Source organism: Puniceibacterium confluentis, from assembly GCF_007923445.1.
GTDB classification, from domain to species: domain Bacteria; phylum Pseudomonadota; class Alphaproteobacteria; order Rhodobacterales; family Rhodobacteraceae; genus Puniceibacterium; species Puniceibacterium confluentis.
Window position 1 is genome coordinate 55,799 of the sequence record NZ_VOJI01000009.1, and the last position, 56,419, is coordinate 112,217.

The window sequence follows — 56,419 nt, forward strand, 5'->3', positions numbered from 1 at the left end:
TCGCGCCCTTCGAGCGCCGAGGGGATCGCGCCGGCCTGAATGGGGGTCGGCGTTTCGTAGCCGGCTTCCTCGACGGCTTTCAAAACCTTGGGGTTCAGGTTCAGATCAGAGAATTTTGTCATATGTATCCGGTGTTTACGGACACTTATGGCCCGTACATCTGGTGCGTGTGTCAGGCCCGTATGGCCTTGTGGTTATCCACATCAATGACCCACGCGCGGCTTGTACCGAAAAGACGGCCCGTGGTCAACGTGGGCCGCGTTTGCCCGGGGTAAAGCACCGGTTTGTTGCCTATATTGTCACAAAGCCGTGATCACGAGGGTATTCTCTCAGTGTTTCCACACGGACCATGCATTTCAACATCCGGGAAAATGCCTGGTGCGGTGTGTCGGCAGGTCGAGATCATGGCGTCGCAAAAGCCCGTGTGCCTCGAGCCGGTCACACAGCTCCGGTGTTGCTGTGCCGACCTCGCGGTAAAAGGCGCGCAACCCGGCCTCTCCCTGTTCCGTTTCTATGGTGGTGAACAACTCGTGCAGGTTCGGCACCTCGGCCCCGGTCCGCACCTGCGCCTTCAGTTCGGAACGGTAAGAGCCCTGTGCAAGCCGGAACCGGTAGTCGGCCAGAAACTGATCCCAGTTGCGGGCGTGCAGATGACCCAGTTCGATGCCGGGCAGGGAGGCCTGACCGGGGTTGGTCTCGTCACCGAGGATGACGTTGTGGATCTTGATCTGAAGCCCCTTGAGACCGGCCCGAAAGAACAATTTACCCGCCACGTGGCTGAGAAAGCCGCCGGAGAGATAGCCGCCCCAGGTCGGGAAACATGCCTCGGAAGCGGCCTGCCGCGCCGCCTGATCCTGGTGACAGGCCTTGAACGCTATGCCTTTTGTGTTGTCCGTCGGTGCCAGAGCTTCGATCGGGCGCACACGGGCGCACAGCGCGCTGTCGGGCAGGGCTTCCAGCTGCGTGTCGATCGGCATCCGTGAAATAAGGAATTCGTCCACGTCGATATGGACGAGCCAGTCGACCTCGGCGCTGGAGCGGCCGACCTGGCGGTTGTTGGCGTGGCGCGCGTTCAGCGATTGTCGCACCTGGTGGCGGTCGGGGCGGCCGTTGCGCTTTGCCCACCAGGCGGCGTCGGTGTGTGTGGCCCTGATCGCAGGGTGCCGGTTGAGCACGGCCAGCGTTTCGGGAACGTCGTCATCCAGATAGAGATAGAGCTTTGCCGCCCCCTGATCGAGATGCCAGGCGGCGAAATCCAGAATCTCGGGCAGGGGGGCCCGGATTGTCGACACGACGCCCCAGCGAATCACGGAAGCGCTCCGAAAACACGGAGGACGGCGGCGTCCGGATCCAGGGGGTGGGTCAGCAACATGCCCCGGGCGGTCAGCCGCGCCCGCAGGTCAGGTGTGTCCAGTGCGACCTCGTCAAAGAGCGTGCGCAGACCTGCCTCACCCTCGGTGTCGGCGAGAAAGGCAAGGATGTCCGACAGGTCCAGCCGACCGCTTTCCGTCCGCGGCCGGTAGGACCCCCGGGTGCGGCGAAATTCGAAATGGTCGCGGAAATGGCCCCAGCTGGGGGCGTGCAGATGCCCCAGAAAGACCTGGGAAAGCGGGGCCCGATTGGTGGCGTCGGCGCCTTTGTACTTGAGCGTGTGGATGCCCAGACGCGTGTCGGGGATGCCGGTGCGGGCAAAGACCTTGCCGGTGGTGTGGCTGAGAAAGCCGCCGTACAGATGCAGACCGAAGGTCGGATAGACATCCTGAAGGCTGGCCTTGGGAACGCCGGCCGCCTTGTGGGTCAGTTTGAAATGTTCCGGCCGGTCGGCCGCCGCGTCCGAGGCCAGCAGTTCCGCCGGGGTCAGCCGTGCGACGGCCACCGCCGGGGGGATGCGCGCCAGGGCCGAGGTGATTGCGGTTTCCGCCAGCAGCAGTTCATCAACATCGATATGGCCGATCCAGTCCAGGTCGGCGGTCACCGCCCGCAGGGTTCGGGTGGCATTGAATGCCTGACGCAGTTGATGCGACTCCATCCGGGCGCGCCCCGCGCTCTGCCAGTAAGCCGTGTCGCATTGAGTGACCTGGATGCGCGGATGCCGTTTCAGATAGGCCGCCACCTCGGGATCAGGTTCATCCAGAAAAATGTGCAGCGCCTGTGCCCCCAACTCAAGGTGATGGGCGGCGAAACGGGCAATCTGGCGCGGCGGCGCCTTGATCGTGCTCACCAGCCCCCAGCGCAGGTCACCCGCCGCAAGCCGCAGACGGCCGGCCGGAACCGGCGCGATGTTGGACTTCTTCGCCGCCTTGACCGGCTCGGACGCGTCGCGCCGGGTCTTGCGCTGGCGCATCGTCATCAGGCGACGGAACAACGTGCGGTCATCGTGGATCAACAGGTCCAGCAGGTGCTGGGCGAGCGGCGCAATCACCGGATCGGCTTCGGATTCCTGCCACAGCCGGCCCAGCATGTTGACGTCAAGGCCCCCGGCAGTGATCGAATAGGCATCCATGTCCGCAGGCAGTTTCGCCCTGACCTTGTTGTCCAGGGTAAAGGCCCGGTCGGGGGTGAGCCCGGAATACAGCCGCTCGGTCTCGTACAGTTTCATCGTCCCGAACAGCACTGTCAGGGCAAGCCCGACACTGCGCTGCACCGGACCCTGTCCGTGATCGCCAAAGGTGGTCACAGACGAGACGAGCCAGCGGGCGTTCAGAGTGTTGCAGAGAAATTCGCCGTGCTCGGCCCAGAGGCGTTGAAACAGCGCCGGTGCCTGTTCCGGGAAGTCGCGTTTGCGCAGATGCGCGATCAGCAGCCCGTTCAGGAAACAGATCTCGGGCGCGCCGGTGAACTCCTGCCGCAGGGCGAACCTCTTGCGGTGGTAAGTCGACCGGATCTTGCTGTTTTCCCCGGGATCCCGGTCCGGATCGGTGACAATCCGGGTCAGCAGCGGTGCAAGATCGACATCGGGCGCGGGCAGGGATTCACCGGGCGCGTAGGAAAAACCGTCGCGCCGCCCCTCCATCTGGGCAAGCACGGCCTTGATGCCGCCGGGATAGGTGGGCGTCTTGCCGCCGTTTTTGCTGCTCATTGGCGCAGAGTGCCGCGAGTTGTCGCCCGGCGCAATCGTGACATGCCACGTGCGTTAGTCCTCAGGCGCGCACGTGCTGTGCGCGCACCACCTGCCGACTTTGCCGCGACTCCGACCGGCGGGAGGTCCGGTCCGGGGGAGATCCGGAATGCGCCCCGTGCGGGCGCGCACCCGCGGACTTCAGCCAAGGCGCAACGTCACCCGGGTGCGGTGCCGCTGGCCGTCATTTCAGATATTTCATCGGGTCGACGGAATCAAAACCGTTGCGCACTTCGAAATGCATCCGGGGCGGATCGCCGGCGCGCACCTTGCCGATGGTCTGACCACGGCTGACGGCATCACCTTTTTGCACCGAGAGTCCGTCGATATGCGTGTAGACGGTCAGCAGGTTGTTCGGGTGCTTGATCACCACGATCGGAATGTTTTCGGTGTTGGTGGTGATGGCCGCAACCGTGCCGCTGGCGGCGGCTTTGACCGCCGTGCCTGCCGGAGCGCCGATGTCGATGCCATCGTTCCGGCCCTTGGAATATTCGCGGATGATGCTGCCCTGCACCGGATACCCCATCGCGGCTGAACTGCTGGCGGCCGGGGCGCTGGGTTGGCCGATGTCGGGTTTCGGCACCGCCGGGGCGGGGGCGGCGGCAACGGCAGGCGTGGCATCCGGCAGCGGTTTCGAGGCGCTGGGGGGCACTGGTGTGGTGCTGCCGATTCCGGGCGCGGCAATGGTCTCTGCCACCACGGGGGCGGCGGCGGTGCGCTGGGTGTCGGACAGGGCGGTCGGGATCAACAGGTATTGACCGTCGCGCAGCGCATAGTCGCTGCCCAGACCGTTCCAGTCGGCCAGCGCGCGCGGCGTGACGTTGTAGAGCCGGGCGATGGTAAAGGCGGTTTCGCCACGCTGAACCTGATGCCGGACCGGCTCGACGCCGCCCGGGCTGATGCCGGCGTGTTGCGCGACCGGCGCCGGGCCGACCGAAGCCTGGGGCGCAGGTGCACGGTCGATGGCTGCCCCGGCAAGGGTGGTGATGTCGATGGCCCCAGCCGGGGTGATCGCGCCGACCGGCGCGGCGGCCGGTGCCACCGGCGCCGTGCCTGCGATGGTGGCGGTGGCGACTCGGCGGGGCAGCGCCACCACTTCGCCGGTGCGCAGCGGATCGCCGGGCTGAATGCCGTTGTAGATCGCCAGTTCCTGCGGTGACAGGCCGATGCGGTTCGCGAGGCTGGCCAATGTATCGCCGCGCCGCGCAACCGCGACCTGGTAATTGGGATAGCTGAGCACGCCGCGGGAATCCGGGCTGGGCGGCGGTGCCGTGGCCGCCACCGCGGCCTGTGACGTGTCCAGCGAGCCGCCCATTCGGCCCCGCATGTCCAGATCAAAGGGGCCCGAACAGGCGGTGAGGGCCAGCAAAGCAATTCCGGCGCCGCCGAGGCGCAGTGTGGCAGACGGGCGGAGCGGTCGGCGCGTGCGGAGGGGGACTGTCACTGTCATCTCGATATCCTCGGGTGCGCCCCTTGTTGGCCAGGACGTCTTGGTACACAAAATTGCGGTCTCAGCTGTCCTTGCCCAGACCTTCGACCAGCGGCACAAAGCGCACGGGGCGCAGTTCGTCATACTCGTAGCCGGTTTCGAGCCGTGTGACCCGGATCAGGCTTTGCACCGTATCGGACTGCCCGACAGGCACCACCATGATACCGCCAATCTTGAGCTGGGCCAAGAGCGGGCCTGGCGGATCCTCGGCTGCGGCAGTGACCAGAATGCGGTCAAATGGCGCCTGATCAGGCAGACCGAAGGAGCCGTCGGCGGTAAAGGCCGTGATATTGGTCAACCCGAGCTGGTCAAACACCGCGCGCGCCTCGCGCACAAGGCGCATGTGGCGATCAACGGTATAGACCCGGCGCGCCAGGCAGGACAGGATCGCAGCCTGGTAGCCCGAGCCGGTGCCAACCTCGAGCACCTTGTCGCGGGAACTGACGTCAAGCGCCTGGGTCATCAGCCCGACCACCGATGGCTGCGAAATCGTCTGACCGCAGGAGATCGGCAACGGCATGTCGTCATAGGCGCGGTCGGTGAAATAACCGCGGATGAACGGGCCGCGGTCGATCTTTTCCATCGCGCTCAATACCGCGTGATCGGTCACGCCCTTCGAGCGCAGGGCATAAAGGAACTGCATCTTGCGTTCCGCGTCATCACTCATGCCAGGGCGTCTTTCAATGGCCCAAGCTGGTCATGGGCGGTGAGGTCGGCGCGCATCGGGGTGACGCTGATATACCCGGCGAGGTTCACGTCGGCATCGGCACCGGGCTGGGACGGAGCGCTCTGATCGCCGCCCCTGATCCACAGGAACCGCCGACCCGAAGGGGACAGGTGCGGTTCGACTTCGAACCGCGTGTTCTGGCGGAAACCCTGCGGCGCGACGCGGATGCCCAGCACGTCGTCCGCCGCAACCGGCGGAAAGTTCACGTTGTAAAACAGCCGGTAGCCGCTGTGTTCCGTCGGGTTGGCCATCAGAATGCGGCGCACGGTGTCGGCGCCATGCCGGGCCGCAGCCTCGAAGGGATCGTCGAGTTCGGCATTGCCGGGACCATAATATTGCGACAGCGCAATGGCGGGCACACCCTGGAGCGCCGCTTCCATCGCGCCACCAATGGTGCCGGAATACAGCACGTTCTCAGCCGAATTGTTGCCTCTGTTCACGCCCGAAAGCACCAGATCGGGGGGCGTCTCCTTCATCACGTCGTGCAAGCCGGCCAGCACGCAGTCCGCCGGGCTGCCTTCGGCCGCAAAGGTGCGCGCGCCGAGTTTGGCGATCATGGTGGGATGGGTGTAGCTGATGCAGTGACCGACGCCGGATTGCTCGAAGGCGGGAGCGACAGTCCAGACATCCGCAGGGTCCTGGACAAGCGCCAGCGCAATCTGGTGCAGGATCTTCAGCCCCGGCGCGTTGATACCGTCGTCATTTGTAATGAGAATGCGCATGAAACCGCCCGTCCTGTCTTTTTCTCTGCATATGCGAGCAGGGCGCGGGGGGCAAGCGGCGGGGACTGTCCCGCGTCACCTCGGGGCGGTTGCCGCCACGCGCTGATGGATCATCGGGCCATTGGCAAAACACGCGGGACGGGGCACTCGGGACGGGGGAGGCAACCCCTGTTTCCCCGGGGTTGCAGCATCCCGGCGGCTCAGGGGCGTCGGCCCCGCGATCCAGCCGGTCTTATGCACGATTGGCTTAAGCGCTCAGCGCCAGCGCCGCAAGAAGCCGCGCCGCCTCGTCCCGGGGATGGGCCAGGGCGTCACGGTCCTCGCCGGGGAAGAACCGGGCGCGGGTGGCGGTGGCCATCGGCCTGGGCGTCATTATCTGAACCTGCGGGCCGGTGCTGCGGGTCTCGGCCTGCCAGCTGCGGGCCAGAGCGATCTGCGCGGCCTTGGTGGTGCCGTAGTGGCCAAAGAACTTTTCACCACCGCGGCCATCCTCGAAAAACAGCGCCGTGCCGGTGGTGCCCAGAAGCGGCGCGATGTACGGGATCAGGTGTCCCATGGCCGTCAGGTTGATATTGACCGATTTGGCCCAGTCCCGTGCATCGATATGATTGGCCGGGGTCAGCGGAGCCGCGTGCACGGCACAATGGGCCCAGAGAGCCACGCCGCCCCAACGGTCATAGACCGAGCGGCACAACTGCGCCATGGCGTCAGCATTGGTGATGTCCATCGGCGCAAGCGTGGCTTGTCCACCCTTTGCCTGGATCCGGTCGTCAAGGTCTTCGAGCCCACCAACGGTGCGGGCGACAGCGACGATGTGATGGGTGTCGGCAAGCGCCTCGGCCAGGGCAAAGCCAAGACCGCGCGAGGCACCGGTGATGAGAGCGATAGGGTGTGTCATGGCGCGCTGCATGGGCCAGCCGCAGGCTGCGGTCAAGAGGGCTCGCTTGCGGCACGCCGTTTTGGCGCCGGTCACCGGATGTCAGCTGCCGGGAATTTCGACCCAGACAGAGCGGCCGTTCTGGCCCAGCGCGATGCGGGTTGCATCAATGGCATAGACCGTGTCGTGCCCGACCTGATCTCCGGGTGACACCCGGGTGACGCGCCCGTCCGGCAACCGGACCAGGGCCTGCGGGGCCTGTTCCGAGCCGAAGGTGCCGAGTAGAACAAGTCGGGAAAGATTGCTGTCGGTGCGGCGTGTCGCACTTTGGGCAACTGCGGGCGGCGTTGGGGTGGTATCGGTCTGGGCCATGTCTCTGCGGTCTGTGGTTTCCTGAAGACCGCGATCTAGGGTGTAGCGTCGCCGGGCGAAACCCCGGCCATGGCGCGGACCGTCCGGTTGGCAGAGAACTGCTTCCCGGACGGCAAGTGTTGGCCTACGACCCGGTGAGGTGCGGCCGAATGTCCTGACCGGCAGCGGCATAGATGTCGAGCAGGTCATCGAACGAGATGCCCTCGGCAGACGCCACCGCCAGCGGGCCGGTCGCAAACTCAAGGCGCGGCCGTACCAGACCGGAACCGGGTTGCAGTGTGCCGGGGCCGGGATCACCAAGTCCGGGCAACGCATTTGCAACCGTTGCCGTCAGCGCCGTGACGGGCGCTCCGTCCTGGGTGGAGCCGTCGAGATAAGCATAGAAATCAGATTGCGACACTTCGGCCCAGGGCGCCAGGAACAGCGATTCGCCGTCGCTGCCACGAATTGGCAGGGCGATGACGCAGCGCAGGAAACGCCGCTCCCCCAGACGACAGAGCTCGGACGACAGCTTGTCCTCTCCGACGCGGAGCAGATCGTCGCTGCGCGGACCATGCAACCAGGCGTCCGGTTCCTCGAACCCGATGTCGAAAACCCCCGAAAACCGACGGCCGCAGCAAGGGCAGGCATAGTCCGGGTCATTCAGACGCCGCCAGCGGGCATCGAGGTTCAGCAGGCTCATTCCGCAGCGGTCTTGAGCTTGAAGCCTTTCTGGATCTGATCCGCAGGCTCGACCGGGTATTCACCCGAGAAACAGGCATCGCAATACTGTGGCTGACGGGGGTTGCGCCCTTCGGCCTCGCCCACCGCACGATACAGGCCGTCCAGCGAGATGAAGCGCAGCGAATCGACTTGCAGATGGTCGCGCATCTCGTCCTCGGACATGGTCGCGGCCAGAAGCTTTTCACGTTGCGGCGTGTCGACGCCATAAAAGCAGGGCCAGGCCGTGGGCGGGCTTGCGATGCGGAAATGCACCTCGGCAGCGCCGGCATCCAGGATCATTTCCTTGATCTTGCGGCTGGTGGTGCCGCGCACAACCGAATCGTCGACCAGGATCACCCGTTTGCCCCGGATCAGTGCGCGGTTGACGTTCAGTTTCAGGCGCACACCCATGTTGCGGATCTGCTCTGTGGGCTCGATGAAGGTGCGGCCCATGTACTGGTTGCGCACGATGCCCATGCCATATGGAATGCCGGATTCATGTGCAAAACCGATCGCCGCCGGAGTGCCGGAATCGGGGACCGGACAGACGAGATCCGCCTCGACCGGTGCCTCGCGGGCCAGTTCAACGCCGATCTGGCGACGGGTTTCGTAAACCGAGCGGTTGCCGATGATCGAATCCGGGCGCGAGAAATAGACATGTTCGAAGATACAGAAACGGGATTTCTGCGGGCGGAACGGCCGCAGGCTTTCGACACCCTTTTCGGCAGTGATCACCACCATTTCGCCCGGCTCGATCTCGCGGACATATTCCGCGCCGATGATGTCCAGGCCGCAGGTTTCGGAGCTGAGCGCCCAGCCGTCGGCGACCTTGCCCAGCACCAGTGGGCGCACGCCCAGCGGATCGCGCACGCCGATCAGCTTGGTCCGGGTCATGGCGACGACGCTGAACGCGCCTTCGACCCGGCGCAGGGCGTCTTCCATCCGCTCGGGGATGTTGCGCTGCAGTGAGCGGGCCATCAGGTGGATGATGCATTCGCTGTCCGACGAGGACTGAAAGATCGAGCCGCGCTCGATCAACTCGCGGCGCAGGGCGTCGGCATTGGTGATGTTGCCGTTGTGGGCAATCGCCGCCCCGCCCATGGAAAACTCGCCAAAGAACGGCTGCACGTCGCGGATCTGGGTCGGTCCCTTGGATCCGGCGGTGGAATAGCGCACATGGCCGATGGCGATCGGCCCGGGCAGCGTCTGCATCAGCGATTGTGAGGTGAAGTTGTCACGCACATAGCCAAAGCGACGGGCGGAATTGAAGCCCTGGTCCGAATCATGGCTGACGATTCCGCCGGCCTCCTGTCCCCGATGCTGCAGCGCGTGCAGACCTAGGGCGACGAAGTTCGCGGCATCAGTGACGCCGACAACGCCGAATATTCCGCATTCCTCTTTGAGTTTGTCGTCATCGAAGGGATGGGCGGGTGGCATCTGCAGATCCAAGGGGCGGCTCCGAATCCGTTGCGAGAAGTGTTGGGGCACTCATAGGCGCTTGTTGGCTATGTGTCACGAAAGGATCACACTACAAGTGCTGCAGTGCAACAATTCGTTGCCCACCGCATCGGGCCAAAGGCGCCGACGCGGGTTGTCCGGGCGTCAGCGGATGCCCGGGCAGGGGTCAGGCGTCGTTTGCGCCCGGTGCGTCGCAGACACCGACAAGCTGTTCGTACTGGGTGGTGATCCAGCCCAGAGCCTGCTCCGGGTTCTGCTCTTCGATCTTGGAGGTGAACCGGGTGAAGACCGCGGCCGATCGGCTGTCGTCGATCATCGGCACATCCTGGGCGGTCAGCACGGTGCTGTAGACAAAGAAGGCGATCGCCACCAGCAGCACGCCCCGCGCCACGCCGAACAGGAATCCAAGCCCCTGATCAACGCCCCCCAGCGCCGAGCGCTGGACCAGTGAGGAAAACAGCGGCGTGAAGAACGACACAACCACAAGCGCGAGGGCAAAGACCGACGCAAAGGCGGCGATGATGCTGAGTTCGCAGCTGTCGGACAGGAACTCGCCGATCACCGGCAGTTCCTTGACCAGCGGCTGGACCTGTGGTGCGAAGAGAAACGCAAGGAAGGCCGCCGCGACCCAGCCGGCGATGGCCATGACCTCGCGCACGATGCCGCGCGAATAGGCCAGCAGCGCTGACAGCACGATCACAACGGCGACAACGCCATCCACGACTGTAAATCCATCCATCGGCTTCTTGCCTCTTTCCTTTTGGCGGCGCTTATCCCGCGCCGAACAGATCGCCCACAAAGGCAGTCAGATCGCCCATCTGCTGGAGCGTCATACCCGAACTCGCCCCGGCTTTGCCACCGGAGGGCGCGATTGCGGAGGTGAAACCAAGTTTCTGCGCCTCTTTCAACCTGTTTTCGGTCTGCGACACCGGACGCAGGGCGCCAGACAGGCTGATTTCCCCGAAAACGACCGTTTCCGGGGGCAATGAAACATCTTCCCGGGCGGAAAGCAGCGCGGCGGCGACGGCCAGATCGGCTGCGGGTTCGCTGATCTTCATCCCGCCGGCCACATTCAGGTATACATCAAGCCCGGCAAACGGGATGCCGCAGCGTGCCTCGAGCACGGCGAGAATCATTGCCAGCCGTCCGCCGTCCCATCCGACCACAGTGCGGCGCGGCTGGGAATGCGGACTGGGAGCGACCAGCGCCTGCAATTCGCACAGCACCGGGCGGGTGCCCTCGATGCCGGCAAAAACCACCGATCCGGGGCTGGGCTGGCCGCGCTCGGACAGGAACAGCGCCGAGGGGTTGGTGACTTCGGCCAGACCGGCGCCGGTCATCTCGAACACGCCGATCTCGTCCGCCGGGCCAAACCGGTTCTTGACCGCGCGCAGGATGCGAAACTGATGGCCGCGTTCACCTTCGAAATAGAGCACGGTATCGACCATGTGTTCGACCACACGCGGCCCGGCAATCTGGCCATCCTTGGTGACATGACCCACCAGAATCACGGACATGCCGCTGCGTTTGGCAAAACTGGTCAGTTCGTGCGCCGCAGCGCGGACCTGGCTGACCGAACCGGGGGCAGAGTCGACATTGTCCGCCCACATCGTCTGAATCGAATCGATGATCGCAAGGTCCGGGCGTTCCTGTTCCAGCGTGGTCAGGATGTCGCGCAGGTTGGTTTCGGCGGCCAGTTTCACCGGCGCATCCGCCAGTCCCAGGCGCTGTGCCCGCATCCGCACCTGGGCGCTGGCCTCTTCGCCGCTGGCATAGATCACCTTGAGCCCGGCACGCGCAAACATCGCCGCCCCCTGCAGCAACAGGGTGGACTTGCCGATGCCGGGGTCGCCCCCCACAAGGATCGCCGAGGATGGCACCAGTCCGCCGCCCAGCACCCGATCAAGCTCGGACAGACCCGAGGCGACACGGGGCGGCGGTGGTTCGGTGCTGGAAAGATCGGTGAGCGGTACGGCGCGTCCGCGGCTGTTGCCAAGGGTCTTCTTCGCCGGGCCGGACTGCGACAGCGGCACCTCTTCGGAGATGGTATTCCATGCTCCACAGGCCTCGCAACGCCCGGCCCATTTGGTGGTGGCGTTGCCGCAGGCGGCGCAGACAAAATTTGCAGAGGTTTTGGCCATGACGATCTTGTGGCTGAAGGCGAAGCCCATCGCAAGGGCTTGTGGATGGCGCGGTGTCGGGTCACCGCGCGGTTGCCGGTTCTCGGGAAGGAGCCGTAGCTGCAATTCGATTGGACAGGTGGGCGAGGTGGGCGCGGTTTCGGGCACACCGCAGGGCGCTGCCCGAAACCGGAGCGGTTACTCGGCGGCGCGCCGTGCCAGCAGGGCGACAATCCGGTCGTCGGGGGGCGCCACCTCTTCTTCGGCGTCCGCAACAATGACCGGGCGACGGATTTCGGTCTCTTCTGCCGCCGGTGCCGTTGCGCCGAGTTCCGGCAGGATTTCCGCCAGTTCGTCACACAGCCGCGTCAGCTGGGATTCGGCGACCGCTTCGTCCATTTCGACCCGGGTCAGCCATTGCCGCATTTCGGTGGCCACACCCTTGGCGTGGTTCAGGCGGATATTGAAATCCTCGATTTCCTGCTGGCGCTGAACAAGGAAATCACGCGCCCGGGCGACGTTGCGGTCCGAATAGACCTGCGCCAGTTCGCGGCTGAGATGGCTCATCTGCGAAGCGACCTCGAGCACCGAGGGTTCAAGCTCTGACAGGTCCGGGTGTTCGCGCAGAAAGGCGATGCGTTCGCGGATCGAGTCAAACTCCGACGACAGCTGGAACAGCCCCTCGCGGTCGGCGTGGTGGGCCACCTGGTAGGCGCGCGCCACGTCCTTCATGCCGATGTGAAACCGGCGGTGCGAGGTTTCCAGCGCCATGACCCGCGCATTGGTTGGCAAAAAGAAGCACAGGGACAGCGCCAGAGCGGTGAGCGCCAGCTGGACAGCGGTGCCCGCGTTCGGCAGTACCAGATCGCCGAACTGCAAGCTGAGCGACAGCCAGGGCGTCAGACCCAGTGCACAGGATATCGTGTACCCGATGAGCAAGAGCGTGGCGGAGCCAATGGCCAGCATTGCCAGCCACTGCATGAGATATTGCACAACCGCAAAGGCGGATCTCAGCGATTGAAGCATAAACGTTCTCCCTAGAACCATCGGCTAAAATTTGCCGACTGCGGACAAAACTACGCATCTACCGAACTTGTTCCACAAAATCGAACAGAGCACATTTATGCCACAGTTTAACGAATCGGCTATCAAAAATTGAAGAATATTTCGGTATTGCAGTGCTTTGTGGTCAATCGTGATCCGGCGGCATCACTGTTGCCGATTCGGATCCCGTGTCAACACGATGCGTATGCCACAAGCTCAACCCGAGCGACATCAGGATGCAGGCGGTCATCAGGTACAGCCCCCAGGCGATTTCGATGCGCCCGACTCCGATGCCTTTGGACAATGTGATATACAGTGCCACGAGGAATATGTCCGCCATCGCAAGCTTCCCCAGCAGGGTCAGAAGCGGCAGCATCCTGTGGGTGATCCAGCCGAACTGCATCAGTGCCAGCCCGAGCGTCTTGAGGTAGGGCGCGACAAGAGCAAACGCCGTGACCACTAGCGCCAGGAATATGTCGCTGTCCCAGAGCGAGCGTATCCCCGTCAGGACCGAGATTTCCGACAGGCTGAACAGCGGCAACAGTCCGGCGCGCAACAGCGGCGCGCTCCAGGCAATGGGATAGAGGATCAGCAGGGAAAGATTGAGCCAGCGCATCCGGTCCTTTCGCGGGCCGGGTCGGCCCGCTCAGTACATGGTTGCGAGCCAGAGCCCAAGCAACCCCAGGATCAGCGCGCTGCACAGCCAGTCAAGCGCGGCCAGCCGACGCCCCGGCAACCAGGCCGAGGCCAGGAACAGGGCCGACAGTCCGACAAGCGCGCTCAGCCCCTGTCCATGCGCCAGCGCCCGGGCGGCCGGGCCGTACCAGCCCTGCGCGGTCAGTCCCAGTGCCGGCGCAAAGGTGGTCACGATGACCGCCCCGCAGGCGAGCGCGGTCACCACTGCCAGACCCCGGCTGGGACCCCGTGCGGTGAAACAGCGGATCAGCGCGAGCAGCAGCAGCAATTCGGGAAACACAAAACGTTTCACAAAGATCAGGGCGATCAGGGTCGGGCTGGGTTCGAACAGGCTCATGTCCGGGTTCTCGCAGTGCGCAGCGATGTCATGCGCCGGTGTAACGCCGCTCGTACCGTGCGCCGAGACCGGTCAGGATCTCATAGCCGATGGTGCCCGCCGCATCGGCCAGGGTATCGACACCCTGCTGTGCACCAAGCAGATCCAGCGACTCGGGCGCCGCAGGCAAGGCGGTGACATCGACGGCGATCAGGTCCATCGAGATTCTGCCAAGGATCTTGCAGCGGCTGGTTCCCGAATGGACATGCGCCTTCGGTCCCATGGCCCGCAGGATGCCATCCGCATAACCCGCAGCGATGGTGGCCACACGCGCCGGTCGGCGCGCCACCCAGGCGTTGCCGTATCCGACGCTTTCGCCCGCCGCCACGTCACGGATCTGGATCACCGGGATCGACAGGTGCGCGACCGGCAGGGCGTCGCCGAACGGGGCGCCGCCATACAATCCGATACCGGGACGCGTGACGTCGAAATGGTAGTCCGGCCCCAGCAGGATGCCGCCGGTGGCCGACAGCGAGCGCGGCGCGTCGATGCCGTCCGTCATCTTGCGGAACTCGCGCAGCTGGTGGGCATTCATCGGGTGATCGGGTTCGTCGGCGCAGGCCAGATGGCTCATGACAAGCGTCGGTTTCTGCGACAGGGCCAGCTCGCGCAGCGCTGCCCATTCACTGGGTTCGATGCCCAGACGGTTCATGCCCGAATCCAGCTGAATGCCAAAGCTGTGGCCCGGAAGGCTTTCGACATGGCGCAGCATCTGGTCGATGGAATTGATCATCGGCGTCAGCTGTGCCGCCTTCAACAGCGCGGCGTCGCCCGCCATGTGACCCGAAAAGACGTTGATCTCCGGGCCCTGGCCAAGAACTTTGCGCAGACTGGCGCCTTCTTCGGCAAGGGCGACAAAGAACCGCCGCACACCTTCGGAGGCCAGCATCCTGGCGACCGGGCCGGCCCCGAGACCATAGGCATCGGCCTTGACCACGGCGCCGGTTTCGGTGGCGGTTCTGGCGGACAGGCTGCGCCAGTTCTGGCGCAGGGCGGCAAGGTCGATTGTAAGTACTGATTGAGCCATCCTGTGTGTTTGGCACGATCCCCCAGCGCGTCAAGCGCAAAAAGTGGCGCTGTCCGACCGGCAGGCCGCACAGAAGAGTTGAGCGGTCCGTCCGGCCCGGCTATGCCACCGGAATGAACATGCAAAACACTGAATTCGAGACCGCGCTGATGCGCCGGATCGACACCAAGACCAAGCCGCAGGGCGCGCTGGGTCGGATCGAGGAACTCGCCGCCCAGGTGGCTCGGGTGCAGGGGCGGCTGGACCCGCAGATGCAGAGCTGTGCGCTGATGCTGTTTGCCGCGGATCACGGCATCGCGGCCGAGGGGGTTTCGGCCTACCCGGCGGCGGTCACGCGGCAGATGGTGGCAAATTTTGCCGGCGGCGGGGCGGCGGCGAATGTCTTTGCGCGTGCGGGCGGGCTCGACCTTCAGGTGATCAATGCCGGGGTCGCAGGCGGCCCCTTCGGGATGTCCGCGGTCAGCGAATACAGCCTGGGCGACGGCACATCGAACTTTCTGACCGGCCCGGCGATGAGTGAGGCACAGGTGCAGACGGCACTGGACATCGGTCGGCTGCTGGGTGCCGGCGGGCATTTCGACGCGATGGCCTTTGGCGAGATGGGCATCGGCAACACCTCGTCCGCCTCGGTTGTGGCGCACAAGCTGACGGGGATAGCGCTCGACGATCTGGTCGGGCGCGGCACAGGGCTCGAAGATGCCGCCCTTGCGCACAAGCGCGACGTGCTGCTGCGCGCGGCCGCGCGCACCGGATCGCTGGATGTCCGCGCGGTTCTGGCCGAATATGGCGGCTTTGAAACGGTGATGATGACCGGGGCGATGCTGGGGGCAGCCGCGGCGCGGCGGGTGGTGCTGGTCGACGGATTTATCGCCACGGTCGCAGCCCTTGCTGCCTGCACGCTGGAGCCGCAGGCCAGGTCCGCCATGGTGTTTGCGCATCTGTCGCCCGAGGCCGGCCATGCCGTGGTCCTGAACGCGCTGGGGGCGGACCCCGTGCTCAGTCTGAACATGCGGCTGGGCGAAGGATCGGGAGCCGCTCTGGCCTGGCCCCTGCTGCGCGCAGCCGTCGCGATGCTGAACGAGATGGCCAGCTTTGAGGCTGCCGGCGTTTCGGGACCGGCATGAGAATGTCGGTCGACATGCGGGACGCCGTGCGCACCGAACTCGGCCTGTTCCTGCTGGCGGTGCAGTTCCTGACACGGTTGCCGGTGCCGCGCGATCTGCCGTTTTCCGACGACCTGCTGATCCGCGCGACCAAATACTATCCGCTGGTCGGGCTGCTGGTCGGAGTGATCGGCGCGGTGGTTCTTGTTCTCGCCGCGCGCTGGCTGCCGCTGCCGGTGGCGGTGCTGTTGTCCCTGGCCGCGACATTGCTGGCCACAGGGGCGTTTCACGAAGATGGGCTGGCGGACGCGGCCGACGGCCTGTGGGGTGGCCAGACGGCTGTGCGTCGGCTTGAAATCATGCGCGACAGCCGGATTGGCACATATGGCGCGGTGTCTCTGGGGGTTGTTCTGGCGCTGAAAGTCACGCTGCTGACAAGCTTTGCCCCCGGGGTCGCGGGCTGGTTGTTGCTGCTGGGTCACGCGCTTGGGCGCATGGCGTCGGTACATGTCATCGCCACCACCGGATATGCCCGCGAAACCGGCGCCAAGTTTGTGGTGCCAAGTGTCACACCCGACGGCTATCGGCTGGCGCTGTCGCTGTCGATGGCGGTGCTGATCCTCGGCGTCCTTGCCCTGGGCAGCGGGGCGGTGCTGCTCGGGTTCGGGCTCTGCATCTTGCTGGGGCAGGGGGTGCGGCTGGTCTGCCGGGCCAAGATCGGTGGCTATACCGGCGATTGTCTCGGGGCCACGCAGCAATTGGGCGAACTGGGAATCTATCTGGGCGCGGCGCTGTGGCTGTGACCCTCGTGCGTCACACCCGGCCCGAAGTGGCCGAGGGTGTTTGTTACGGGCGGAGCGATCTGGCGCTTGCCGCCGGGTTCGAGGCGGACTGCGGCGCGGTGATTGCCGGCCTTGCGCCGCCGGTCGCGGTGGTGAGCTCACCCCTGCGACGCTGCCGGATACTGGCCGAGCGGATCTGCGCTGTCTTCGGGGTGGCGCTGCACGTTTCGGAGGATTTTTCCGAGATGGATTTCGGCACCTGGGAAGGCCGGCGCTGGGACGCCATCGGCCGCCCGGCGCTGGATGCCTGGGCGGCGGATTTTTTCGGCTACGGCGGTCATGGCGGTGAAACCGTCGAGATGCTGCGGGACAGGGTTGCGCGTGGCCTGCAGGCATTGCCCGACGGTGCGCTGGTGGTGACCCATGCCGGAGTGATCAAGGCGGCGCTGGCACTGCGCGGGGATGTGGACGGCTGGGAGTATCGCCCGGCCTTTGGGGCGGTTGTCAGGTTGTGACAGGCCCGCCCGGGCACCCCGCCCGAACCCGGCGCAGCCATGGCGCACCTGTTCGCCAAGGCTGCGCTGGTTCATGGGAAAGTAACTGCACGCCGCAGGTTGCGATCCGTTCAGAGCGCCGCTCGGGGGCGGCCGTGCTCCTGCCGCCGCCAGTGCCAGCCGCGCCGGCCTGCGGCGCGTTCTGACTCCGCAGGCGGGTTGGGGCAGAGTTTCAGAAGCTGCTGCCTTCGTTGGTCTGCCAGGGTTTCACGAGATTGCCAAACCGGGTGAACTGTCCTTCGAAGGACAGTTCCACAGTGCCGATGGGGCCATGGCGCTGTTTGCCGATGACCACTTCGGCCTTGCCGTGCAGGCGCTCCATTTCCTCTTGCCAGGCGGCCATCTTGTCGAGGTCGTGATCGCCGGGCTTTTCGCGTTCCTTGTAGTATTCTTCGCGGAACACGAACATCACCACGTCGGCGTCCTGTTCGATCGACCCGGATTCCCGCAGATCCGACAGCTGAGGGCGCTTGTCTTCGCGGGATTCCACCTGCCGTGACAACTGTGACAGGGCAATCACCGGAATATGCAATTCCTTGGCGATGGCCTTGAGCCCCATGGTGATCTCGGAAATCTCGTTGACGCGGTTTTCCGACTTGCCGGTGCCGCGCACCAGCTGAAGATAGTCGACCATCAGCACATCAAGGCCGTGGGTCCGCTTCAGACGCCGCGCCCTGGCGGCAAGCTGGCTGATCGGCAAGGCCGGCGTGTCGTCGATGTACAGCGGGCAGGCCTCCAGCGACTTGGCGGCATCGACAAAGCGGCGGAACTCGCCCTCGGTCATGTCGCCGCGGCGGATCTGTTCGCTGGGCACTTCCGAAGCCTCGGACAGAATCCGCGCGGCCAGTTGTTCGGCGCTCATTTCCAGCGAGTAGAAGCCGACCACGCCACCTTCGATGGCGCCTTCGGTGCCGTCTGCCTTGGTGCCGCGCTTGTAGGCCTTGGCGACGTTGAAGGCGATGTTGGTGGCCAGCGAGGTCTTGCCCATCGACGGGCGGCCGGCAAGGATCAGCAGGTCCGAGGGGTGGAGACCGCCGAGTTTCTTGTCCATGTCGATCAGACCGGTGGAGATGCCCGAAAGCCCGCCCTCGCGCTGGTAGGCGGTGTTGGCGACGTTGACCGCATCGGTGACGGCGCGCAGAAAGCTTTGGAAACCGCTTTCCGCCTGGCCCTGTTCGGCAAGCTTGTATAGCGCCTGTTCCGCCTCGACGATCTGTTCGCGCGGCTCGCTGGCAACATCGACCTTGCTGGCCTTGGCGCTGATGTCGCGCCCCAGCGCGATGAGATCGCGACGGATCGCGAGGTCATAGATCATCTGCGCATAATCGCGCACCGCAAACGAACTGACCGCAGCGCCCGCGAGACGGGCGAGGTAGGCCGGGCCGCCGAGTTCCTTCAGGCCCTCGTCGTCCTCCATGAAGGCCTTGAGCGTCACCGGAGAGGCGAGGTTGTTCTTGGCGATGCGGGCGGCGGCGATATCATAGATGCGGGCGTGCACCGGATCAAAGAAATGCTGCGCACTGATGATGCTGGCAACCCGGTCGTAGATGTCGTTGTTGGTCAGGATCGCGCCCAGAAGCTGCTGTTCGGCCTCGATCGAGTGGGGCATGGTTTCGGGCGCCTGCACCTCTGCACCGGTGGGATTGAATGCGGTGATCTCGTTCATCGTCTGCCTCTGCATGCTGCTCTTATCCGCGTGCCGGTATGCCGGTCTCGCGTGCTGTCCTGTCATAGCGAAAATCGCGCCGAACCCCTAGTGGCACAAGTCTGTGGACAAATGCCGGGATAAGGTGCCGGGGCACTGATAACCAGAAAGTACATTCAGCATAGGGTATTGCACTCAGTGCTGTCCACTATACTTGGGGTGTTCGCCGCGATTCTTCGCGGCGATTTATCCACAGATGGCAGCAAGATTTATTTGCCGTTAAGTTCCCGCCACTTGGATGGATCGTTCAGAAAAAATTCTACCGCTTCAAGCGTCTCGCTGTCGAACGCCGCCTGCGCCCGGGCCTCGGCCAGCACGTCCCACCAGGTGCAGAGGTGGTGCAGGGTGACGCCGTGATCGCCCAGGGTTGTGATGGTTTCGGGGAAGATGCCGTAGTAGAAAATCACCGCAGTGTGGGCGCAGGTGGCGCCGGTGTCGCGGATGGCGTCGACAAAGCTGAGCTTGGAGCCGCCGTCGGTGGTCAGGTCCTCGACCAGCAGCACGCGCTCGCCCTCGGTCATGGCGCCTTCGATGCGGGCGTTGCGGCCATAGCCCTTGGGCTTCTTGCGCACATAGGTCATCGGCAGCGCCATGCGTTCGGCAACCAGCGCGGCAAAGGGAATGCCGGCCGTTTCGCCACCCGCGATGTTGTCAAACGCCTCGAAACCGGCGTCGCGCATCACCTTGGCGGTGAGGAAATCCATCAGCGCCGAGCGAATCCTGGGATAGGAAATGAGCTTGCGGCAGTCGATATAGACCGGCGAGGCCAGACCCGACGCAAAAATGAACGGCTCGGCCGCATTGAAATGCACCGCCTTGATTTCCAGCAACATGCGGGCGGTCAGGCGGGCCATTTCTTCGGAAGTCGGAGCGTTCGTCGGGATCATCTGGCGGGTCTCTCTTGGTGGGGACAGCGGGGTCGGGTCCGAACGGACCGCAGTCGTCGGGATCAGGTGGCAACGGTCCAGTGCAGCGGGAATCCGGGGTCAAAAACGGTGACAGTGTCGCCCGCGGCGTCGATCTTTTCCGGATAGACGACCGGCGCGCCCTTGGTCAGGGTCAATGTCGTGTCGTTCACCGGCAGCCGGTAAAAGGCCGGGCCGTTCAGCGATGTGAAGGCTTCGAGCCGATCGAGCGCGGCGTCCTGTTCAAAGACTTCGGCAAGGATCGACAGGGTGTTTGTGGCGGTGAAACAGCCCGCACAGCCGCAGGCATGTTCCTTGAGCGCATCCACATGCGGCGCCGAGTCGGTGCCGAGGAAATAGCTGGGATCACCCGAGGTGGCGGCGGCGCGCAGGGCAAGGCGGTGTTCTTCACGCTTGGCGACCGGCAGACAGTAATAATGCGGCTTGATGCCACCGACGAGGATGTGGTTGCGGTTGATCACCAGGTGATGCGTGGTGATCGTCGCGGCCAGATCTTCGCCGCCGTCGCGGGCGTACTGCGCGCCCTGCGCGGTGGTGATATGTTCCATGACCACGCGCAGTCCCGGCGTGGCGCGGCGGATCGGGTCAAGCACACGGTCGATGAACACCGCCTCGCGGTCAAAGATGTCGATTTCCGGGTCAGTGACTTCGCCATGCATGCACAGCGGCAGGCCGATTTCGGCCATCTTTTCCAGCACCGGACGGACCTTGTCGAAATTGCTGACACCCGAGGCGGAGTTGGTGGTGGCGCCGGCAGGGTAGAGTTTGACCGCTTTCACCAGCCCCGAGGCATGGGCGGCAGCGACATCCGCCGGATCCGTGTCCTCGGTCAGATACAGCGTCATCAGCGGCTCAAAGCGCGCACCGTCTGGCAGGGCCGCAAGGATGCGGTCGCGGTAGGCGGCGGCCTGTGCGCCGGTCACAACCGGGGGCACAAGGTTTGGCATGATGATGGCGCGGGCAAAGTGGCGCGCGGATTCAGGGGCCACTGCGCGCAGCATCTCGCCGTCACGCAGGTGCAGGTGCCAGTCATCAGGACGGCGCAGTGTCAGGCTCTGGGTCATGGGGCTGCGGTTAGCACGAGCCGAGGCAGGCGCGCCAGAGGCATTGCGCGTTTACGCGGAGGGCGCGATGCGTCAGTCTGGGGCAGACGCCAGAGAAGGAGGCAGTGACATGATATTGACACTGATCATCAGTGCCGTGGCCGGGGCGCTGGTGCCAAAGGTGCAACCGCAGATCAGGGCCACGCTGGCCCGGCATCTCAAGGCGGGCCAGCTTCCCGACGACGCAGGATTGCAGGTCACTGCCTTTGCGGCGGTGCTGATCCTCGCGTCGCTGCTGCTGTTGCTGCTTGGGGTGAGGCCATCCGCGGGGCTGGTTCTGCTCGGGGGGCTTCTGGGTTATTTCCAGGCAGAGATCCGGCAGGCATTCGGGGCGCGGCGCTAGACCTCTGCGCCAGTCACACAAAGGCTTCCGTCAGTCGCTGGTGCCTGATCCAGTGGCCTTTCGTGCCGCGCGCAGGGCTTCGAGCTTGCGACGGAATCGCGGCGCCTGCATCCGCGCGACGACGTTTTCGCACAGCATCTCGGACAGTCCGCTGCGGCCATCCGATTCGAGCCGCGCGAGCAGTTTGCGCAGATAGGGCGGATGGTCCCGGCGCACCCGCATCAGACCAGAGAACGTCAGCACGTCCAGACTGCCCTCGGCCGCCGAAGTCAGCAGCGGCAACAGCAGGTCCAGTTCCAGCAGATCACTCAACAGGGCACTGCCCATGAAGGGCAGACGGAAGCGGGTGACATTGGACCTGTGAAACAACGCCGCGTGCATCGCATCCAGCGGCTCGTGCGGATCATACAGAATAAAGGCGTGATCGGCGGCATCCAGCATTTCGGGCGCATAGCCGTAGCGGTCGGTAAAACACAGGCGCCGCTTGTCGGCAAAGCGTTCGTCCCAGCCGGCAAGGCGCGGGTCCAGTGTGGCCTGCGGCTGAACCGCCACCACCCGCGCGCCCGGACAGGCCACGGAGTAGGCCGCCGCCGCATAGCCGCAGGGACCGGCGCCAAAGAACACCACCTGTTCGAAGTCGTCAAAAAAGCCGTCGTCGTTCAGCTGGTCGAAAAACTTGTAGACGTCGGGGTCACGGAACCAGGTGTCGCGGTCTGAAATCACTGCCAGCTGTGACCAGCCCAGTTCACGCACAAACTCAAGGCCCACCGGCGCACCGTCTTCGGACAGGGCCTGAATCGCCGGCAGGGATTCAAAGGTCACGACCAGGGTGTCACCATCCTCGACAAACAGCGCATGGTGCGCGGCCCCCAGAGGCTCGAGAAATCCGCGTGCCTCGCCCAGATCCTGCAGTGCGCGCAGCCAGTCGGCGCGCGACAGCCCGACAAGTTCAAGCGCAAGGGGGTCAGGGGCGTCCTGCATCACGGAATGTCCTCAAAAGCGGGTCCACCCCTTTTGGCAGGGGTATTGTTGGGGTCAGAATGTCCGGGCTTTGAGGCAAAATTATGCCAAATCAACGAAATTACAACGTGTCTGTTTCCGGCGGCGCATCAGAGTCGGAACTTCGGCCCTGCACTGCATGCCACCTCAGTGCCCGGGCGGCGTGCTGCGAAACCGGGCGGGATGGTGGCGTCATCAACAGACGGGCAAACAGGGCGCGAAACGGCTCCTGCGTCATCAGTTTCTGGAACCGTGCGCGGCGCCAGTGCACGGCGTCGGCATGTAACGATGCCAGAACCGGGTCCGCCGCCAGTGCGGCGCGGATCCGCGCTGTCGGGATGGCCAGCGTCTGGATCGAAGCATCGGCCGCGGTGGAAAAGTTGCGCTCGACCCAATAATCCATCCCGAGCCTGTCGTCGGAATGCACCGCGCGGCCCCGGTCAGCCTTGAGCACATAACTTTCCATCGCACCGAGCGGGTAGTGATTGAGCTGAGCCAGCCGCGTGTTGGACTGGCCAAAATTGGAAAAGATGCGTTTCCGGGCAAACTCCGGCCCCAAGCGGCGGCCTTCGCCATCGTACCAGCGTGCGGTGTCGATCCGGCCCGGGTCAGGATTTCGGGGCCGGTGCACCCCAAGACGACGGTAGGTGCCGTCGTTTCGGTACAGCGTCTTGAACATCGCCGCACGCCACGGCCAGTGCATCACCGTCGGCGCGGCTTTCAGGAACTGCTGCGGCACGGGCCGGTCCACGTAGCGCACAACATCGTCGTTGCCAAACAACCGCCAGGTCAGGGTGATGGCTGTCGCCTCCGGAAGCGCCGTGATCAGCGCAGGCAGGGTGTGGTCGCCGACATGCACGTTGACGAATTCGTCAATATCCAGCGGCAGGAGCCAGTCTGCCCTCTCGGCCTGCGGGGTCTGGGCCGCGCATTTCAACCCGGTGAACTGAATGCCGCCCTTGTCATGGGGCCCGTCGTTGCGAAGGTGCGTGACATGACCCAGTGCCGCCAGCCGGTCGAGGATCAGGTCGGTGCCGTCGTCACAATTGTTGGACACGGCCAGAACATGGCTGATGCCGCAAGCGCCGTGATGCGCCAGCCAGTCGAGCAAAAAGGCGCCTTCGTTGCGAACGCAAAGAACCGCGACTATTCTCAAGACCTTACCAGCCCTTCCTGAAGGAAACGACCTTGGCTTCCGAGCCTTTCGGAAAATACGTGAGTCCGGCCCGGTGCATGGTGTCGAACACCGCCTGAACACCGGACTGGCCAATCCACTGTGGATGCAGTTCGACCACGGCGACCCGCAGGCAGGACAAGTCGGCGGCGGGCAGCAGCTGCGCTTCGGCGCCCTCAATGTCACAGACCAGGACATCTGGTTTAAGGTCACTCAGTACTGCATTGATATCACGCTGTTCCACCATCTCAGTGGCGATTATGCTCTCGACATCCGCATCGCGGTCCATGGACGAACCGAGGAAATTTTTCCGGATGTAGAACGGCAGCGGCTGGCCGGGGCCTGGCGACAGCAAGGCGTTGTGCACGGTCACGTTGTCCACGCCGTTGGCGGCATGAACCGAGTGGATGTAGGGTATCAGCGTCGGGTTCGCCTCGTAACAGTGCACCGCACGTACCTTTTTATGAGTGGCGATCAGGGTCGACATGTAACCGATGCCGCCGCCCAGTTCGAGCACGGTGTCACCTGCGCGCACCATCCGCAGCACCGCGTCACATTCCTTGCGTTCGTAAGTGTCCGCCTTGAGCGCGCCACGCACCCGGCCTGTGGTGATGTCCGGGTGCTTGGGGATCTTCATGCCGCGGGAATGCAGGTAAGGATCGCGGGTGCGTTCGCTGTCCATGTCAGCTTTCTATATCCAGGGCCAGCGCATAGGCCGCACGCTCGGCTTCGGTGAGTTTCATTGTTGTGGTCTGGTGAAACAAGGCGGAAAACTCGGGGGTCGCATGCAGGTCCCGGGCGCGTTCGCAATGCCAGTCAAACCCTTTGCGATGGGCCGAGGCCAGTTCAGCATCGTCCATCAGTGCGTTGTATTCATTGCGTAAACGCGGAATGTTGCGTTTGATCGTGACGTCCCGGACATCGGACCAGTCCATGCGGATCCAGTAGTTCATGCCGATGGCCCGGTTCACATGCAGGGCGCGACCGCGCTGACGCTTGATCAGAAAGCTTTCGGCCGAGCGCAGGGCATAGTGGTTGAGCTGCAACAGATCATAGCCGATGCTGCGGCGTGAATTGCGCCAGCCTTTGTGAGCCACCTCACGGGTCATGTCGGCGCCGGATCCGTTCACCCATTTTACTTTTTCTTCAAAGTCTTGCAACAGCTTGTTCGGGCGATGACAACTGATTTTCTGATAGGCGCCGATGTTGCGGAACATGGTCTTGAACCCCCAGACGGTGTGCGGCTTGGGGCAGAACTTCGGCGCACAGGTGTCGAACTGGTCGATCACCAGATCATCACGCAGCCGCTGCACGCCGTTGTGGCCGAACAGCCGCCAGGTCATGGCGACGTTGGTGGCATCCGGCACCAGATCCAGAAACGCCGAGAGGGTTCCGTCGCCGCATCGCACGTTGATGAATTCATCGACATCGATGTGGATGATCCAGTCCGCCTTCTGAACCAAAGGCTCCTTCAGGGCACGGTTCAGCGCGAATTGCTGCGGTGACTTGCCCTTCCAGTTGTCATTGCGCCGATGCTGCACCACGCCGAGCGACTGAAGCTGGTCCAGGATCACGTCCGTGCCATCGTCGCAGTCGTTGGTGTAAATCAGAAAGTTGTCCACTCCGATGGCCCGGTGATGCGCAATCCATTCCAGGATATAGGGCGCTTCGTTTTTCATGCAGGCAACGATCACGGTGCCGGTTGTGTCCGCTTTCGGCGTCCGGCGCGGTACGGCGGCATAGGGCGGCGCGATGGTGCCTTCGTCGGTGCGCCCCATGCGATTGTGCGGCGCCATCGGCGAGGTCAGCAAATGAGCCAGTTTTTGCTGCGCCAGCGGCGGCAGGTGCCCGGTCCCGGCTGCCTGACCCGAGGCGAGCGGTGGTTTCGCTGGCGGGACAGGTTTCCGCGGCTTGGCCTTGTCAGACAGGGGTTGGGCCGTTGCACCGCGCGCCTCGCGGGCGGCCTTGCGAATTCGCGGCGCGAAGGCCAGCAGGTATTGCGTTGCCCGGAAACCGCGGGTGGGATCCGCCTCTTGCCACGGGTCGGAAGCGGGGTCGGGCTTCATGTCATCGGGATTCAGGCCAGGGTGGGTTTCACAGAGCGTGGCGATATCGGCGCCGAACCTTGCGGACAGGGCGGCAAGACTGCCCGGGTCGATCGGCGCACCGCCGATCCGCAACTCGCCCAGAAACTTCCGCCAGAGCTGGCGTGGCAGATCCGTCGGCCTTTGCACCAGCAACCGTGTCAAAGCGTCGTTGAACAGCCTGGAGCGTGTCATCGAGGCGGCAGACGGCAAGGGCGACTCGGTTCCGGGGTCGGCACGACCGGCGCCACCGGGAACGCCGAAATCCGTCTTCAGCAGGGTGTTGAAAGCCTCGGGGCCCAGATCGTGTGGCAGGCTGTTCAAACGGGTGGCACCAGCGCCAAAGACGGCGTCCCATTCCCGCACGAGGCGTGCGTAATCCAGCCAGTACACCGCGCCCTGAACCTCGCTGAACTGTCCGGTCGCCGGATTGGGGGGCGGCCGGGTGGCCAGCGCCGCGCCCCACCAGTCCGGGTGATCGACAAGGTTCAGTTCCAGATCGAGGGGACGGGTACGTCCCTCCATCAGCTGGCCGGCATAACGGCGGATCAGCATCCGCGCCGGGTCGTCCACATGGGCTATGACGCTTATGTCGGTGGAAAAGGGTGCCAGCAGCGCATGCAGGCGACAGATTTCCGTGCGCGAAAACAGACAGCTGCCCAATTGATGTGCCGACAGGATCAGGGTGTCCGGCGCGCTGCGCGTCACCTCGGTTTCCAGAGCACGGCTGAGATCTTGGTGCAGCGCCTGCTGTGCCTCGGCCCGCCCAAAGCCCCGATGATGGCGCAGCGCGTCGACATTCTCCGGATCGCTCACCGCCATGAACAGCCGCGTGTGGTTGCGGGCACCCGGCGCGCGGGCATAGAGCACCCGGCGTTCAGCCAGGGCATTGCGCCGCGCCGACAGCACGTGCTGTATCCGGTCCGTCACGCCCGCATCGGGACCGATGTGCAGCAGGATCTTCATGCCGGATGCTCCCGCGGCAGCGTCTGTTCCGGCGTTCGGGTGTTTTCGTTCGCCTTGCCCCACCACGGAAGGTGCAGGCCCAGATGTGCCCCGATCTGTGCAGGCGCCTGCGGGTCGGCGGTGTCATATTCCAGAAAGGCGGGGTCGCCCTCAAAAACCATGCGCAGAAACGCATGATGCGCCTCGATCCAGGTGATCCGTTCCAGAGTGGTGCCACCATAACCACGCGGCAGCCCCGGGATCTGACCTTGCGGCAAACGGTCCGTGCCCAGATCCGACCAACGCAGCATGCTGCTCGACACGGCACGGGCATCGCGGCGCGAGGCGAGAAACTTCAGACTCGGATGGCGGTGGCGCAGGGCGGTGATCAGCCCGAAATCGGCCTGCGGCCACAGGCAAAGCGACCCGTTCAAAACTGAAATCTCGCTCAGTGCCTGGAACGAACCGAGTCTCGCAAGCGGATCGCCGTTCTGGAAATAACCGTCGTAGAGGTGGCGGGCCACAAAGGATCCGGCCAGGTCGGGCGCGTGGGCGCAGCCGCGCCGGATCTTGAAATCGGCAACCGCCAGCCCGGCGCGTTGCAGCGCCACTCCCAGCGTGGTGGTGCCGGATTTCGGCAGGCCCAGATTGATGACCCGCACCGTCACGCCACAAGCCCCAGTTGCCGCATCAGAACAAACTCTCCTGCGGGGAGGGTCGGGGCCGCCCGCAGTGTGTCGTACATCGCCCGATTGCCGGGGTCCGCCAGCAGCGCATCGCGCCGGGCCCGGTGTTGCCGGGTACAATTGTCGTGCAGTTCGGCAATCTTGGGGTCGGACTTCATCTCTTCGAGCGCGGCGGTCAGATCGGGCAGGTGGCGCAGGATCGACGTGTCCTCCCACGCCGGATCATTGCGCATCCGCCAATAACTGTCGTCAAAGGTACGTCCGTCGCGGTTCACGTCGCCCCGGTCGTTTTTCACCAGATAACTGTCCAGCGAGCGCAGCGCATAATGGTTCAGCGTCGCAAACCTCCGCGCCCCGGCGGCGGGAAACTTGCGGATCCGGCGCGGATTGGCGGCCACAAGGAACTTTTCCGGTACTTCGCGCCCGGATCCGTCGGTCCAGCGCGGGTGACGTTCCGGCGCCAGTCCGTCGCGAAAGAACGGCCGGTGCGCGCCATAGTAGTGCAGGGGGAAGTCCTTGCGCACCAGCGTCTTGACCTCGATTGCTGTTTCCGAGCACCACAGGTCAGGGTTGTGCGAACGGCGAAACTGCCCGATCACCGGCGTATCGGCATAGTCCCAGACCCCGCAATTGGCAAAGAACTGGAAGGTCACCGATACGGCCTGCGGTGTGCCGCAGGCTGCGATCAGGGCCGGGATGGTATGATCGCCGGTGTGAATGTTCAGGAATTCATCGACATCCGCGATCCAGACCCAGTCTGCTGCGCTGACGATCGGCTGGGTGCGGGCGTGTTTCAGCGCTTCCATCTGGTAGTTGCGCCCCTTGGCGGGATTGGGCAGGTGCTGCACCCCGCCGCGGGCCGCAAGGGCGTCCAGCAGTTCGGCGGTGCCGTCGGTGCAGTCGTTGGAGTAGAACAGGAAATCGGTCACGCCGATCAGGCGATGATAGGCGATCCATTCCAACAGGAACGGACCTTCATTCTTGACGCAGGTGACGGCGGTTACGCGCATGTCACAGCGCCCGCCGGAAAGTCGCTCATCGCTTGTTTGCCTCTGTCGCCCGGGGGTTTGTCCCTCGTAGCATGGATTTGTCATCGAAACATCGCACCCCGCCGCGGTGACGTCAATCGTGGGTTGAAAGAACAGCCCGCTGCATTGCCGCCGCGCCACCCCGCCAAAGCCGCCGATCTGCGGCAATGCATGCGACTTTTGCGCTATTGACCCGACTGTGCGCGCCGTGCAGCTACGAAGCACACATTAAGGAGCTGATAATGCAGGTACCCCAGTCCATCGACGCCGTGCAAAGCACCCTGGCCGAAACCGGCTATGTTTGCGGACGCGCCCTGGCCACGGTGGTCTTCCTGTCCCTGAAGCTGGGTCGGCCCCTGTTCCTCGAGGGGGAGGCCGGGGTCGGCAAGACCGAGATCGCCAAGGCGCTGGCGCTGGCTTTGGGCCGCCGCCTGATCCGGTTGCAGTGTTATGAAGGTCTCGACGCCTCGTCGGCGGTCTATGAGTGGAACTTTCCCGCGCAGATGATCGCCATCCGCACTGCAGAGGCGGCAGGCGGGGCGGACCGGCAAAGCCTCAGGACGGAACTGTTCTCCCGGGAGTTTCTCGTGGAACGCCCGCTGTTGCAGGCGATGCGTCCCGATGAAAACGGTGCGCCGATCCTTCTGATCGACGAGCTGGACCGTACGGATGAACCGTTCGAGGCTTTCCTGCTGGAGGCACTGTCGGATTTTCAGGTCACCATCCCCGAACTGGGCACCATCACCGCGCCCGAACCGCCGATCGTGATCCTGACCAGCAACCGCACCCGCGAAGTGCATGACGCGCTCAAGCGCCGCTGCCTGTACCACTGGGTCGACTACCCGACCTTCGATCGCGAGATCGAGATCCTGCACAGCCGCGCCCCCGAAGCCGCCGAGACTCTGAGCCGCGAGATCGTCGCCTTTGTCCAGCGCCTGCGCACCGAGGATCTGTTCAAGAAACCCGGGGTGGCTGAAACCATCGACTGGGCGAAATGCCTGCTGGCGCTGGATGTGATCGACCTCTCGCCCGAGGTGATTTCCGACACTCTCGGCGCGATCCTCAAGTACCAGGACGACATCCAGAAAATCCAGGGTTCCGAAGCCAAACGCATCCTCGACGAGGCCAGGGCCTCTCTGGTGCCCGCCTGATGTGTCTTTGGGCCCGCCATAACCCGGGGGTGTGGGGGCAGCGCCTCCGCAGTCGCTGACATGCCGGAAAACATCCCGCTCGAACTGCCCGACAACCCCCGGCTCGCGCAGAACATCACCCATTTTGCCCGCGCCCTGCGGCGGGCGGGTCTGCCGGTGGGGACAGGTCGGGTGATCGACGCCATCCGTGCCGTCGAAGCGGCGGGATTTACCGACCGGCAGGACTTTTACTGGACCCTGCACGCCTGTTTCGTGAATCGGCCCGAACACCGTGCCGTCTACAACCAGATCTTCCGGCTGTACTGGCGCGACCCGCGCTATCTGGAACACATGATGTCGATGATGCTGCCCGCGATCCGCGGCGTGCAGGAGGACAAGCCAGCCCAGGCGGCGGAAAAGCGCGCCGCCGAGGCGCTGCTGGACGGCAAGCCCCCGGAAACTCCGCCGCCCGATGAGGGAGAACAGGAAGACACCAGGATCGAAGTCGATGCCTCGATGACCATGTCGGCCGAGGAAAAGCTGCGCAGTCTGGATTTCGAGCAGATGTCGACCGCCGAGGTCGCCGCCGCCAAGCGGATGCTGGCCAAGCTCAAGCTGCCGGTCAAGCCTTTGCCGTCCCGGCGTGGCATGGCCGCTCTCAACGGGCACCGCACCGACTGGCGGCGCACGATCCGCACGGCGATGCGGCAGGGCGGCGAACTGCGCGGGCTGGCGCACACCAAGCCGCGGCCGCGCTGGCCCAATCTGGTGGTGCTCTGCGACATCTCCGGCTCGATGAGCCAGTATTCGCGCATGGTGCTGCATTTCCTGCATGCGGTGGCCAACGAAAAGGGCGCCGGCTGGGCAAAGGTGCATGCGTTCACCTTTGGCACCCGTCTGACCAACATCACCCGCCATCTGGCCACCCGTGATGTCGATGCGGCGCTGAAATCGGCCGGCGCCGAGGCGCAGGACTGGGAAGGTGGCACGCGGATCGCCGCTTCGTTGCATGCCTTCAATCGCGACTGGTCGCGCCGGGTGATGGGGCAGGGCGCGGTGGTGTTGCTGATCACCGACGGGCTTGATCGTGACACCGGCGGCGTGCTCGGCGCGGAAATGCAGCGGCTGCACCTGTCGTCCCGCCGCCTGATCTGGCTGAATCCGCTGTTGCGCTGGGACGGATTCGCCCCGAAGGCCGCCGGAATCAGGGCGATGCTGCCGCATGTGGATTCATTCCGGGCCGGCCATTCCGTGCAGTCGTTGCAGGATCTCGCGGAAGTGATCTCGCGCCCTGATGACACGGGAGAGAAGATGCGTCTTCTTGGTATTCTGAATGCGTGATCACAGATATGTTTCAGGGTGCCGCAGGGTTTCGCCCGGCATGTTGGAACCCTGACACCCCCCAAACGCGTTCTACCCTCGCACCGCATGTGAAATGCGGATATTCGAAAGGAAACGCGATGAAACCCGGATTTCTGAGATCTTCGACAGCCATGGTGCTGGTCGCCAGCCTCGCCGCTGCGCCGATTCCGAGCTTTGCCCAGAGCGCTGGCGGCGATGCCGCCCAGAGCGAAGAGTCGCAGGCCGAAATGCTGCGCATGAAGCTGCAGGCCGCCGCAGAAGGCGATCCCAGGGCAATGGCTGAAATCGAGGCGGAACTTGGCGCCGAAGGCATGGCGAAGGTCATGGAACTGCGCCAATCGATGAAAGACTCTGCTGACGCGGCCGCCGAGTCGGACGCAACCGTCGAAGGCAGCTCCGACACCGCGCCGGAGTCGGCGACGTCCGAGCCGACCCCCGAGGCAGACGCAGCGCCGCTGGCCGCCGAAACCGAAGCCGAGCCTGCACCCGAGGCAGCGCCCGAGGCAGCACAGGCCGAACCTGCCGCCGAGCCCGAGCAAGCCGCGGAGTCGCCCGAAGCCGGCAACGGCGGTGTGGCGGCCCAGCAGGACGTGACCACCGATGCCGACACGGCGCCGCAAGCGGACACCGAAAAGGCCGCCGGTGCGGCACCCGAAGCCGAGGGCGACATCCAGACAACGGGTGAATCGCCGGAAGAGGCTAACCCCGAAGCCGTGCTCAAGGAACGTCTGAACGAGCTGGTGCAAGGGCTGGGCGGCAACGCCGAGACAGACCCCACCGCGCCCGACGCAGATGTGGCAGCAACCAAGGTTGAAGATGTCGCGCCGATGGATTCCGAAGAGCAGGCCAAGATCCAGGCCGAGGCCGAAGCGGATGCGCCCGCTGCGATGGCCGCAACCGAAGCCGGTGCCGAGGCTGAAGCGGAAGTCGTCGAGGAAACCGTGACCGACGAAACCGCCCGCAGTTCCAACGAAGAGTTCACGACCGACCTTCAGGGTGAAGTGCGCACCGAGGTCCAGGCCAAGAAGAAAAAGAAAGACGATGACGACAAGGGTCTGAGCAATTTCGAGAAGGCTGCGCTTCTCGGCATCGGTGCTGTCGCCATCGGGTCGCTCCTGCGCAAGAACGAGACAGTCGCCGCGAACACCGGTGACCGGATCGTAGCGGAGCGCGATGGTCAGTACCGGGTGATCAAGAATGACGACGCGCTGTTGCGTCAGCCCGGTTCGGACATCAAGACCTACAACTACTCGGATGGCTCGACCCGTACCATCGTGACGCGGGAAGACGGCACCGAAGTGGAAACCATCCGTGCCGCAGACGGCCGCGTCCTGCGTCGGTCGCGCACCCTGGCGGATGGCTCGACCGCGCTGCTGTTCGATGACACCCAGCAGTCAACCGCCGTCGAGGTCAGCACGCTGCCCACGGTCAGCACCCGCCGCACCGTCGAGTTCCGCGATATCGGCGCCAACGAACTGGCAGAGACCCTGACCGCGGCACAGGCGGTCAATGTGAATCGGACGTTCTCGCTCAGCCAGATCCGCAACATCAACGCGGTGCGCCAGCTGGTGCCCGAGATCAACGTGGACTCGGTCAATTTCGAGACCAACTCGGCCGTCATCCGTCCCGAGGAAGCCGAGGAACTGGCGGCTCTGGGCAATGCGATGAAACAGATGATCGACCGCAATCCGTCCGAAGTGTTTCTGATCGAAGGTCACACCGACGCCGTGGGCGCAGGCAGCTACAACCTCGCACTGTCGGACCGTCGTGCCGAGTCGGTGGCTCTTGCCCTTACCGAATACTTCGATGTTCCGCCGGAAAACCTGGTGGTGCAGGGCTATGGCGAAAGCGATCTGATCGTGCCCACCCCGGATGCCGAGCGTGCCAACCGCCGCGCCGCCGTGCGCCGGATCACGCCGCTGCTGGACGGCAACAACATCTGACCTGGAAACAGGATGTCAGTAAAACACTACGGCCCCGCGCGTTCTGCGCGGGGCCGTTTTTCTGCGGGATCGGACAGGCGTTTTCTTGACGGTTGCGGCCTATCCGAAGATCGCACCGAAGCTGCCGCGATAGAGCGCCGAGAGGTCCTCGAGCGGCATTTCGGCATTGCCCATCCTGACCGTCTCGCCGCCGAATTTGCCGACCGAGATGATCGGCACGCCGGCGGCGGTTGCACGGCTCATCAATTCCTCGGCGCAGTCAAAGTCGCAGGCAATGAGATAGCGCGCCTGATCCTCGCCAAACAGCGTCGGCGTGTCGTCCATGTCCAGCGTCAGCCCCACACCCGAGGCATCCGCCATCTCGAAGGCCGCCAGCGCCAGACCACCATCTGACAGGTCGGTGCAGGACTGGATCAGGTCCCGGTTGTCACGGATGAATTCGCCGTGACGCCGTTCCGCGGCCAGATCCACATGCGGCGCGTCGCCGTCTTCGCGGTTGAAGATTTCCGCCAGCAGCGCGGACTGCCCGAGATGGCCGCTGGTTTCCCCGATGACGATGGCCACATCGCCGGCGCGGGCAAAGCCCAGAATCGGCGCTTCGCCGTCCGCAATCAGTCCCACGGCGCCAATCGTCGGAGTCGGCAGGATGCCCACGCCGTCCGTCTCGTTGTACAGCGAGACGTTGCCGGACACGATCGGCATGTCCAGCGCGAGGCAGGCGGCACCGATGCCACGCAGGGCACCGACGAACTGGCCCATGATCGCGGGTTTTTCCGGATTGCCGAAGTTGAGGTTGTCGGTGCTCGCCAGCGGTCTGGCCCCGACGGCACAGAGGTTGCGGAACGCTTCGGCCACCGCCTGTTTGCCGCCTTCTTCGGGGTTGGCCTTGACGTAGCGCGGGGTCACGTCGGAGGTGAAGGCCAGCTTCTTGCCGGTGCCGTGCACCCGGATCACCCCGGCACCAAAGCCGGGAATGCGCACGGTGTCGGCCATGACCTGACTGTCGTACTGTTCGTAAACCCACGAGCGGGCGCAATAGTTGGGACTGACCAACAGCGCCTTGAGCCCGTCCAGGGCGTCGATCTGCGGCACGTCGAGCATTGGCTCGCACGGCGCTGTCGCCTCCCATGGGCGGTCATATTCCGGCGCATTGCCGGACAGGGCCTTGAGCGGCAGATCGGCCTTGACCTCGCCATTGTGCACGATCAGGAAACGGTCCTCGGCAATGGTTTCGCCGACGATGGCAAAGTCGAGGTCCCATTTGTCGAACACCGCCTTGGCTTCGGCTTCTTTCGAAGGGTCCAGAACCATCAGCATGCGTTCCTGCGACTCCGAGAGCATCATCTCGTAGGCGGTCATCGCCTTTTCGCGACAGGGCACCTTTTCAAGGTCAAGGCGGACGCCGAGATCACCCTTGTCGCCCATTTCCACGGCAGAGCAGGTAAGGCCGGCCGCGCCCATGTCCTGAATCGAGATCACGGCGCCGGTCTGCATCAGTTCCAGTGTCGCCTCCATCAGGCGCTTTTCCGTGAAGGGATCGCCAACCTGCACGGTGGGACGCTTTTCCTCGATGCTCTCGTCGAACTCGGCACTCGCCATGGTCGCACCGCCGACGCCGTCGCGTCCGGTCTTGGCGCCAAGGTACACCACAGGTCGCCCGACGCCGCTGGCCGCGGAATAGAAGATCTTGTCGGTGTCGGCGAGGCCGGCGGCGAAGGCATTCACAAGGCAGTTGCCGTTGTAGGCCGAATGGAAACGCACCTCGCCCCCCATGGTGGGAACCCCGAATGCATTGCCGTAACCGCCGACACCCTCGACCACGCCATGAACCAGCCGTTTGGTCTTGTGATGGGACGGTTCGCCAAACGACAGCGAATTCATCGCCGCAATCGGCCGTGCGCCCATGGTAAAGACGTCGCGAAGGATGCCGCCGACGCCGGTGGCCGCGCCCTGATAGGGCTCGATGTAGGACGGGTGGTTGTGGCTTTCCATCTTGAAGACCACGGCCTGACCGTCGCCGATATCGACCACACCGGCGTTTTCGCCGGGTCCACAGATCACCTGCGGGCCAGAGGTGGGCAGGGTGCGCAGGTGCATCTTGGAAGACTTGTAGGAACAGTGCTCGTTCCACATGGCCGAAAAGATGCCCAGCTCGGTAAAGGTCGGTTCGCGTCCGATGATGTCGAGAATGCGCTGATATTCGTCAGGCTTGATCCCGTGGGATGCGATAAGGTCGTCGGTGATGGCCGGTTCCTGCATTTCTGCTCCCCTGTGGCTGTGTTGGCCGCTGTTTACGGCAAGGGCGCCAAAGGGGGAAGGGGTTAGGGCCGTCGCGCCTTCACGAGGTTCATCCGCGCCGGAATGACCGCCCCGGTGGGGGTGTCAAACTGGCGGAGACCGGCCTCGAGCGCGGACCGGATCGCCGAGGCATCCGCTTCGGTGGCTTGTTTGTCGCGCATGTGGCGCATCGCCGGACCGATGCGTGTCGCCAGTTTTGCCGCTGATGCACATCCGCCGGGCACCCACAGGCTGGTGTCGGTGGCGGTGACGTTGATTTCGGAGAAACCGGCCCGCTCCAGCAAATCGCGGATCCGCGCGGGGTCGCGCAGCGACATCGGGCCGGGTCCATCGGGATCACCGGGTTCCGCGGCGCCAAGACGCGCGACCGCGGCCCGCATCGGCAGATCGAACCACGGGTTTTCGCCCTGGGCGCGCCAGCAGATGAACACCAGCCGCCCCCCGGGGCGCAGCATGGTCAGGATATTGGCAAAGGCCGCTGCAGGATCGGCAAAGAACATCACGCCCATGCGCGATGTACACAGATCCACCGGTTCGTCGGGCGTCCAGACCTGCGCATCGGCCAGAACAAACTTGGGGGCGTCCGCGCCCAGGGCTTCGGCCCGCTGGCGAGCGGACGCCAGCAGACTGTCCGAGACATCAAGCCCGGTCACGGCGCCGCCGGGACGCGCGGCCTTGGCCAGCCACAGCGTCGTCGCGCCAGAGCCGCAGCCGATGTCGATGATGGTCTGGCCGGCGCGCGGGGCAGCGGCGGCGAGCATCACGTCCGCGACCCGACTGTGAAGGGTGTCCAGCTCGTCGCGCAGTGCGACCCAGGTCAGTCCCGGCCCGTCGGACCAGAATTTGCGCTGATCCTCATTTGCTTCGGAAAAGATCCTGTCGGGCATGGTTCCGGACTCCGTCGGTTGACTTTGCACAGAGTATGCGCGCGATCTGCCGGATCTGCCTAATATTTATCCAAAAAAAAGGCCGAGCTAAAAGCTCGGCCGAAGTCCAACAGGGAGGTATGCAGATGATGCGCCGCTAAGCGTTTCGCTCTGCATGCAGATGAATTAATAGCCGACATGTTAACGATCAAGTCTATTCGTGTCGCAGGTGCAGCATTTCTGGTATGCGTGTGCTGCATACCACAGTGTCAGACCTGACCCATGGACTTGAGCGTCTTGCGATGGGCAAAGATTTCTTCCTGCACGAAGTCGCGGAACGCCGCTATCCGTTTGGATTGGCGGAGTTCTTCAGGATATGCCAGAAACACCGGAACTTCGCCGGATTCCACGTCCGGCAGAACCCGCACGGCTTTGGGGAAATCTTCGATGATGTAATCGGGCAACACCCCGATTCCGAGATTCGAGATCACCGCCTGTAACACCCCGAAATAATTGTTCACGGTCAGGGTCGACTTGATGTCGTAGGTCAGCAGTTCCTGCACCAGACTGAGACCGGCCATCACCTGCGCCGACCGGGTGTTCTGACAGATCAGCCGGTGATGCTCCATATCCTCAAGCGTTTCGGGGGTGCCGTGCTCTTCGAGGTACTCGGGCGATGCATAGAGCCGCATCCGGATCTGCATCAGCCGCTTGCGGATCAGGTCGGCCTGGGAAGGCTCTTTCATCCGGATGGCGACGTCGGCCTCGCGCATCGGCAAATCAAGCACACGTTCCTCGAGCATCAGATCAATGTTGAGATCCGGATACTTTTCATAAAGCTTTGGAAGGCGCGGCGCCAGCCAGAGCGAGCCAAAGCCGGTGGTGGTGGTCACGCGAAGCTCGCCGAACACCTCTTCCTCGCTGTCGCGGATGCGCGCGGTGGCAGCGTCGATACGTTTCAGCATCGACGATGTGGCGTCAAACAGCAGTTCGCCCTGTTCCGTCAGAATCAGCCCGCGCGCGTGGCGGTGAAACAACGTGGTGTTGAGCGATTCCTCCAGCGACCGAATCTGCCGCGACACCGCCGATTGCGACAGGTGCAGCGTATCGCCGGCATGCGTGAGGCTGCCGGCGTCGGCGACAGCGTGAAATATTCTGAGTTTGTCCCAGTCCATGTGGTCAACTTTCTGATGTTGGGAACCTTCTACACGAAACAGCTGCATCTTTAAGACGTAACCTTGTGTAATTTTCGCAAGCGGCGGAGAAATTGCTATCAAGGTCAGCTTTTGTGACCTAAAATGGGGTCCAGGCACGATCATTGAGCGACGGGAGGCGTAAGATGAGCACGCAAGAGATAACCCTCAACGACCGGTTCGATCTGTCCAGGGATCAGGTGCTGCTGAACGGCACTCAGGCGCTGGTCAGGCTGATGTTGATTCAGAAGGCGCGGGACCGGGCGGCGGGGCTGAACACCGCAGGATATGTCACTGGCTACCGTGGTTCGCCACTGGGGGCGGTGGATATCCAGATGAACCGCGCCGCCAAATGGTTGCAGGGTGCCGATGTGCTGTTCCGCGAGGGATTGAACGAGGACCTGGCGGCCACCGCGCTTTGGGGCACCCAGCAGGCCGAACTGCGCGGCGAAGGAAAGTATGACGGCGTATTCGGCCTCTGGTACGGCAAGGGGCCGGGCGTAGACCGGTCCGGCGACGTGATGCGCCACGCCAACATGGCTGGCACGTCGCGCCACGGCGGCGTGATCATGGCGATGGGCGACGACCACACCGGCGAAAGCTCGACCGTGCTGCACCAGAGCGAATGGGCGATGGTTGACGCCTATATGCCGGTGGTCTCTCCGGCCGGGGTGCAGGAGATCATGGACTATGGCGTCTACGGTTTTGCCCTGTCGCGGTTTTCTGGCCTTTGGGTTGGCCTCAAGACCATGAAGGACACGGTCGAGGCGACATCGGTTGTGGACGGTCGTGCCGACCGGATGAAGTTGTTTCTGCCCGAGTTCGACATGCCGGATGGCGGCCTGAACATTCGGCTGGGCGATACGCCGCACGCGCAGGAAGCGCGGATGATCGACTACAAGCGTTTCGCCGCAGAGGCCTTTTCCCGCATCAACGGCATGGACAAGCGCATCTGGGGCAAGCCGGGCGCCAAGATCGGCTTTGTCGCTGCGGGCAAGAACTGGCTGGACCTGGTCCATGCGCTTTCCCTGCTGGGGCTGGATGCGACCGAAGCCGAACGACTGGGGCTGACGACCTACAAGGTCGGTCAGACCTTTCCGCTGGACATGCAGGGCTTTCACGACTGGGCCGAGGGGCTCGACCTGATTGTCGTGGTCGAGGAAAAACGCAAGCTGATCGAGGTGCAGATCAAGGAGGCGATCTTCAACGATCGGCGGGGTCGGCGGGTCTATGGCTGGCACAAGGGCGGCGGTGCCGGGTCGATGCACGGGCCGGAACTGTTTCCGACGCGCGGGGCGCTGGACCCGATCCTGATTGCACAGAGGCTGGGCGAAATCCTGATCGAAGAGGGGCGCGGCACCGACCGGGTCAAGGCCGGGTTGCAGATGCTCGACCGTGCGCGTCAGGCCGACAATGCGACCGAGATCGCGGCCCGTCTGCCGTATTTCTGTTCGGGCTGTCCGCACAACACATCCACCAAGGTGCCCGAGGGGTCGCGCGCCTATGCCGGGATCGGCTGTCACTACATGGTGCAGTGGATGGACCGCGAAACCACAGGTTTCACCCATATGGGCGGCGAAGGCGCGAACTGGATCGGCGAGGCACCGTTTTCCAGACGCGGCCATGTGTTCCAGAACCTGGGTGACGGAACCTACAACCATTCCGGGGTGCAGGCGATCCGCGCGGCGCTGCTGGCGGGCACCACGATCACCTACAAGATTCTCTACAACGACGCGGTGGCGATGACCGGGGGTCAGAAAAACGACGGCGGGCTGACGGCACAGCAGATCGTGCGCGAACTGGTGGCGATGAATGTGCCGCATGTGGCGGTGGTCTACGACGAAAAGGAAGAGGTCGATCCCAAAGGGTTTCCCACCGGCGTCGAGGTGCACGAGCGCGCGCAGATGGAGGCTGTGCAGAAGGCGTTCAGCCAGCACGAGGGGGTGTCGGCGATTGTCTACATCCAGACCTGCGCGGCGGAGAAGCGGCGCCGCCGCAAGCGGGGCAAGTTTCCCGATCCGGACAAGCGGGTGTTCATCAACACCGACGTCTGCGAGGGCTGCGGTGATTGCGGTGTACAGTCGAACTGTGTCTCGATCGTGCCGGTCGAGACCGAACTGGGTCGCAAGCGGGCGATTGACCAGTCATCCTGCAACAAGGATTATTCTTGCCTCAAGGGCTTTTGCCCGTCGTTCCTCACCCTGGAGGGTGCGCAGGTGCGGCGGGGGGGAACCACCGAGCTGAATTTGCCGGACCTGCCGGATCCGAAGCTGCCAGGGATTGAAGGCACCTGGAATGTGGTCGTGACCGGGGTTGGCGGCACCGGGGTGGTGACCATCGGCGCGGTTCTGGCACAGGCGGCACAGATTGAGGGCAAGGGCGCCGGAATGATGGAGATGGCCGGGCTCGCCCAAAAGGGCGGCGCGGTGCATATTCATTGCCGTCTTGCAGAAAAACCGTCGGACATCAGTGCGATACGGGTCGCAACTGGCGAGTGTGACGCGCTGATTGGCGGAGATCTCGTGGTCTCGGCCGGAGCAAAGACCCTGGGGCTGATGCGCACGGGCCATACCGGTGGCGTCGTGAACAGCCACGAGATCATCACTGGCGAATTCACCCGAAACACGGAATTCTCTTTGCCGACCGATCGGTTGAAGCTCGCTCTCGAAGCGCGGCTTCAGGATCGGCTGGATATGTTCGATGCTTCGGAACTGGCGCGGGCGACGATGGGAGATTCGATCTTTTCCAACATGATGATCCTTGGCGCGGCGTGGCAACGGGGTCTCTTGCCGCTGACCAAGGCGGCCATCGTTGCGGCCATCGAATTGAACGGCGCTGCTGTGGAAAAGAACCTGCGCGCCTTTGAGATCGGTCGCTGGGCCGTGCTGCACAGCGCAGAAGCGGCGCGGCTGAGTGCGCCGCAAGTGGTGCGGATGCCGAAGACACCTGAGGAGCGGATTGCCTTCCGCGCAGAGCATCTTGTGGCCTATCAGGGCAAACGTCTGGCCCGGCGTTATCGTGGATTGGTGGACGGGATCACGGATCCGAAACTGAAGGAGGCTGTGGCAAAAGGGTACCACAAGCTGTTGTCCTACAAGGACGAATACGAAGTGGCACGCCTGCACCTGCAAAGCCGCGAAAAGGCGGCAGAGCAATTCGAGCCAGGGTTCAGGATGCGGTTCCACCTGGCGCCGCCACTTCTCAGCAAGACGGGGTCCGACGGGCGGCCGCAGAAAAGGGTCTTTGGGGAAAGCATGTTGCGCGGTTTTGCTGTGCTGGCGCGGCTCAAGTTTTTGCGGGGCACGTTCCTTGATCCCTTCGGCCGTTCCCAAGAGCGGCAGATGGAGCGGGCGCTGATTGCGCAGTACGAGGCGGATATGCAGGAAGTGCTGCCACAACTTACCCCGGCGACACGCGATGCGGTTCTGGCGCTGGCAGAATTGCCGTTGCAGATCAAGGGGTTTGGACCTGTGAAGCAGGCCAATGAGCAGCGGGCGGCCAAGCGGCGCGAAGAGCTTCTGGCGGTGATCCGGGCGGGGGGTGCGCCCATGGCAAGAGCCGCGGAATGACACGTCCCACGGGGAGCATGCGTTGGTCACACTCTCTGGCGCGGTCACCGGAACCGCGCTAGACAGGCGCGGGTTTTCAAGGATCTCTCAAATGCAGGCGACGCGCCGGAATGCCGGGGACATCAGTTACGCCTACTCGGCCAGCACCCGGGGTGGTCGCGCGCTGATCCGCCTGATGGAAAATGCCACCGGGCGGATCAGTTTGATCCGCCGCGCTCGTGGCTACGAACGTGAGGTGGCTGAAGGGCGCGACTTCTGGCAGGTGATGGTGGAGCGTTATGGTCTCGCGCTGGAAGTGGTGCGCGGCGATCTGAGCAATATTCCGGCGACGGGTCCGCTGATCGTGATTGCCAACCACCCCTATGGCATCCTCGACGGACTGATGATGGGCCATATCCTGTCGGTGGTGCGCGGTGATTTTCGGATCCTGGCCAATTCGGTCTTTCAGAAGGCCGACGATTTGGCGCAGGTGGTCCTGCCGGTTTCCTTTGACGACAGCCGCGAGGCGGTGCTCCAGAACCTCGACACCCGCAAGAAGGCGCTGCGCTACCTCGACGGCGGCGGTGCTGTCGGCATTTTTCCCGGCGGAACGGTATCGACGGCCCTGAAACCCTTTGCGCGGCCGATGGATCCGGGATGGCGCAGCTTTACCGCCAGGATGGTGGCGCAGAGTGGTGCGACCGTGGTGCCGATATTCTTTGACGGTCACACCAGCCGGTTGTTCCAGCTGGCCAGCCACCTGCACGTCACGCTGCGGATGGGGTTGCTGATCCAGGAATTTCGCAAGCGGGTCGATACCCCTGTACAGGTTGCAATCGGCGGGCCGATACCTGCAGAAATGCTGCAACGCCATGCAAAAGACCCACGCGCAATGATGGATTTCCTGCGCAAAGCGACGTATGAGCTTAGCCCAAGCCCGCTCGCCTCGTATGACTACGGGTTCGAGTTCGAGGAACGGCGCAAGACAAGGGCCTGAGAGCCTGCGAGCAGAGGATATTTCGATGGCGGTAGGGGTGTTCGACTCGGGTCTGGGGGGGCTCACGGTGCTGGATGCGGTGAGCAAGCGCCTGCCGGAGGTGCCGTTTGTCTATCTCGCCGACAGCCGCCACGCGCCTTACGGTGTGCGCGATGCCGACGACATCTACAATTTGACCACCAACGCGGTGGAACGGCTCTGGGCCGCAGGCTGCGATCTGGTCATTCTGGCGTGCAATACCGCCAGCGCCGCGGCCCTGAGGCGGATGCAGGAAAGCTGGATCCCGCGCGACAAGCGGGTGCTGGGTGTGTTTGTGCCGCTGATCGAAGCGATGACCGAGCGGCAGTGGGGCGACAATTCTCCGCCGCGCGAAGTGGCGGTGAAACACGTGGCCCTGTTTGCAACACCGGCCACGGTGCGCAGCCGGGCGTTCCAGCGCGAGCTGGCGTTCCGCGCCATCGGTGTGGATGTCGAGGCACAGGCCTGTGGCGGTGTGGTCGACGCCATCGAGGAGGGCGACATGATTCTCGCCGAGGCCCTCGTGCGCAGCCATGTGGATGCGCTGATGCGCAAGATGCCGCAGCCGCAGGCCGCCATCCTGGGATGCACACACTATCCGCTGATGCAGGACGTGTTCCAGGCTGCGCTCGGGCCGGAGGTGAGCGTCTACAGCCAGGCCAATCTGGTGGCCGACTCGCTGGCGGACTATCTCGAGCGGCATCCCGGCATGCTGGGCAAGGGGACCGAGTCGCAGTTCCTGACCACGGGCGACCCGCGCCGTGTGTCGGATCGCGCGACACAGTTCCTGCGACGACAGATCCTGTTTCAGCAGGCCTGATCTCGCGGCCCTGTGCGCGGCCCTACACAGGTTGTTGACATGCTCCGGGCAAGGCTTTGACCCGGCGCCCATATCCGCTAAACAGGCGCCCAGACGCGGCGCCCCCGGCAACGCCCCCACGGAGAGACCTCATGCCCCATAAAATCGCGATCATCGGTGCCAGCGGCTATACAGGTGCCGAGTTGATCCGACTGATCGCCACCCATCCCAACATGGAGATTGCGGCGCTGGCGGCCAATTCCAAGGCCGGGCAGAGCATGGCACAGGTGTTTCCGCACCTGCGGCATCTGGACCTGCCGGACCTGGTCACATGGGAACAGATAGATTTCAGCGCCATTGACCTGTGTTTCTGCGCCTTGCCGCACAAGACCAGCCAGGAAGTGATCCGCGAACTGCCGAAAACCCTGAAGATCGTCGATCTGAGCGCCGATTTCAGGCTGCGCGATCCGGCGGAATATACCAGGTGGTACGGCAATGCGCATGGCGCGGTCGAGATGCAGAAAGAGGCGGTCTACGGCCTGACGGAATTCTATCGCGCCGAGATTGCCAAGGCACGCCTGGTCGCCGGAACGGGCTGCAACGCGGCAACCGGGCAGTTTGTGCTGCGTCCGCTTGTGGCCGGTGCGGTGATCGATCTCGACGACATCATCCTGGACATGAAATGCGCCGTGTCGGGCGCCGGGCGCAGTCTCAAGGAAAACCTGCTGCATGCCGAATTGTCCGAGGGCTACAATGCCTATGCGGTGGGCGGCACGCACCGCCATCAGGGTGAATTCGATCAGGAATTCAGTGCCTTGGCGGGGCGTTCTGTAAAGGTGCAGTTCACGCCGCACCTGATGCCGGCGAACCGGGGAATTCTGGCGACCACCTATGTGAAGGGCGATCCGCAGGCGGTCTATGGCACGCTGCAAAAGGCCTATGCCGACGAGCCGTTTGTCAAAGTGCTGCCGTTCGGAGAAACGCCGTCGACGCACCACGTGCGCGGCTCGAACTTTGTGCATATCGGCGTGACCGGCGACCGTATCCCGGGCCGGGCCATCGTGATTGGCGCGCTCGACAATCTGACAAAGGGCAGTTCCGGACAGGCGCTGCAGAATGCCAACCTGATGCTGGGAGAAGACGAGACGGCAGGTCTGATGCTGGTTCCGTGTTTTCCCTGAGATGGATCTGAGGAGGGTCGTATATGGCACTGAAATCACTTAAAAAGAAACGCCGGATCCAGGTGGTTGCGCTGGCTGCCGTGGCGCTGGTGATTTCGACCGGGCTGATCGGTTATGCCATGCGCGACGGCATCAACTTCTTCCGCTCACCCAGCCAGGTGGTCGCGGAACCGCCGCGCCCGACAGAGGTGTTCCGCATCGGCGGTCTGGTCGAGGAAGGCAGTCTGCTGCGCGGACAGGGCCACGAGATTCGCTTCAGCGTGACGGATGGCGGCGCCTCTGTGCCGGTCATCTATGCCGGGGTTTTGCCGGATCTGTTTGAAGAGAAACAGGGCATGGTCGGTACCGGTCGCTACGTGAACGGTGTCTTTGAAGCGACTGAAATACTTGCCAAACACGATGAAACCTACATGCCGAAAGAGGTCATCGACGCGCTCAAGGCGCAGGGCGTGTACCAGGAAAGCGTCCCGGACTCCGGCAGTTGAACGAATTAACAACCGAACGCGTTTCACAGGATCGTAGCCGAAACAGCAGAGATTTCCCCGGGCCATAGCGGGGGCATTGTCGCAGGGCACGACCTCTGAGAATCCAGGGCGGCGATACAGCGCGCGGGCCGTGACCCGCGCGCCACCGTGTTATCTCAGGATTGACTTGCCGGCGAATTCCGCCGTCTCGCCCAGGATCTCTTCGATGCGGATCAGCTGGTTGTATTTTGCCAGCCGGTCCGAGCGCGCCAGCGAGCCGGTCTTGATCTGACCACAGTTGGTGGCAACGGCGAGGTCGGCAATGGTTGCATCCTCGGTTTCGCCGGAGCGGTGCGACATCACGTTGGTCATCCGCGCGCGGTGCGCCATGTCCACAGCTTTCAGCGTCTCGGTCAGGGTGCCGATCTGGTTGACCTTGACCAGCATGGAGTTGGCGCAACCCTTTTCGATGCCCATGGCCAGACGCTTGGGGTTGGTGACGAACAGATCGTCACCGACGAGCTGGATCTTGTCGCCAAGCAGATCGGTCAGGGCCTTCCAGCCATCCCAGTCGTCCTCGGACATGCCGTCCTCGATCGAGATGATCGGGTAATCCGCGCAAAGCTGTGCAAGGTAGGCAGCATTTTCTTCGGAGGTGAGCGATTTGCCTTCGCCCTTCATCTCGTATTTGCCGCCCTTGAAGTATTCGGTTGCGGCACAATCAAGCGCGAGGCAGATGTCCTCACCGGGCTTGAATCCAGCTGTCTCAATGGATTGCAGAATGAAATCAAGCGCTTCTCTGGTGGAGCCGAGATCCGGAGCAAACCCGCCCTCGTCGCCGAGACCGGTCGAAAGACCCTTGGCCGAGAGCGCCTTCTTGAGGGTGTGAAAGACTTCGGAACCCATGCGCACCGCTTCGCGAATATTCGCGGCGGCGACCGGCATGATCATGAATTCCTGGATGTCGATCGGGTTGTCGGCATGTTCGCCGCCATTGATGATGTTCATCATCGGCACCGGCAACACGCGGGCCGATGTACCGCCGACATAGCGGAACAGCGGCAGGCCATTGTATTCCGCAGCAGCCTTGGCGGCAGCGAGCGAGACGCCGAGAATGGCGTTGGCACCCAGGCGCGACTTGGTTTCTGTGCCATCCAGTTCGATCATCGACATGTCGATGGCGACCTGTTCAGTGGCGTCCATGCCCAGCAGTTCTTCGGCGATCTCGCCATTCACCGCGGCCACGGCTTCCAGCACACCCTTGCCCATGTAGCGGGACTTGTCGCCGTCGCGACGCTCGTTGGCCTCGTAGGCACCGGTCGACGCGCCCGAGGGCACGGCGGCACGGCCCATGGTGCCGTCCTCCAGGGTTACGTCGACCTCGACGGTCGGGTTGCCACGGCTGTCGAGGATTTCACGGGCGTGGATGTCGATAATTGTGCTCATGGGGTCCAGTCTCTTGGAGGGGGTTGCTTGACCCTGCGTATAGCAGGCAGATGCAAAATGTAAATGTACAGGTTAGCGCTAACGAATCTGTCGGGACCGCAACCTGATCGGCGCAGTCAAGGCATGCCAGAGCGCCTTGGCGTCGGGCCGGGGCTATTGCCCGGTGAGGCAATTTGGCGAATTTCTGCGAATATTTTCGGCCTGACAGCGACGCCGGTTTCGTTCTCAGCGTTTGGTAAGCGGGACGCCGTACAACTCCAACCGGTGCCCCTTGAGCTTGTAGCCAAGCTTGGCGGCGATCTTTTCCTGCAGCGCTTCGATTTCAGGGTCCACGAATTCGATCACGTCGCCGGACTGCATGTCGATAAGGTGGTCGTGGTGGTCGCGCTCTGCATCCTCGTACCGTGCGCGTCCGTCCCCGAATTCCAGCCGGTCCAGAATTCCGGCCTCTTCGAACAACTTCACCGTGCGGTAGATCGTGGCGATCGAAATCCGGTCATCGCGGGCCGAGGCCCGGGCATACAGTTCCTCGACATCGGGGTGGTCGGTCGCTTCCTCCAACACCTGCGCGATGGTGCGGCGCTGTTCGGTCATGCGCAGGCCCTTGGCTTCGCAACGGCTGGTGATGGTGTCGGTCATCGAATCCTCACACGTGGGTTCATAAGCTTTAGCCAATCCCGGGCAGGGAGGCCAACAGGCTAAATGACCCGGTCGGTGGGGATGCGCGCTTGACTTGGCGGACGGAAACCGCCATGTGGTCCATCGACGGATCTCTTCTGCCGCGTGAGCAGATTGACCGGCGCCAGATGCGCCGTGGGTCACGGAGACCGCAATTGCTTCCAAAATCACGCGTGGGGCACGGGGTGCAACGCCTCTCGGACATTCGGTCTGAGGGCGGTTCTGTGCCTCTCCACCTGATGGGCTGCAATCAGCAGTCCGTTGCTCGAGGCGGCGTCTGACGTCGTCCGAAAGGAACTGTTTTGACTGATTTTACTACAATGGGCCTGCCCAAATCGCTTGTCACCCGTCTGACCCAGATGGGCCTGACCGAGCCGACACCGATCCAGACCGGGGCCATTCCGTTTGCCATGGCCGGCCGCGACGTGATGGGCCTGGCACAGACCGGCACCGGCAAGACGGCGGCCTTTGGCCTGCCGCTGGTCGCACAGATCTCGGGTCTGGGACGACCGGCGCCCAAATCCGTACGCGGTCTGGTGCTTGCCCCAACCCGCGAACTGGCGGGGCAGATTGCCGAGACCCTGAAGGAACTGACTCTGGGATCGCCGCTGAAGGTGACTGTCGTCGTGGGCGGTCAGTCGCTGAACGCACAGGCGAAGCGGCTGGAAAAAGGCATTGATCTGCTGGTCGCCACGCCCGGTCGCCTGATCGACCTCATTGAGCGTCGTGCCGTGCGCCTGAACGAATGCAGCTTCCTGGTGCTCGACGAAGCCGACCAGATGCTGGACATGGGGTTCATCCATGCCCTGCGTCAGATTGCGACGCACCTGCCAAAGAAGCGTCAGACCATGTTGTTCTCGGCCACCATGCCGAAACTGATGGAAGACCTGTCGCGCGAATATCTCGACAATCCGGAAAAGGTGCAGGTGTCGCCTCCGGGCAAGGCGGCGGACAAGATCGCGCAGTCGGTGCATTTCATCGCCAAGGCGGAAAAGACCAAACTGCTGATCGAGCTGCTGGACGGGCACAAGGACGAACTGGCACTGGTTTTCGGCCGTACCAAGCACGGGTCGGAAAAGCTGATGAAGACCTTGGAAAAGGCCGGCTTTGCCGCGGCGTCGATCCATGGCAACAAGAGCCAGGGTCAGCGCGACCGCGCTCTGAAGGCGTTTCGTGATGGTAGCGTCCGTGTGCTGGTGGCGACCGATGTGGCGGCACGCGGGCTGGATATTCCGGCAGTGCGGCATGTCTACAACTTTGAACTGCCGAACGTGCCGGAAAACTATGTGCACCGCATTGGCCGGACCGCGCGGGCCGGACGTGAGGGCGCAGCGATCGCGTTTTGCGCACCGGACGAGATTGGTGAACTGAAAGCGATCCAGAAGGTCTTGAAAATGACCATTCCGGTGGCTTCGGGCCGGGCCTGGGAAGGTCTGGACACCCCCGAGCGCGGCGGCGGCAACGGTGGTCAGCGGCGCGGCAATGGCGGCGGCAAGCCCGGCGGCTCAAAGCCCGGCACCAACCGGCGGCGGCGGCGGCCTGCGGGCAACAAGTCGGCGGCCAAGGCAGCCTGATCAGACGGTCTGACTGCGTCGCCTGCGGGCGGCGCGGTCAGTGCCGAGCAGGTAGGCCGCAAGGCTGATCAACACCAGCGCGCCCCCCAGCAGCATGCGCGGCGTCGGTGTCTCGCCGGTGCCCAGCCAGACCCAGAGCGGTCCAATCACGGTTTCCAGCAGCATCAGCAGGCTGACGTTGGTTGCCGCGGTATGGCGCGAGGCCAGCGAGAGCGAAAAGAACGAGACCGGAAGGATCAATGCCCCGGTGAGGGCAATGGCCCAGACGGTTCCGTCCATCATCCGCGCGGGCGTGGCGGACAGCAGGCCGAAACTGCCTGCAAGCAACGCCCCCAGACCGATGCACAGCAAAATCGGCACCCGACTGGTGTTGCGCAGGATCACGAAATTCAGTGCCAGGGAAAAGGCCACCCCCAACCCGCACAGCGCGCCCAGCAACGCCGAGGTGTTGAGGGCTGCATCGCCCTTGCCGCTGACCGCTATGGCGATTCCGAACAGCACCGCGACAATCGTGAGCCATGTGGCGCGGCTGGTGACTTCGCCATAGAGAAGGCGTGCCAGCACGGCGGACCAGACCGGCGTGGTGGCCACGGAGACCAGAACCACAGAAACCGGCGCAAGCGCGATGCCTGTGGGAAACAACGTGGCATTCAGAGCCTGACAGAGCATCACCGCGAGACCGGCGCCGCTGGCCAGTATTCCCAGATCCCGCACACGGCTGGATGTGGTCACGAACCAGGCCAGCAGGAACAGACCGCCCATCGACAGCCCGCGCCAGCCAAGCATCTGCATCCCGTCCATGCCGGACAGGCGCATGAACAGCGCATCCGGAGTCAGCACGAGGGCTCCGAACGTGGCCAGAAGCAAACCGAAGAGGGGATGGGATGTCATGCCGCAGGAGAGAGCGCAAAACCCGAGGGCGGTCAAGGGGAGGGATCGCACGCCCCCCGGAGCGGCAGCCGACCAGGTGCACGATATGGCCGAATTGTAGAATGGGTCCGGTCTCTGACCTTGTGGAAAGGCCTGGACCGAACCCGGGTGCTGCCCTGAGACGTCAGTTGTAAAGTGGTTGCAGGCCCATCTGCATGTGCAGCATGTTCACCGTCGGCTCGTCCAGCTCCATCGCCTGAGCAAGAGCGTCCAGGTATTCCGCCTCGGACTGGGTGTCGACGCGAATTGTCATCAACGAGGCCGAGTAGACCTGCATCCGTTGCTCCTGGGGGGTGTCTGCGGCCAGCGCCTTGACGTCGACCGGAGCCTTCAGCTGTTCCTTGACGAAAGCGATGTCGTCCGGCGCGGAATCGTCGCCTATGGTTTCCAGTATCTTGGCCTTTTCGACCTTGTCGATTGCGCCGTCCGCTTTCGCGGCCTGGATCATTGCGCGCAGCATCAATGCCGCGCTTTTTTCGGCTTCGGGCGCGGTTTCCGAAATCTTGAACTGGTCAAGCATGCCCGCGACGCTTTTGCCCTGCATCGCCGCCACTCCGCCTGCGGCGGCGAACAGGCCCGCCATTCCGGCGCCATTCTGGTCCGCAGACGACAGCAGCGGCCCTTTTTCCGCCGTGCCGCCTGCGCCCGCAGCGGCCCCCATCAGGGCCGAAAGATCAAAGCCGCTTGATTTCATCTTGTCCATCATCGCGGCCATCGGATTGGCGCCGCCACCGGTCTGACCGGCAAACGCCGAAAGATCGAATCCCGTCGCCTTGAACTTTTCCATCATCGACTGCATGGCATCCGTGCCTTGCGGCGCCTTGCCTGCAAGCATGTTTCCCATCTGGGCCTGTGCGCTGCTGGCGGGATGCGCGCCCTTGATCTGAGCGCCACCGCCCAGCAGCCCACCCAGGCCCTGTCCACCGGCCATCTTGTCGACACCGCGCGCGGCGGCATATCCGATGGCCAGTTTGGCCAGTGTTCCCATAAGTCCCATGCGAAGCATCCTCCCTAGAAGTTTCATGTCCTGCACCGGCAGCATGCCATATTGACTGAGGGGTTGCAGGAAAAAACGGGCGGGCTCTAGAACAGGCGCAAGATCCGCAGGACCAGCCAGACCAGAAACCCCATCGCCAGTGTCGCCCCGGTGAGGACCGCAAAGGCCTGTGGCATCTGGGTGCCCGGCATGCCCGCAACATTGACGCCGAACAGCCCGGTCAGAAATCCCATCGGCAGAAACACCGCCGCCACCACCGACAGCGCATATGAGTTGCGCGACAACCGGGCGTTCTGGCGCGATTCAAGATGATCGGTGAGCACGGCCAACCGGTCGCGCACGGCGTTCAGTTCTTCGACCGCGCGCTGCGCGCCGTTGGCAATTTCACCCAGATCCTCGCGCATGTCGGTATCAATCAGGGGCAGGCGCGTGTCCTGCAAAGCATGAAGGGCGCTGGCCTGGGGGATGAGAAAGCGCCCCAGACGAATGGCACTGCGGCGCAGTTCCGGGATTTCGTCGCATTCCGGGGCCTGATCATTGGCGAACAGAATCTCTTCAAGCACGTCCAGCCGGTCTTCGAGTGCGACGCCGTTGTCCTCGATGCGGTCGGTCAGGTTTTCGCTCAGCGCCACCAGAAAGGCCGCCGGGGTGGGCGGCGCCTTGTTTTCAGCGACCCGGCGGCGCAGTTCTTCGGCGGCAAAGATGCGGCGGATGCGGGTCGTGACCACAAGACGCTCGGAAAACCAGCCGCGCAGTGAAACCATGTCATCGCGCTGCGCGCCTTCGTTCAGGTTGAGCCCGCGCAGGATCACGATCAGCCCGCCGTCATGGCCAAAGGCACGGGGCCGGGTCTCGGGTGCGAGCAGGGCGTCCACCGCACGTTCGGGAACATGTGCGGCGAGCCAGCCGGGCAGGTCGGGGTCGCTCAGGTCACAATGCACCCAGCGGTAACCGGACCCGACCGGAGTGGAAAGATCGGCAGAGGGGCGTGCGCTGCCATCGGGAAGGATGTCAAAGGCGGAAATCGGGATCATCGGGGCCTCGGGCTTGGGAGCTTTGCACAACCCTGCATCAGCCGCCGGGATTCCGCCATCCGATAGGCCGCTTGACCTTGCCGCACGGGACGTGTCCATGGCGATATGGAACGACGTGACTCGATTGATCTGACCGGAGCGGCCGGGCTGGTGGTTTTCGCCGGGGTACTGGCGTTGAATCAAGTGGTCATCAAGCTGACCAACGGCGGTTTCGGCCCGGTTTTCGCCGCCGGGCTGCGCTCGGTTCTGGCGCTGGGACTGCTGATGATCTGGGTGCGGCTGCGGGGCAAGAGGGTCTCCGGACTGCGGGCGACGCTGTGGCCGGGGCTGATGCTGGGCTGTTTGTTCACACTGGAGTTCATCTTTCTGTTCATCGCACTGGATCTGACGACAGTGTCCCGCGCGTCGATCCTGTTCTATTCGATGCCCTGTTGGCTGGCACTGGCGGCCCATTTCACCTTGCCGGGCGAAACCCTGTCGCTGCGCCGCGCGACCGGTCTGGCGCTGGCGATGGCAGGGGTGGTCTGGGCATTGCTGGACCCGCACACACGGGCGGTGGGCGATCTGCGCGGCGATCTGGCCGCTGTCGGGGCGGCGCTGGCCTGGGCGGGAATCGCGCTCACCGTCCGGTTGACCCAGGTCTCGCGGCTGAATGCGGAATCGCAGCTGGTGTGGCAGTTGGGCGTTTCAGCGGTGCTGCTGATGGTGCTGGCGCCGCTGTTCGGCGACCTGTTGCGCGATCCGGGCTGGCTGCATGTCGGTGGTGTGGTGTTCCAGTCGCTGTTCGTGGCCAGCCTTGGCTATGTGTTCTGGCTGGGGCTGATCGCGATCTATCCGGCGTCGGATGTTGCCGCGTTCAGTTTTCTGTCGCCGGTCCTGTCGGTGGCCATGGGCTGGCTGCTGCTGGACGAACCGCTGGGCCCCGGGCTCATCGGGGCGCTGGGGCTGGTTGCGGTCGGGATCGTTCTGATCAACCGGCGGCGCAGGCGTTAGGACCGGCAGGCAGACGGGCTAGGTTCCGCAGAAGGTTGCCGGAACCACTTCGGAAGGGGTCGGCGGTCGGCGCAGGTCGGCCGCGCCGGGATCATCGTCGAAGGGCCGGGACAGAACCGCGTTCAGCCGGTGGAACGGTGCATCGTCGTCGGCAAGTGCGGCGGCGATCATCTGCTCGATCCGGTGGTTGCGCGGGATCACAGCCGGGTTGGTCCGCCGCATGAGCGCCTTCGGCTCGGCTTCGTCCTCAAGACGCCGGGTCCAGTCCGTTTCCCAATTGTCGAAGTCGGTCGCATCGCTAAATTGGTCGCGGGCTGTTCCGTCGGCCAGCGCCCGAAATGTGTTGGTGAAATCCGCCTGATTGGCGTGCATCCGGGTCAGCAGTTCCGTCACCAGCTGTTTGTCACCGTCCCGCATGGCCGCAATTCCGATCTTTGCGGCAAACCGCCGTTCGTATTCGGCGCGGATCAGCCCGGGCATGGCGTGGACCTGCGCGGTGAACTGTTCCACGGCGGCTTCGGGATCGGGCATCAGCGGGATCAGCGCGGTGGCCAGTTGCGCCATGTTCCAGACGATGATGTCCGCCTGAGCCGCATAGCCGTAGCGCCCGTGACGATCTATCGAGGAAAACACCGCCTGCGGATCGTAGGTGTCCATGAAGGCACAGGGACCATAGTCGATGGTTTCTCCCGACAGGGTGCAGTTGTCGGTGTTCATGACGCCATGGATGAAGCCCAGGCTCATCCAGTGGGCCACCAGCGCCGCCTGCCGTTCGATGACACCTTGCAGCAGGGCGGCGGGGTCGGAGGCATCCGGATAGTGCCGCTGACGGGTATACTCGTACAGCCGCTGCAAGGCGGCGCCGTCGCGGCGCGCGGCAAAGATCTGAAAGGTGCCGACGCGGATGTGGCTGGCGGCGACACGGGTCAGCACCGCGCCCGGCAGCAGCGTCTCGCGCTGGATGTCTTCGCCGGTGCGCACGGCGGCCAGCGCACGTGTGGTGGGCACCCCCAATGCGTGCATGGCCTCGGAGACCACGTATTCGCGCAGCACCGGACCCAGCCAGGCGCGCCCGTCACCCATGCGCGAATAGGGGGTGGGCCCCGCGCCCTTGAGCTGGATGTCGCGGCGCAGACCGTCACGGCCCACGGTTTCGCCCAGCAAGATGGCGCGGCCGTCGCCAAGCTGCGGACTGAAGTGGCCGAACTGGTGACCGGCATAGAGTTGCGCCAGCGGCGCGGCGCCCTCGGGCAGGGCGTTGCCCGAGAATATCCGCGCGATTTCAGCCGTATCCTCGGGCAGCGTGATCTTCAGGATCTTTGCGAGGTCGCGGTTGACAGCGATCAGCGACGGCGCCGCGACCGGAGTCGGGCTGATACGGCTGTAAAAGCCGTCGGGCAGGGCGGCATAGCTGTTGTCGAACGGGATGTGCAGGGTCATGCGGATCAGGTCGTCACAGTGCGTTGGATTGCGGGGGCGGTGTGTCCCGCGATGCCGCGACAACGGGCGTCACAGCTTGCGGGTCATATACATATAGCCGTTGCGGGCCTTGAAACCACACCGTTGATACAATCTTAGAGCGCCTTCATTCGAGTTGTCGACTTCGAGGTGCAGCGCCTTGATCGTGCTCTGCTTGAGCGCCTGGCCCAGTGCGTTGATCGCCTCGCCCGCCATGCCGCGGCCGCGCACGGCAGGGCGGACATAAAGCTCATCCACAATTGCGTCCATGCCGCCGTATTCAACCGACCAGCCAAAGCTGACCACGATGTATCCAACCGGAGCCCGGCGCGGCCCGATCAGCCAGATGGCGCCATGCGGCGATCCCTGAAGCAGCGGCATGACAGCGCGCTCCTGATGTGCCGCGTCGGTACTGAAACCCTGATCGAGGTGTAGCGCCGCGACCAGCGGCAGCAGCTTTGGCGCGTCCTCGGCGCTGGCAAGATGCAGAGATTTCAAAGCCGACCCAGCCTTTCGGTAAGCAATGCAAAGAATCCGTCGGAATCCACCTGCCCCATGAAGGTGGCGTTGGGCGCGCGGTCCGAGACGCCCCACCAGTCCGCCACCGTCATGCCAAGGGTCAGATCCGAGGATGTCTCGATCTCGACGTTGATGAAGCGGCCGGAAAAGAGCTCGGGCCGGATCAGATAGGCGGCGACGCAGGGATCGTGCAGCGGCGCGCCGTCGGTGCCGTACTTTTCCCGGTCAAAGCGCTCGTAGAATTCGGTCATAAGAGCGACAGCGTCACCCACCGGAGAATTCAGCGCCCGGAAAGCGGCATTGCGTTTGGCGGTGACAAGCGCCTTGTGGGTGACATCCAGCGGCATGACGGTCAGCGGCGCGCCACAGGCAAAGACGATCCCGGCGGCTTCGGGATCGACATAGATATTGAACTCGGCCGTCGGCGTGATGTTTCCGACCTCGAAATACGCCCCCCCCATCAGGACAATTTCCTGGATGCGGTCGGCGATATCCGGGGCTTTGCGGAGCGCGGTTGCGATGTTGGTCAGGGGGCCGACCGGACACAGGGTCACGGTTTTCGGGTCGTGGCCGCGCAATGTGTCGATGATGAAATCGACAGCATGTGCCTGCTGCAACGGCATCGTCGGATCGGGCAGGGTCGGCCCGTCGAGCCCGGTCTTGCCGTGCACATGTTCGGCAGTGGTCAGTTTGCGCCGCAAAGGGGCGTCACAGCCGGCAAAGACCAGCGTCTCGGGTTTTCCGGCCAGTTCACAGACCATCCGGGCGTTTTTCTGCGTCAGCGCCAAGGGAACATTTCCGGCCACTGCGGTGATGCCCAGAACCTCGATCTCTTGCGGTGAAGCCAGTGCGAGAAGGATGGCGACTGCGTCATCCTGACCCGGGTCGGTGTCTATGATAATCTTGCGGGGTGCCATCCGGAGCCTCCATTTAGGCTGAGGTGGTCGCATGGAGTGCTGTTGCGTTCAAGTGCAATGGTCACCCTCTGGATCCGGATGCCCGACTGTCGAACCTTGCCACCTGCGGTCCGACGATCTTAAAAGCGCTCGATATCAGGTGGTTGGCCAGGGGGCGTGTCGCCGGCGCCGGAGTTCGATCGGGACGGTGTTTCGGCTTTGTGCGGATCCGGCGCATTTCAGGATCGGGCACAGCATCGGGTGCCGTCACCTGCAAGGTGAGAAAGTGTGACCGCGACGCCATGCCGACAGGGGGCATTGTGATGACTGAAGTGGATGTTAGACTTTGCCCTGAAGCTGCGGTATGAAAGCCGCGTTAGCGCTAACGGATGGTCGCTGAGAGGCGGGCGTCCAAGGCACCCAAGAGTCAAGAACGGAGCAAACCTGCCATGGTTTCGCGTGTTATTCCGGTCGAACCCTTCGACCTCGTCATTTTTGGTGGCACCGGTGATCTGGCCCGGCGCAAGATTCTGCCCGGCCTGTTCCGCCGGTATTGCGCCGGCCAGATGCCGCCCGAAGCCCAGGTCATCGGGGCCGCTCGATCGGATATGGACGATTCCGGCTACCGCGACTTTGTGCGTGACGCGATCACCGAATTTGCCGGCCCGCTGTCTGACGAATGCCAGCAGGTTGACGGATTTCTCGACCGCGTCGGCTATGTCACCATCGACGCACAGGGCGAGGGCGGCTGGGCCGAACTCAAGGACCGGGTGCGTGCCGAACTGGTCCATGCCTATTATTTCTCGGTTGCGCCGTCGCTGTTCGGCGATATCGCCGAGCGTCTGCATCTGCACGGCCTTGCCGGCGACGACAGCCGCATCGTGGTGGAAAAGCCGTTCGGCAAGGATCTCGACTCGGCACGGGCGCTGAACGCGACGCTGGCCAAGCATTTTGACGAACACCAGATTTATCGCATCGACCATTACCTGGGCAAGGAAACGGTGCAGAACCTGATGGCCGTGCGGTTCGGCAATGTGCTGTTCGAGCCGCTGTGGAATGCGCAGTATGTCGATCATATCCAGATCACCGTGGCGGAAACCGTCGGCGTCGGTGGCCGTGGCGGGTATTATGACACGTCGGGCGCGATGCGCGACATGGTGCAGAACCACCTGATGCAGCTTCTCTGCCTGATTGCGATGGAGCCGCCTGCCAAGTTCGAACCCGATGCCGTGCGCGATGAAAAGCTCAAGGTCATCCGCGCGCTCGAACCGGTCGAGCCGCATCACATTGTCCGCGGCCAGTACGACAAGACGGCGGATGCGCCGGGCTACCGCCAGGACGTTGAGAATCCGCGCTCGTTCACCGAAAGCTTTCTGGCGCTGAAGCTGCACATTTCCAACTGGCGCTGGGCGGGCACACCGTTCTATCTGCGCACCGGCAAGAAGCTCAAGGCGCGCACCTCCGAGATTGTCGTGGTGTTCAAGGATGCACCGCATTCAATCTTTGGCGCGGATGCCGGACGGCATCGCAACGTGCTTGCGATCCGGTTGCAGCCGAACGAGGGCATGACACTGGATGTCACCATCAAGGAGCCGGGACCGGGCGGAATGCGTCTGGTGGATGTGCCGCTGGACATGACTTTTGCCGATGCCTTGGGGCCGGAAGCCGAGCAGGCGACCGAAGCCTACGAACGGCTGATCATGGATGTGATCCGGGGCAACCAGACGCTGTTCATGCGCGGGGACGAGGTCGAGGCGGCCTGGGCCTGGACCGATCCGATCATTGCCGGCTGGACCGCGCGCAGCGATGTGCCCAAGCCCTACGATCAGGGCGGCTCGGGGCCCGAGGATTCGCTGATGCTGATGCATCGTGACGGACGCCGGTGGAGGGAGCTGAAGGCATGAGTTACACCTTTCTGGAATATCCCGACCGCGA

52 protein-coding genes (2 of these 52 cut by a window edge) are annotated in these 56,419 nt (G+C 63.8%); 16 read left to right on the forward strand and 36 right to left on the reverse strand.

Features of this window, described 5'->3' with window-relative positions:
• The 16 genes from FOY53_RS11700 to alr all read right to left on the reverse strand — a co-directional run.
• Positions 1 to 122 carry the beginning of a DEAD/DEAH box helicase gene (locus tag FOY53_RS11700; protein ID WP_146588987.1) on the reverse strand. Its footprint begins 1,393 nt before the window's first position, so 122 of the gene's 1,515 nt are visible here — the first part of the coding sequence; it begins with the start codon at positions 120 to 122; its stop codon lies beyond the left edge, outside the window.
• Positions 123 to 356: 234 nt separating this feature from the next.
• Positions 357 to 1,310, reverse strand: coding sequence for a glycosyltransferase family 2 protein (locus FOY53_RS11705; RefSeq protein ID WP_146588989.1), 954 nt, complete (start codon positions 1,308 to 1,310; stop codon positions 357 to 359).
• Positions 1,307 to 3,079 (reverse strand): glycosyltransferase family 2 protein, encoded by a 1,773-nt coding sequence (locus FOY53_RS11710; protein ID WP_146588991.1) that lies wholly within the window; start codon positions 3,077 to 3,079, stop codon positions 1,307 to 1,309. Before FOY53_RS11710 ends, FOY53_RS11705 begins: the two co-directional genes overlap by 4 nt.
• Positions 3,080 to 3,302: 223 nt before the next feature.
• The gene (locus FOY53_RS11715) at positions 3,303 to 4,568 is read right to left on the reverse strand and encodes a peptidoglycan DD-metalloendopeptidase family protein (protein ID WP_146588993.1); all 1,266 of its coding nucleotides are present in this window, start codon (positions 4,566 to 4,568) and stop codon (positions 3,303 to 3,305) included.
• Between the two features lie 61 nt (positions 4,569 to 4,629).
• Positions 4,630 to 5,274: a protein-L-isoaspartate(D-aspartate) O-methyltransferase gene (locus FOY53_RS11720; RefSeq protein ID WP_146588995.1), complete on the reverse strand. Its 645-nt coding sequence runs from the start codon at positions 5,272 to 5,274 to the stop codon at positions 4,630 to 4,632.
• Positions 5,271 to 6,056: a 5'/3'-nucleotidase SurE gene (surE, locus tag FOY53_RS11725; RefSeq protein WP_146588997.1), complete on the reverse strand. Its 786-nt coding sequence runs from the start codon at positions 6,054 to 6,056 to the stop codon at positions 5,271 to 5,273. Before surE ends, FOY53_RS11720 begins: the two co-directional genes overlap by 4 nt.
• A gap of 247 nt (positions 6,057 to 6,303) precedes the next feature.
• Positions 6,304 to 6,954 carry an SDR family NAD(P)-dependent oxidoreductase gene (locus FOY53_RS11730; protein ID WP_146588999.1) on the reverse strand — a complete coding sequence of 217 codons (651 nt, stop codon included), beginning with the start codon at positions 6,952 to 6,954 and terminating at the stop codon, positions 6,304 to 6,306.
• An 81-nt stretch (positions 6,955 to 7,035) separates the two neighbouring features.
• Entirely contained in the window at positions 7,036 to 7,305 is a 270-nt protein-coding gene (locus FOY53_RS11735) for a pilus assembly protein PilP (RefSeq protein WP_146589001.1), read from the reverse strand.
• 124 nt (positions 7,306 to 7,429) lie between these two features.
• Positions 7,430 to 7,987, reverse strand: coding sequence for a DUF2199 domain-containing protein (locus tag FOY53_RS11740; protein ID WP_146589003.1), 558 nt, complete (start codon positions 7,985 to 7,987; stop codon positions 7,430 to 7,432).
• Positions 7,984 to 9,444, reverse strand: a complete 1,461-nt coding sequence (gene purF, locus FOY53_RS11745) for an amidophosphoribosyltransferase (protein WP_146589005.1) — start codon at positions 9,442 to 9,444, stop codon at positions 7,984 to 7,986. The genes FOY53_RS11740 and purF overlap by 4 nt, the downstream gene beginning before the upstream one ends.
• Before the next feature lie 187 nt (positions 9,445 to 9,631).
• Positions 9,632 to 10,204 carry a CvpA family protein gene (locus tag FOY53_RS11750; RefSeq protein ID WP_146589007.1) on the reverse strand — a complete coding sequence of 191 codons (573 nt, stop codon included), beginning with the start codon at positions 10,202 to 10,204 and terminating at the stop codon, positions 9,632 to 9,634.
• 31 nt (positions 10,205 to 10,235) lie between these two features.
• On the reverse strand, positions 10,236 to 11,606 hold the full coding sequence (gene radA / locus FOY53_RS11755) for a DNA repair protein RadA (protein ID WP_146589009.1): 1,371 nt from the start codon (positions 11,604 to 11,606) through the stop codon (positions 10,236 to 10,238).
• Between the two features lie 177 nt (positions 11,607 to 11,783).
• A complete protein-coding gene (locus FOY53_RS11760) occupies positions 11,784 to 12,611 on the reverse strand; it encodes a DNA repair protein (protein WP_146589011.1) in 828 nt (275 codons plus the stop codon).
• A 163-nt stretch (positions 12,612 to 12,774) separates the two neighbouring features.
• Positions 12,775 to 13,245, reverse strand: a complete 471-nt coding sequence (locus tag FOY53_RS11765; RefSeq protein WP_146589013.1) for a paraquat-inducible protein A — start codon at positions 13,243 to 13,245, stop codon at positions 12,775 to 12,777.
• Between the two features lie 30 nt (positions 13,246 to 13,275).
• Positions 13,276 to 13,662, reverse strand: a complete 387-nt coding sequence (locus FOY53_RS11770; RefSeq protein WP_146589015.1) for a hypothetical protein — start codon at positions 13,660 to 13,662, stop codon at positions 13,276 to 13,278.
• Between the two features lie 28 nt (positions 13,663 to 13,690).
• On the reverse strand, positions 13,691 to 14,728 hold the full coding sequence (gene alr / locus FOY53_RS11775; protein ID WP_146589017.1) for an alanine racemase: 1,038 nt from the start codon (positions 14,726 to 14,728) through the stop codon (positions 13,691 to 13,693).
• A gap of 119 nt (positions 14,729 to 14,847) precedes the next feature.
• Between alr and cobT the strand changes: the two genes are divergently transcribed.
• The 3 genes from cobT to FOY53_RS11790 are packed head-to-tail and all read left to right on the forward strand — an operon-like array spanning position 14,848 to position 17,128.
• The gene (gene cobT / locus FOY53_RS11780; RefSeq protein ID WP_146589018.1) at positions 14,848 to 15,852 is read left to right on the forward strand and encodes a nicotinate-nucleotide--dimethylbenzimidazole phosphoribosyltransferase; all 1,005 of its coding nucleotides are present in this window, start codon (positions 14,848 to 14,850) and stop codon (positions 15,850 to 15,852) included.
• A 2-nt stretch (positions 15,853 to 15,854) separates the two neighbouring features.
• The gene (cobS, locus tag FOY53_RS11785) at positions 15,855 to 16,634 is read left to right on the forward strand and encodes an adenosylcobinamide-GDP ribazoletransferase (protein ID WP_222435252.1); all 780 of its coding nucleotides are present in this window, start codon (positions 15,855 to 15,857) and stop codon (positions 16,632 to 16,634) included.
• Positions 16,625 to 17,128: a histidine phosphatase family protein gene (locus FOY53_RS11790; protein WP_146589020.1), complete on the forward strand. Its 504-nt coding sequence runs from the start codon at positions 16,625 to 16,627 to the stop codon at positions 17,126 to 17,128. Before cobS ends, FOY53_RS11790 begins: the two co-directional genes overlap by 10 nt.
• Positions 17,129 to 17,339: 211 nt before the next feature.
• Here the strand turns inward: FOY53_RS11790 and FOY53_RS11795 are convergent, their stop codons facing one another.
• From FOY53_RS11795 to pyrC, 3 genes are all read right to left on the reverse strand, one after another.
• Positions 17,340 to 18,833 carry a replicative DNA helicase gene (locus FOY53_RS11795; protein ID WP_146589022.1) on the reverse strand — a complete coding sequence of 498 codons (1,494 nt, stop codon included), beginning with the start codon at positions 18,831 to 18,833 and terminating at the stop codon, positions 17,340 to 17,342.
• A gap of 248 nt (positions 18,834 to 19,081) precedes the next feature.
• Complete coding sequence (locus tag FOY53_RS11800; RefSeq protein WP_146589024.1) at positions 19,082 to 19,759, reverse strand: orotate phosphoribosyltransferase; 678 nt, start codon at positions 19,757 to 19,759, stop codon at positions 19,082 to 19,084.
• Between the two features lie 62 nt (positions 19,760 to 19,821).
• A complete protein-coding gene (gene pyrC / locus FOY53_RS11805) occupies positions 19,822 to 20,862 on the reverse strand; it encodes a dihydroorotase (RefSeq protein WP_146589026.1) in 1,041 nt (346 codons plus the stop codon).
• Between the two features lie 109 nt (positions 20,863 to 20,971).
• On the opposite strand from pyrC, the gene FOY53_RS11810 reads away from it, so the two are divergent.
• Complete coding sequence (locus tag FOY53_RS11810) at positions 20,972 to 21,244, forward strand: hypothetical protein (RefSeq protein ID WP_146589028.1); 273 nt, start codon at positions 20,972 to 20,974, stop codon at positions 21,242 to 21,244.
• Between the two features lie 30 nt (positions 21,245 to 21,274).
• Here FOY53_RS11810 and FOY53_RS11815 read toward each other — a convergent pair whose 3' ends face one another.
• The 6 genes from FOY53_RS11815 to FOY53_RS11840 form a co-directional block, all read right to left on the reverse strand.
• Positions 21,275 to 22,225 (reverse strand): phosphoadenosine phosphosulfate reductase, encoded by a 951-nt coding sequence (locus FOY53_RS11815; RefSeq protein ID WP_146589030.1) that lies wholly within the window; start codon positions 22,223 to 22,225, stop codon positions 21,275 to 21,277.
• A 100-nt stretch (positions 22,226 to 22,325) separates the two neighbouring features.
• Positions 22,326 to 23,399, reverse strand: a complete 1,074-nt coding sequence (locus tag FOY53_RS11820; RefSeq protein ID WP_146589032.1) for a glycosyltransferase family 2 protein — start codon at positions 23,397 to 23,399, stop codon at positions 22,326 to 22,328.
• Between the two features lie 4 nt (positions 23,400 to 23,403).
• Positions 23,404 to 24,099 (reverse strand): FkbM family methyltransferase, encoded by a 696-nt coding sequence (locus FOY53_RS11825; RefSeq protein ID WP_146589034.1) that lies wholly within the window; start codon positions 24,097 to 24,099, stop codon positions 23,404 to 23,406.
• 1 nt (position 24,100) lies between these two features.
• Positions 24,101 to 26,467, reverse strand: coding sequence for a glycosyltransferase family 2 protein (locus FOY53_RS11830; RefSeq protein WP_146589036.1), 2,367 nt, complete (start codon positions 26,465 to 26,467; stop codon positions 24,101 to 24,103).
• The gene (locus FOY53_RS11835) at positions 26,464 to 27,114 is read right to left on the reverse strand and encodes a sulfotransferase family protein (protein WP_146589038.1); all 651 of its coding nucleotides are present in this window, start codon (positions 27,112 to 27,114) and stop codon (positions 26,464 to 26,466) included. The genes FOY53_RS11830 and FOY53_RS11835 overlap by 4 nt, the downstream gene beginning before the upstream one ends.
• Positions 27,111 to 28,142: a glycosyltransferase family 2 protein gene (locus FOY53_RS11840; protein WP_146589040.1), complete on the reverse strand. Its 1,032-nt coding sequence runs from the start codon at positions 28,140 to 28,142 to the stop codon at positions 27,111 to 27,113. Before FOY53_RS11840 ends, FOY53_RS11835 begins: the two co-directional genes overlap by 4 nt.
• A 260-nt stretch (positions 28,143 to 28,402) precedes the next feature.
• On the opposite strand from FOY53_RS11840, the gene FOY53_RS11845 reads away from it, so the two are divergent.
• The 3 genes from FOY53_RS11845 (at position 28,403) to FOY53_RS11855 (ending at position 32,595) form a co-directional block, all read left to right on the forward strand.
• Entirely contained in the window at positions 28,403 to 29,311 is a 909-nt protein-coding gene (locus tag FOY53_RS11845; protein ID WP_146589042.1) for an AAA family ATPase, read from the forward strand.
• A 60-nt stretch (positions 29,312 to 29,371) separates the two neighbouring features.
• Positions 29,372 to 30,631: a vWA domain-containing protein gene (locus tag FOY53_RS11850; RefSeq protein ID WP_146589044.1), complete on the forward strand. Its 1,260-nt coding sequence runs from the start codon at positions 29,372 to 29,374 to the stop codon at positions 30,629 to 30,631.
• A 119-nt stretch (positions 30,632 to 30,750) separates the two neighbouring features.
• Complete coding sequence (locus FOY53_RS11855) at positions 30,751 to 32,595, forward strand: OmpA family protein (RefSeq protein WP_146589045.1); 1,845 nt, start codon at positions 30,751 to 30,753, stop codon at positions 32,593 to 32,595.
• 99 nt (positions 32,596 to 32,694) lie between these two features.
• Here the strand turns inward: FOY53_RS11855 and purL are convergent, their stop codons facing one another.
• The 3 genes from purL to FOY53_RS11870 all read right to left on the reverse strand — a co-directional run bounded on the left by purL (position 32,695) and on the right by FOY53_RS11870 (position 36,934).
• Complete coding sequence (purL, locus tag FOY53_RS11860; RefSeq protein ID WP_146589047.1) at positions 32,695 to 34,854, reverse strand: phosphoribosylformylglycinamidine synthase subunit PurL; 2,160 nt, start codon at positions 34,852 to 34,854, stop codon at positions 32,695 to 32,697.
• Positions 34,855 to 34,916: 62 nt separating this feature from the next.
• The gene (locus tag FOY53_RS11865; protein WP_146589049.1) at positions 34,917 to 35,780 is read right to left on the reverse strand and encodes a class I SAM-dependent methyltransferase; all 864 of its coding nucleotides are present in this window, start codon (positions 35,778 to 35,780) and stop codon (positions 34,917 to 34,919) included.
• Between the two features lie 248 nt (positions 35,781 to 36,028).
• Positions 36,029 to 36,934 (reverse strand): LysR family transcriptional regulator, encoded by a 906-nt coding sequence (locus FOY53_RS11870; RefSeq protein WP_146589051.1) that lies wholly within the window; start codon positions 36,932 to 36,934, stop codon positions 36,029 to 36,031.
• Between the two features lie 164 nt (positions 36,935 to 37,098).
• Here FOY53_RS11870 and FOY53_RS11875 point away from each other — a divergent pair, with 164 nt between their 5' ends.
• The 5 genes from FOY53_RS11875 (at position 37,099) to ccmE (ending at position 43,980) form a co-directional block, all read left to right on the forward strand.
• Positions 37,099 to 40,521 carry an indolepyruvate ferredoxin oxidoreductase family protein gene (locus FOY53_RS11875; RefSeq protein ID WP_146589053.1) on the forward strand — a complete coding sequence of 1,141 codons (3,423 nt, stop codon included), beginning with the start codon at positions 37,099 to 37,101 and terminating at the stop codon, positions 40,519 to 40,521.
• A gap of 91 nt (positions 40,522 to 40,612) precedes the next feature.
• Positions 40,613 to 41,497 (forward strand): lysophospholipid acyltransferase family protein, encoded by an 885-nt coding sequence (locus FOY53_RS11880; protein ID WP_146589055.1) that lies wholly within the window; start codon positions 40,613 to 40,615, stop codon positions 41,495 to 41,497.
• A 25-nt stretch (positions 41,498 to 41,522) separates the two neighbouring features.
• Positions 41,523 to 42,335: a glutamate racemase gene (gene murI, locus FOY53_RS11885; protein WP_146589057.1), complete on the forward strand. Its 813-nt coding sequence runs from the start codon at positions 41,523 to 41,525 to the stop codon at positions 42,333 to 42,335.
• 131 nt (positions 42,336 to 42,466) lie between these two features.
• Positions 42,467 to 43,495, forward strand: a complete 1,029-nt coding sequence (argC, locus tag FOY53_RS11890; RefSeq protein WP_146589059.1) for an N-acetyl-gamma-glutamyl-phosphate reductase — start codon at positions 42,467 to 42,469, stop codon at positions 43,493 to 43,495.
• A gap of 23 nt (positions 43,496 to 43,518) precedes the next feature.
• Entirely contained in the window at positions 43,519 to 43,980 is a 462-nt protein-coding gene (gene ccmE / locus FOY53_RS11895) for a cytochrome c maturation protein CcmE (RefSeq protein WP_146589060.1), read from the forward strand.
• A gap of 150 nt (positions 43,981 to 44,130) precedes the next feature.
• Here ccmE and eno read toward each other — a convergent pair whose 3' ends face one another.
• On the reverse strand, positions 44,131 to 45,405 hold the full coding sequence (gene eno / locus FOY53_RS11900) for a phosphopyruvate hydratase (RefSeq protein WP_146589062.1): 1,275 nt from the start codon (positions 45,403 to 45,405) through the stop codon (positions 44,131 to 44,133).
• 225 nt (positions 45,406 to 45,630) lie between these two features.
• Positions 45,631 to 46,044, reverse strand: coding sequence for a Fur family transcriptional regulator (locus FOY53_RS11905; RefSeq protein WP_146589064.1), 414 nt, complete (start codon positions 46,042 to 46,044; stop codon positions 45,631 to 45,633).
• Between the two features lie 341 nt (positions 46,045 to 46,385).
• On the opposite strand from FOY53_RS11905, the gene FOY53_RS11910 reads away from it, so the two are divergent.
• Positions 46,386 to 47,657 (forward strand): DEAD/DEAH box helicase, encoded by a 1,272-nt coding sequence (locus FOY53_RS11910; RefSeq protein WP_146589066.1) that lies wholly within the window; start codon positions 46,386 to 46,388, stop codon positions 47,655 to 47,657.
• Here the strand turns inward: FOY53_RS11910 and FOY53_RS11915 are convergent, their stop codons facing one another.
• The 3 genes from FOY53_RS11915 to FOY53_RS11925 all read right to left on the reverse strand — a co-directional run bounded on the left by FOY53_RS11915 (position 47,658) and on the right by FOY53_RS11925 (position 50,618).
• The gene (locus FOY53_RS11915; RefSeq protein WP_146589069.1) at positions 47,658 to 48,548 is read right to left on the reverse strand and encodes a DMT family transporter; all 891 of its coding nucleotides are present in this window, start codon (positions 48,546 to 48,548) and stop codon (positions 47,658 to 47,660) included.
• Between the two features lie 163 nt (positions 48,549 to 48,711).
• Positions 48,712 to 49,584, reverse strand: coding sequence for a DUF533 domain-containing protein (locus tag FOY53_RS11920; RefSeq protein ID WP_146589071.1), 873 nt, complete (start codon positions 49,582 to 49,584; stop codon positions 48,712 to 48,714).
• A gap of 86 nt (positions 49,585 to 49,670) precedes the next feature.
• Positions 49,671 to 50,618 carry a zinc transporter ZntB gene (locus tag FOY53_RS11925; protein ID WP_186766588.1) on the reverse strand — a complete coding sequence of 316 codons (948 nt, stop codon included), beginning with the start codon at positions 50,616 to 50,618 and terminating at the stop codon, positions 49,671 to 49,673.
• Positions 50,619 to 50,723: 105 nt separating this feature from the next.
• Here FOY53_RS11925 and FOY53_RS11930 point away from each other — a divergent pair, with 105 nt between their 5' ends.
• The gene (locus FOY53_RS11930; protein WP_146589075.1) at positions 50,724 to 51,611 is read left to right on the forward strand and encodes a DMT family transporter; all 888 of its coding nucleotides are present in this window, start codon (positions 50,724 to 50,726) and stop codon (positions 51,609 to 51,611) included.
• Between the two features lie 18 nt (positions 51,612 to 51,629).
• On the opposite strand, the gene FOY53_RS11935 is transcribed toward FOY53_RS11930, so the two are convergent.
• The 3 genes from FOY53_RS11935 to FOY53_RS11945 all read right to left on the reverse strand — a co-directional run bounded on the left by FOY53_RS11935 (position 51,630) and on the right by FOY53_RS11945 (position 54,505).
• Entirely contained in the window at positions 51,630 to 53,051 is a 1,422-nt protein-coding gene (locus tag FOY53_RS11935; protein ID WP_146589077.1) for a protein adenylyltransferase SelO, read from the reverse strand.
• Positions 53,052 to 53,120: 69 nt separating this feature from the next.
• A complete protein-coding gene (locus FOY53_RS11940; RefSeq protein WP_146589079.1) occupies positions 53,121 to 53,567 on the reverse strand; it encodes a GNAT family N-acetyltransferase in 447 nt (148 codons plus the stop codon).
• Positions 53,564 to 54,505, reverse strand: a complete 942-nt coding sequence (locus tag FOY53_RS11945) for a nucleoside hydrolase (RefSeq protein WP_146589081.1) — start codon at positions 54,503 to 54,505, stop codon at positions 53,564 to 53,566. The genes FOY53_RS11940 and FOY53_RS11945 overlap by 4 nt, the downstream gene beginning before the upstream one ends.
• A gap of 428 nt (positions 54,506 to 54,933) precedes the next feature.
• On the opposite strand from FOY53_RS11945, the gene zwf reads away from it, so the two are divergent.
• Positions 54,934 to 56,388, forward strand: a complete 1,455-nt coding sequence (gene zwf / locus FOY53_RS11950) for a glucose-6-phosphate dehydrogenase (RefSeq protein WP_146589083.1) — start codon at positions 54,934 to 54,936, stop codon at positions 56,386 to 56,388.
• Positions 56,385 to 56,419, forward strand: partial view of a 6-phosphogluconolactonase gene (gene pgl / locus FOY53_RS11955; RefSeq protein WP_146589085.1) — the 5' end (the start) only. The gene runs 643 nt beyond the window's last position; 35 of the gene's 678 nt are visible here — the first part of the coding sequence; its start codon is at positions 56,385 to 56,387; its stop codon lies beyond the right edge, outside the window. Before zwf ends, pgl begins: the two co-directional genes overlap by 4 nt.

What these genes read in the sequence shown, in the direction of transcription:
- FOY53_RS11710 (WP_146588991.1), bottom strand. Translation starts at nt 3,079, where the DNA reads ATGAGCAGCAAAAACGGCGGCAAGACGCCCACCTATCCCGGCGGCATC.
- FOY53_RS11715 (WP_146588993.1), bottom strand. Translation starts at nt 4,568, where the DNA reads ATGACAGTGACAGTCCCCCTCCGCACGCGCCGACCGCTCCGCCCGTCT.
- FOY53_RS11720 (WP_146588995.1), bottom strand. Translation starts at nt 5,274, where the DNA reads ATGAGTGATGACGCGGAACGCAAGATGCAGTTCCTTTATGCCCTGCGC.
- surE (WP_146588997.1), bottom strand. Translation starts at nt 6,056, where the DNA reads ATGCGCATTCTCATTACAAATGACGACGGTATCAACGCGCCGGGGCTG.
- FOY53_RS11730 (WP_146588999.1), bottom strand. Translation starts at nt 6,954, where the DNA reads ATGACACACCCTATCGCTCTCATCACCGGTGCCTCGCGCGGTCTTGGC.
- FOY53_RS11735 (WP_146589001.1), bottom strand. Translation starts at nt 7,305, where the DNA reads ATGGCCCAGACCGATACCACCCCAACGCCGCCCGCAGTTGCCCAAAGT.
- FOY53_RS11740 (WP_146589003.1), bottom strand. Translation starts at nt 7,987, where the DNA reads ATGAGCCTGCTGAACCTCGATGCCCGCTGGCGGCGTCTGAATGACCCG.
- purF (WP_146589005.1), bottom strand. Translation starts at nt 9,444, where the DNA reads ATGCCACCCGCCCATCCCTTCGATGACGACAAACTCAAAGAGGAATGC.
- FOY53_RS11750 (WP_146589007.1), bottom strand. Translation starts at nt 10,204, where the DNA reads ATGGATGGATTTACAGTCGTGGATGGCGTTGTCGCCGTTGTGATCGTG.
- radA (WP_146589009.1), bottom strand. Translation starts at nt 11,606, where the DNA reads ATGGCCAAAACCTCTGCAAATTTTGTCTGCGCCGCCTGCGGCAACGCC.
- FOY53_RS11760 (WP_146589011.1), bottom strand. Translation starts at nt 12,611, where the DNA reads ATGCTTCAATCGCTGAGATCCGCCTTTGCGGTTGTGCAATATCTCATG.
- FOY53_RS11765 (WP_146589013.1), bottom strand. Translation starts at nt 13,245, where the DNA reads ATGCGCTGGCTCAATCTTTCCCTGCTGATCCTCTATCCCATTGCCTGG.
- FOY53_RS11770 (WP_146589015.1), bottom strand. Translation starts at nt 13,662, where the DNA reads ATGAGCCTGTTCGAACCCAGCCCGACCCTGATCGCCCTGATCTTTGTG.
- alr (WP_146589017.1), bottom strand. Translation starts at nt 14,728, where the DNA reads ATGGCTCAATCAGTACTTACAATCGACCTTGCCGCCCTGCGCCAGAAC.
- cobT (WP_146589018.1), top strand. Translation starts at nt 14,848, where the DNA reads ATGCAAAACACTGAATTCGAGACCGCGCTGATGCGCCGGATCGACACC.
- cobS (WP_222435252.1), top strand. Translation starts at nt 15,855, where the DNA reads ATGTCGGTCGACATGCGGGACGCCGTGCGCACCGAACTCGGCCTGTTC.
- FOY53_RS11795 (WP_146589022.1), bottom strand. Translation starts at nt 18,833, where the DNA reads ATGAACGAGATCACCGCATTCAATCCCACCGGTGCAGAGGTGCAGGCG.
- FOY53_RS11800 (WP_146589024.1), bottom strand. Translation starts at nt 19,759, where the DNA reads ATGATCCCGACGAACGCTCCGACTTCCGAAGAAATGGCCCGCCTGACC.
- pyrC (WP_146589026.1), bottom strand. Translation starts at nt 20,862, where the DNA reads ATGACCCAGAGCCTGACACTGCGCCGTCCTGATGACTGGCACCTGCAC.
- FOY53_RS11810 (WP_146589028.1), top strand. Translation starts at nt 20,972, where the DNA reads ATGATATTGACACTGATCATCAGTGCCGTGGCCGGGGCGCTGGTGCCA.
- FOY53_RS11815 (WP_146589030.1), bottom strand. Translation starts at nt 22,225, where the DNA reads ATGCAGGACGCCCCTGACCCCCTTGCGCTTGAACTTGTCGGGCTGTCG.
- FOY53_RS11825 (WP_146589034.1), bottom strand. Translation starts at nt 24,099, where the DNA reads ATGGACAGCGAACGCACCCGCGATCCTTACCTGCATTCCCGCGGCATG.
- FOY53_RS11830 (WP_146589036.1), bottom strand. Translation starts at nt 26,467, where the DNA reads ATGAAGATCCTGCTGCACATCGGTCCCGATGCGGGCGTGACGGACCGG.
- FOY53_RS11840 (WP_146589040.1), bottom strand. Translation starts at nt 28,142, where the DNA reads ATGCGCGTAACCGCCGTCACCTGCGTCAAGAATGAAGGTCCGTTCCTG.
- FOY53_RS11845 (WP_146589042.1), top strand. Translation starts at nt 28,403, where the DNA reads ATGCAGGTACCCCAGTCCATCGACGCCGTGCAAAGCACCCTGGCCGAA.
- FOY53_RS11850 (WP_146589044.1), top strand. Translation starts at nt 29,372, where the DNA reads ATGCCGGAAAACATCCCGCTCGAACTGCCCGACAACCCCCGGCTCGCG.
- FOY53_RS11855 (WP_146589045.1), top strand. Translation starts at nt 30,751, where the DNA reads ATGAAACCCGGATTTCTGAGATCTTCGACAGCCATGGTGCTGGTCGCC.
- purL (WP_146589047.1), bottom strand. Translation starts at nt 34,854, where the DNA reads ATGCAGGAACCGGCCATCACCGACGACCTTATCGCATCCCACGGGATC.
- FOY53_RS11865 (WP_146589049.1), bottom strand. Translation starts at nt 35,780, where the DNA reads ATGCCCGACAGGATCTTTTCCGAAGCAAATGAGGATCAGCGCAAATTC.
- FOY53_RS11870 (WP_146589051.1), bottom strand. Translation starts at nt 36,934, where the DNA reads ATGGACTGGGACAAACTCAGAATATTTCACGCTGTCGCCGACGCCGGC.
- FOY53_RS11875 (WP_146589053.1), top strand. Translation starts at nt 37,099, where the DNA reads ATGAGCACGCAAGAGATAACCCTCAACGACCGGTTCGATCTGTCCAGG.
- FOY53_RS11880 (WP_146589055.1), top strand. Translation starts at nt 40,613, where the DNA reads ATGCAGGCGACGCGCCGGAATGCCGGGGACATCAGTTACGCCTACTCG.
- murI (WP_146589057.1), top strand. Translation starts at nt 41,523, where the DNA reads ATGGCGGTAGGGGTGTTCGACTCGGGTCTGGGGGGGCTCACGGTGCTG.
- argC (WP_146589059.1), top strand. Translation starts at nt 42,467, where the DNA reads ATGCCCCATAAAATCGCGATCATCGGTGCCAGCGGCTATACAGGTGCC.
- ccmE (WP_146589060.1), top strand. Translation starts at nt 43,519, where the DNA reads ATGGCACTGAAATCACTTAAAAAGAAACGCCGGATCCAGGTGGTTGCG.
- eno (WP_146589062.1), bottom strand. Translation starts at nt 45,405, where the DNA reads ATGAGCACAATTATCGACATCCACGCCCGTGAAATCCTCGACAGCCGT.
- FOY53_RS11905 (WP_146589064.1), bottom strand. Translation starts at nt 46,044, where the DNA reads ATGACCGACACCATCACCAGCCGTTGCGAAGCCAAGGGCCTGCGCATG.
- FOY53_RS11915 (WP_146589069.1), bottom strand. Translation starts at nt 48,548, where the DNA reads ATGACATCCCATCCCCTCTTCGGTTTGCTTCTGGCCACGTTCGGAGCC.
- FOY53_RS11920 (WP_146589071.1), bottom strand. Translation starts at nt 49,584, where the DNA reads ATGGGACTTATGGGAACACTGGCCAAACTGGCCATCGGATATGCCGCC.
- FOY53_RS11925 (WP_186766588.1), bottom strand. Translation starts at nt 50,618, where the DNA reads ATGATCCCGATTTCCGCCTTTGACATCCTTCCCGATGGCAGCGCACGC.
- FOY53_RS11930 (WP_146589075.1), top strand. Translation starts at nt 50,724, where the DNA reads ATGGAACGACGTGACTCGATTGATCTGACCGGAGCGGCCGGGCTGGTG.
- FOY53_RS11935 (WP_146589077.1), bottom strand. Translation starts at nt 53,051, where the DNA reads ATGACCCTGCACATCCCGTTCGACAACAGCTATGCCGCCCTGCCCGAC.
- FOY53_RS11945 (WP_146589081.1), bottom strand. Translation starts at nt 54,505, where the DNA reads ATGGCACCCCGCAAGATTATCATAGACACCGACCCGGGTCAGGATGAC.
- zwf (WP_146589083.1), top strand. Translation starts at nt 54,934, where the DNA reads ATGGTTTCGCGTGTTATTCCGGTCGAACCCTTCGACCTCGTCATTTTT.